Raw genomic sequence first — 57,405 nt, forward strand, 5'->3', positions numbered from 1 at the left:
CATACCATGCCGTTCCCTCTACGCCGGAGGATTCTTCACTGCCGCTCCAAGTTCTAGGCAGCTTCCATGGCCTTCGTCCATGTACGCGGGACTCGGCTTCCTCTTTTCCCTCTTGCGAGGCCTTTTTGACGACGCGGCAGGATTCACTTTCATGTTACGGCCTGGTATGTTGCTCGCCCTGCCTCTGACAGGTACTTTCGTCGATACGCTTCTACGTACAGATTTCGCCATACGTAGGTATCCTAGCTACGCGGGGGCTTGGCCCTTCCCGCGACCGGACTTTCACCGGCTAGAAGATGCGTGCTTAGCTGGGCACGCCATACCGTAAAAACGCCCGTCTCCCCAACACCGGGGGACGGGCCGCTCTCAGCCTTGTTCACGCGCTCTCCTTTGTTCCAGCTTCCGCTGTCGCTCCGCATGCTTCTCCCCGCGCTGCGGCGTGCGCCGCTGCGGAATGTTCGGGGCGATGTTATGAGAAGCCTCCGCCACCAGGCGCACCAACTCCGGGTCCAGCACCTGGATCGTGAGGTCGTAATACGTAAAAGCTTGGGCACTCCCCTCCGTCAGCTGCCGGACGTACGCTTCCGTGTCCCGGCGCAGCTTCCCCAGGTCGATGCCCAGCGTGTGTTCCGGATAGGGGGCCATCCGCTCTAAAGCGGATTTCAGCATCTTCCGACCGCCGGACAAATTGCCGCGCCGTGCGTGGAACAATCCGACAGCGACCTGCAGAAGTCCCTTATACAGCGGATCATGCCCTTGCTCTAGCCACAATTCCTCGAGCACCTCATGGCACTCGAAGTAATCGCGGTCACGGTTGAAATATACGAGATACGCCACAAACAGCGGCTCATAACTCATCCCCGGGCTCCTCCACTTTTTTGTGCAGCTTGATCAGATCCTTTAGTTCGACCTGCAGCTGCTTCAGCCCATCAAAATCCTTCGCTTCCCACAACCGGTTAAACCGATCCTGGCTTTCGATGGCTTCTTTGACCAGATGGTAAAAATAAAGCTGATGAATCGACGCAAGCACGGAGGAAACCACGTTAGAATCGTCCTCAAAGCTCTTCTGCGCCTGCAAAATTTCCTGGCGAATGCTCGACATTTCATTATCCAGTACGAATGCAGCTTCGGCAGCCTTTTTGAGCCGGCCCCGCATTTCTTCAGGCAGACTTTCCCGATATTTGTAGTTCAAAGAATGCTCAATCGTCGCCCAAAAATTCATCGCCAGCGTACGAATCTGAATTTCGGCCAGCACTTGCTTTTGACCCAGCGCGGTTTGCACCGGATATTCCACGATCATATGGAAGCTGCGATAGCCGCTTTCCTTGTAGTTTGTAATGTAGTCCTTTTCGTAAAGAACCTTCAGGTCCTTACGCATACGAATATATTCCGCCACCCGGCGGATATCCTCAACGAACTGACACATAATGCGAATGCCCGCGATATCCTCGATTCCGGTCTCCAGATTGTCCATGGACACATTTAACCGCTTCGCCTTGTCCAAAATGCTGGAGATTTTCTTAACCCGTCCGGTTACGAATTCGATCGGCGCATACTCTTCGCGTTTCTTCAGCTCGGCGCGCATCGTCTTGAATTTAACCTTCAGTTCTTCTACCGCTTGTTCATATGGAAGCAAAAATGTTCCCCAATCTCTACTGTCCATCCTTATGCCTCCTGTCTTCTGTCCCCCGGCTTGAATCGATGCCGGCTTAGCTTATCGGAGATCCGCCCCAACCGCCTCGGAGATATGGCGATAGCCGTCCCGGCGCAGCAACTCCCGCAAGCCGCGATGCAGTTTGCGGTTGATTTCCGGGCCTTCGTAGATCAACGCAGTGTAGATTTCGACTAAGCTGGCGCCAGCCCGGATTTTGGCATAGGCATCTTCCGCTGTGAAAATCCCACCCGATCCGATAATCGGCAATCGGCCTTCCGTTTGCCGATACACGCGCGAGATGATCTCTGTGGATCGCGCGTTCAGCGGTTTTCCGCTTAAGCCTCCAGTTTCCCGAGCGTTCTGGTGCGTGAGGCCGTCCCGCGACAACGTCGTATTGGTGGCGATTATGCCGGAAACGCCGCTATTGCGAATGGTGTCGACCATATATTCCAGCTCATCAAAGCTTACATCCGGCGCGATTTTAACCAGCACTGCTTTGGATTTGCCATGCCGCTTCGCTTCGGCCGTCATCCGATCCGTTACTGCAGTCAGCAGCGAAGCTAACTCATTGCCATGCTGCAATTTACGTAAGTCCGGCGTATTTGGTGAACTGATGTTCACAACGAAGAAATCGGCGTATTCGTATAAATCCGAAATACATTTCTCGTAATCCCGATAGGCTTCTTCGTTGGGTGTGATTTTATTTTTGCCAATGTTGACGGCAATCGGAATCGGGCGGTGCTTCAGCGCCTTTAGACGCTGTGCCATCGCCTCCGTTCCGCGATTATTAAAGCCCATCCGGTTAATCAACGCTTCGTCCGAAGGCAAGCGAAACAACCTTGGACGATCATTGCCGGGCTGTCCCAGCGGCGTGACCGTACCTACTTCCATAAATCCGAATCCGATGGCGGAGAAACCAGGCACCGCGTCGGCATTTTTATCAAGACCGGCAGCTAACCCCACCGGGGAAGGAAAATGAATTCCAAATAAGTCCGTCGCGAGCTCCGGAGCTTCCGGCACGCCGTACATTCCGCGCAAGAGCGGCAGCATTCCAGGAACGGCAGCAGCAGTATGTAATCCGTTGATAACGAGATGATGGGCATTCTCCGGATCCATCCGAAAAAATACCGGTTTTCCCAATGTGCGATACAACACGTTGTACAGTTCACTCCGATCTTACGCTTTGCATTTTTGCTAATATCAGTTTAGCTGTTTCCGCTGGAAAAGAAAAGTTTAACCTATATGCCACGTGAAAGAAACAACAAGGTGATGGAATTTTGCCGTGAAAGCCATTACAATAAGGGGGAAAGCACCTCTAATATCGCTTAAAACTAGGTTAGAGAGGGGAAATGATCATGTCTGCCAAGCGCATGCCGCCTACACTCCAGAAGAAAAAGGACGAAGTCAACAAGAAAGCGCTCATCTGGTCCATATCCATCGTTGCCGCGCTGGTCATCGTGACTACCGTCCTTTTAATTGTAACCTAAGCTAGTTCAGCCAATGGTAAGTGCGGTGGGGATTAGTCTGATCCTGTCTATCGCCCAGGGCGAAACGCTCCGCCGGGACGTTCTTCAGCTTCGGCAAAATCCCCTTCCCAATCCTCACCTTCGTTCCCTTCGGAACCAAATCAAACAGCTCCTCCACATCCTTCTTCCCCATCCGGACGCAACCTAACGACTCATCCTTTCCAATACTATCCGGCTCATTTGTTCCGTGAATCGCATAGTTCGTATCGGATAGCTGCATGCCGCGGCTGCCAAATTCGCCGTTATCCTTCCCGTTCGGGTTGATCACTTTTTCAGAAATAACAAACGTACCCTCTGGTGTCTGCGAGCCGCCCAATCCAACGGGATAACTTCGAATCAAAACGTTCCCGCTGACCACTGCCAAAGTGTGCGTGTCCGTATCGACGATCATTTCATAAGGTTCGGCAAAAAAAGGCTGCTGCCCCGGTGCCATCCCCTTCGCGAGCACTTCTGGCGCATCCGCATTTCCGGTTGCGCCGTCAACGCCTTTGCGTTTTAACTGTACAAGCAACGGCTGAAACGCCTGCTCCATCGTCGAATCGGTTCCGGCAATCCAGTTGTCAGGATACGGCCCCGCCAGCTCTTGCAGGCTCGCAGGCCATGCCCCGTTCGCCTGCTTGTAGTGGATCATCGCCGAGGCAAGCACGCCCAGCGATTCCTGCTGCGGGATCCACTGCCGCGCGCGCTGTTGCAGCGCGGCTGAATCCGGCGGCGCGCATTCGCACGCGCGCGCATCATAGGCTTGGAGCGCCGTCCGCCCCTCGGCCGGACTCTGCTCCAAGCCATACACGACTGGCAGGTCGTCCGACCAGACCAGCCAGTCGCCGGCCTGCTCCATGCCCAGCGCTGCGGCATGGAGCAGAGGGGTTGCGGTTTGCCGCTGCAGCGCGAGCAAACCGCTTACGGCTGCCGCCTGCGTCCCGGCAGGGTCGCCGGCGAAGCCGATGGCGGTGAACGCCGGCTCCGCGAAAGCCGGCGTTCCCGCAGGCGCGCCTCCGCCCGCCTCATCCCCGGCGGGCTTCAGCGGTTCCTCCGATGCCTCCTCGTGGTCGGCATCGTCACCCGCACCTGCATCGACGGCGTGCACGGGCACCGCCGCCTGTCGATCCCCCGGCGCGTGAGCCGCCGAGGGAATCCACATCAGCAGCGCAAGAAGCAGCGCAAGACTGAGCTTGCGCAGGAAGCGGCTTCGTTTTTCCTTGCGATGCGACTCCTGCAACAGCCCTTCTTTATAACCGGCCAGCACTTCCTCAGGCAGCGGAATTTTGCTTGATTCAAACGCCTCGTACACGTTGCCCGCCTGAATATAGCAGTAGCGGGCTTTCCCCGCTTGCCCGCTTGCTTCATATTCTTTGCCTAGCAGATACCAAGCCATTTTATTATGTGGGTGGTTTTCCACATATTTTTTAAGGTAAGCCGAGTTCCCCATCAGTTCCTCCAATTAGAGAGTCGTTGAGAAATCCCTTTCATTCCTTATATCGGCAAAAACAACACCGTTTCTTATCCAGTTTTTCACCAATCTCAAAATTTCGCGACTATGTACCCAGCAAAGCAGGCCTCATGATCAAAAAGCTCCCGGACTCCTGTCACTGGCTGGACAGCTCTTTTGCATGATTATCCCTTTCATTCAGAACCCATTCTGTTGGAAGGCAAATTCCTATTCATTCTGATCCAATGGGATAGCTCATAGGAAGGAGGACGAAGACCTGAGCGAACGGGATAATCCTGCAAAAGCACTAAACATAACTACCTGACCGAGCGGGATATTCCTGCAAAAAGGGGCCGAGATTGATAGAAAATCGCCTGATCCCACCCTGGCCGCCGTAAAAAAAGAACGCCCTCGCCAAAATCGGCGCAGAGCGTTCTTTGAGCAGTTATTCCAAAGGCTTAGCCTTCTTTATTAAATGGCTCATCTGCAACTTTGATGGAATCCGTTGGGCAGCCGTCGCAAGCGTCTTGGAGATCGTCGTACAGATCTTCCGGAATCTCCGTGATCCCGCGGTTGCCGTCATTGCCGTAAATTACTTCGGCCAAACCCTCATCGTCATAATCGTAGATATCCGGTGCTGTTGCGCCGCAAGCGCCGCAAGCGATACATGTGTCCTTCTCAACCCAAGTATATTTCGCCATCTCTTATCTGCCTCCTGAATAAACGGTACGAGTCCGGTGCTTTTTATAACACCATGATCAATATAATATAAATAGTTTACAATTTCAATTCATTTTCCGTATTATTCCAATCCCGATAGGTGATAATTCCTTCAACGAGCAGGGTCGTCCTCTTCGTCCCGGTTCTGGCGAAGGAAGTCAGTTTGCAACGAAGTTCCGCGAATGCGATGATTGCGAATTAATGCCGAGGGATCATCGGTCAACATTCCTGCCGTCAGCACAGCATCTTCTCCGAACTTATCTCTTAGCATGTCCATTGTTCGCGTTAATGACTCTTTTTTGGGCTGCCGCTCATAATCAAACAGATCCAGTTGCAACGCCGATTCCTCCCTGGGAACCAAATTTTGCAAAGTGATTCCTAGGAGTCGAACCGGCTTATCTTCGCTCCAATGGCGGCGGTACAACTCACAGGCTTCCCGGTAAATCACTTCCGCTTGTTCGGTGACGGTATCCAAACTTTGCGAGCGGGTGATCGTCTTCATGTCCGGGGTGCGGATCGTAATCTGGATCGTCTGGGCCATCAGATTTTGCCGCCGCAGCCGACGCGCAACTTGATCGGCGATGTTCAACAGCACGCGTTGCACGTCCTCCATCCGGCTGATATCCCGCGGAAGGGTGGTCGTATGGCCAATTGATTTATTCCGCTCGCGCTCATCGCTCACCGGCGAATCGTCCCTGCCGTTCGCCGCCTGCTTCATCCAAGCACCGGCCACCCCAAACCGCTCGATCAGCTTGCGTTCGTCGGCAGCCGCCAACTGCCCGATCGTATAGATTCGCATCGACTTCAGCTTCTCGGCCGTCTTCCGGCCGATGCCAAACAAGTCGCTGCACGGTTTGTCCCACAGCAGCTTCGGCACGTCCCGGATGCGCAGCACGGTGATGCCGTTAGGTTTTTTCATATCTGAGGCCATCTTGGCTAGCAGCTTGTTCGGCGCAATCCCAATCGAACAGGGAAGGCCTAGTTCTTCACGGATCCGCTGTTGGATTTGATTGGCAATTTCAAGCGGGGTCCCAAATTGTTTGGAGCCGGTAATATCGAGATAACATTCATCGATGGAAACCGCTTGAAGGAGCGGCGTGTATTCGTACGCAATGTCCATAAACGCCCGGGAATATTTGCGGTATAGATGGAAATCCGGCTGGATGACGATTAGCTCGGGACATTTCTTCAACCCTTGGCTCACGGTCATTCCGGTCGACACTCCCATTCTACGCGCGGTATACGAGCAGGTGACGATTACTCCTTTGCGCAGCTCCACGCTCCCCGCTACCGCGGTAGGTCGGTTTCGATATTTGTCCGGCTCCTCCGCCTCATGAACCGAGCAGTAAAAAGCGTTCATATCGACATGTAAAATGACCCTACCCCGCGCCGGGTAAAAATCAGCGGTATCTCTCATTTCCTACCCCTCGTTTATCATACGTTACTCCTAAGTTCAGCATACCTGTCCCCGGAAAGTCGGTCAATATCGCTAAGGGGCAAGAAGTTTATACTTTCTGTTCTCTCAAAAAAGCATGTTACATTTAACATGTTGATGTTATAATTATTAATTAAAAACTAAACATTCGGGGAGAGCTAACCACCCTCATCCATTGCTAAAGGGGGATACTTCGATCATGTCAAAGCCAATATCCATCTTCGACACAACCTTGCGAGACGGTACCCAAGGCGAGGGCATCAGCCTGTCGGCGGACGATAAGCTGAAGATCGCCAAAAAGCTGGATTACCTTGGGGTCCATTATATTGAAGGTGGAATTCCGGGCAGTAACGGGAAGGACATCGAATTTTTTAAGCGGGTTAAGGAGCTGAAGCTGCAAGCCAAGATTACCGCTTTTGGCAGTACACGCCGAAAAGACAGCCTAGCCGAACATGATGCTAACCTTAATCGGATGATCGAAGCCGGTGTTCCAGCTGCGACGCTGGTTGGAAAATCGTGGGATTTCCATGTGCATACCGCGCTGCAAACGACGTTAGAGGAAAACCTCGCCATGATCTTCGATTCGATCGCTTATCTGAAGCGGCAAGGGCTCGAGGTCATTTTTGACGCGGAACATTTTTTTGACGGGTATAAGAACAATCCGGAATACGCCCTCTCTGTCTTACGCAAAGCGGAAGAGGCTGGCGCAGACTGGCTGGTCATGTGTGACACAAACGGCGGAACGATGCCGCACGAGGTGTATGATATCGTCAGCGCATTGTGCCAAGTCATTCCCGGCTCGAAGCTGGGCATCCATACCCACAACGACTGTGAGCTGGCCGTCGCCAACTCGCTTAGTGCCGTCCGTGCCGGCGTAAGCCAAATCCAAGGGACGATGAATGGATACGGGGAGCGCTGCGGGAATGCCAACCTCTGCTCGATTATTCCAAATCTGCAACTAAAGCTCGGCTACGAAGTGCTTGAACCTGACCGGTTAAAGCAACTGACCAATACCGCCCGTTACATCAGTGAGATCGCCAACGTGCATATGCCGGTCAACCAGCCGTATGTCGGGAACGCCGCGTTCGCCCATAAAGGAGGCATTCACGTCTCGGCCATCCTTCGCGATTCACGGACGTATGAACACATCGCTCCCGAACTGGTCGGTAACCGTCAGCGCGTGCTCGTCTCCGAATTGGCCGGACAAAGCAACATCCTGTCCAAAGCGCAGGAGATGGGAATCGAGTTCAATCCGGAGAACGAGAACACCAAACAAGTTATCGCCAAGATTAAAGAACTGGAGCATCAAGGGTATCAATTCGAAGGCGCTGACGCCTCGCTTGAATTGCTGTTGCGTCAGGCGAATGGCGATATGAAGGAACTGTTCGTCTTCGAATCGTTTAAGATGCTCGTTGAGAAGACCGCTGACCGTCCAGTTGTTTCTGAAGCCTTCGTCAAGCTGAAGATTGACGGAGTCAGCGTCTACACCGCGGCCGAAGGCAACGGTCCGGTTAACGCCCTCGACAATGCGCTTCGCAAAGCCTTGATTACCTATTACCCAGGCTTGAAGGATATGCATTTGTCGGACTACAAGGTGCGCGTCCTCGATGACAAAGATGCTACCGCATCGAAGGTACGTGTATTGATCGAATCCCAGGATTATCACAATTCCTGGAATACCGTTGGCGTGTCCAGCAACGTCATCGAAGCGAGCTGGGAAGCGCTAGTGGACTCCATCCGTTACGCGCTGCTGGGACAGACGAAACGGGAGGACTACGAAGAGATTCCTTCCGCCGGATGGGGACTCGTCAACCATTAAACGCCATCTCTTATGCGAAAAGCCCAAATCTCCGTTACTCACGGTGATTCGGGCTTTTTTCTGTGCTATATCAAGCTTTTGATCTTGGCTTCTAACTCTTCCGGCGAAATGACTCCGACGATGACGTCTCGAATCACACCTTGTTCGTCAATCAGCACGTTGGTCGGAAAGGCAATACCATTATACTTCCGGTAAAGCTCCTCTTTTTCATCCAAGAGAACCGGGAAGGTGTAGCCATATTTTTTGACGAAGGCCTTGGCCTCATCCAGGTTATCGTATAATGTAACGTTCACGGCATAGATGTCCAGTGAATCCTTGTATTTCTCAGATAACGCCTTCAGCTCAGGCGCTTCCTCTTTACACGGATCGCACCAGGACGCCCAGAAGTTCAGAAGCAGCACTTTATCCCGCTTGCCCCCAACCTCATACGTCTTGCCATCCAAACCGGTTAACTCGAACGTTGGCGCAGTCGTTCCTGGCTTCGGAGCCCCTTCGGCTGCCATGGCGCCAAGCGAAGGTTCGTTATTGTCTCCCTTAGAGCCGCTGAGGAAGCTGCCAAACCAGCCCTCCTGTCCCCCACGGTCCAGCAGAGCGATAACCAGCAACACTAGCAACCCGGCAAGTATCCATCGATTCCGTTTCATCTTTTGCCCGTCCTTTTATGACCTCATCTGGTTTTGAAGCTTATGTTTACCGTAATTATTGTACCCTTTTTTAACGATTTGTTACAATGGATCGAGAAAAAGGTGAACTCTAACCTATCACGACGGGAGCATGCAAAATGAATCAATCCTGGATATTGCCGCCGCATATTCGTGACGAAATGCTGCAGGATGGGCAAGATCGTTACCCGGAGGAAGCCTGCGGGCTGCTGTTTGGATCGCTGGACGGCCGCATCGGCACCATTGAACGTTATCTTCCTGTGGCGAACCATTCGCAGATTCCGTTGCACGCTTTTGAACTCGACCCCGCCATCTGGGTTCGCAGTTGCTTTGATCCGCGATTGATTGGCGTCTACCACACCCACCCCACTTCACCGCCGCAGCCATCGTCAGAGGATTTACGTCAGCTTCCGAATTTTGCCGATCGCCTTCAATTGTACCTAATTGGTGGTCGGATGAATCCATCAAACGATAAGCCGCCCGGCGAACCGGACGGCTTCATACTACACGCGTATGGGATAAGTGCTTATTCAGGAGGTTATCGTCTGCTGCCCATCAAGTTACGTGAAAACTAGGACAGCAAAGGCTTACGTTCGGCTTAAGAAGGTGTACAGATCTCCCAAAGTAATCACGTTTTGTTCTTTCAACCGTTGGATTAACGCGGTCCACAGCTGAGCTGTCATCTTGGAGTCTTCCAATGCGTGGTGTCGCTTCGTTACTGGAATCTCGTACACGGCCAGCCATTCGTCCAGGCTGCCAGAGATACGCCGGTCCGGTTCCAGCTTCCGGGCGATCATCATCGTGTCCAGCACCCGATGCCCGAGATGAGCTTTGGTGGTCTTCCATAACGCCACATCCAAAAAAGCTTTGTCATGGGCACTGCCGTGGGCAACCAACACCCGGTCATCCACGAATGCCATAAATTCGCGCAACGCCTCCAGCAAGGATGGAGCTGACTGAGCCATCTCCGGCGTAATTCCAGTTAGTTCAATGATTCGCTCAGGAATTTGGCAAGCCGGTTTGGCCAGCGAGTAATACACCTCATCGGTGATTCGCTCCCCCTCCACTTTTATGGCTCCAAAGGACAAGATTTCATCACCATAATGGTAATGAAATCCCGTAGTCTCCAAATCGAAGACGGCCGTTTTCAATTCAGCCAGCGGAACGTGAAGCGTCTCCGGACGGCGCTGTCCTTTGGTTAATGAACGAACGAAAGCGATTTGCTGTGCGCTGGGGGCACCAAGCATCGAGGCGATCCTTGGCGACACTCCGCCGCCCTTAAAAGCATCCCAAAAACCACCATTTCCCTTCATCGGTTCTTTCATAACCATTTCCTTTCCGCATACCGGTGCTGCCTTTGGAGTGTGCGGTACATGACCTTGACCGTACTGAGCGATTCCCGCAGCTCGCGCCGGAGCTCTTTCTGTTTTAGCATTTCTTGGGGCAGGTAATGAGAACCCGTGAGCAAGCCGTCTTCGATGACCGGTGATACAAGCGATCTTAGCTTCACCGCCGTGTTAAACGCGCGGCTGCACGACTCCAGCCACCGTGTCGGAACAGCCTCAAGCTGAAGGAGTTGAGCAATCCGTTCCCAAGTGTTCGAGGCTTCGATCCCGTATTGCAAAGCCAAGTAACGTACGGCGTTCACGATCGGGATGTACAGCCCGTATTTCACGTCAAATTCCCCGGCATGTTCACCGCTTTGCTCTGTGATCACTTGCCCCAACACATTTAGTGCCGCTTTGTGACGGACAGTATTCCGCAAAATGGCCGTCACCACATCGCGTTCACCGCCTTGATCCGCCTCCATAATCCGCTTCATCGTCTTGCGCAAGCCATCGGTTAGCTTCGCATCCCCGCAGATATGGCGCAAATCGGCGGCAATCATCAAGTAACGAACCTGTTCCCAAGCCAAAATATCTCGCCATTCCAGCAGTTGTTTCTCCCACGCGTCAAGGTTGCCCCGCCATAACGGATTGGACACCATCACCTTGCCCGGACATGGGGGATAACCAACCTGCTCGAGAATCTCTGACAGCTTCTCACCAAAGCGCTCAAAGTAGACTTCCAGCTGATCCGCATCACCATCCCCGTAAATCAAACCGTTATCCTGGTCGCTCCATAACGTGGGTTCCGCCCGACCGGCGCTTCCAAACGCAATAAAGGCATAATGCGAAGGAGGAGGGCCGAAGCCCTCCTGGATCATTTCTTCTTCACAGCATCGGCAAGCTTGGGTCATGACGGCATCATGCAGGTCCGAGACTTCACGGTTCCAATCCTGAATCGGCATCGTTGTCAGTTTGCTGTACAAGCGATTCTGCTCATCGATTCTGGCCGCTCTTAGCGAACCGGGAGTTGCGGCGGACCGAATCGCGTCTAAATTTGCGTTGTTCATGGCCGTCTCATGACTCATAAGCCCAACTTCCTTTCTCTTCCGGACGCCTCACGCCAGGATCTCTGTCTTCAATTATTCCGCAGGAATACCAGACGAAGTTGTTTTGTTCAGTAAGCTCATTTGCTCCGGATACCCATAAGTACCATGTTCGCTGATATCCAGACCCATCGTTTCTTCTTCTTCTGTAACGCGAAGCCCCATCGTCCATTTCATAATTCCGAGAACCAGGAACGACAGCACCAGTACGAAAGCGAAAGTCCCGATGACACCCAACACTTGAACCCCTAATTGCCCAAAACCGCCGCCGTAGAACAAGCCTGCTTTACCTACACCTGTAGTTTCAGCCAGCTCCGGCGTTGCGAAGAGACCGGTGGAAACCGCACCCCATACCCCGGCGATCCCGTGTACGGAGAAGGCATAAATCGGATCATCCACACCAGCACGTTCAAACCATCTAGCGGTAAAGAAGGTCAAGATCCCAGCAACCGCACCGATGATAACGGAAGCCCAAGCATCAACGAAAGCACAAGAACCAGTAATCGCTACGAGAGCCGCCAGCACGCCGTTCAGCATGCTTGGAATATCCGACTTGCCCAGAACTGCCCAGGAGATCAGCAATGCAGCAACTGCACCAGCTGCAGCAGCCAGGTTCGTTGTCATCAACACATAACCGAAGAATCCATCACCCAAAGGAGTTAATGCACTACCTGGGTTGAAACCAAACCAGCCAATCCACAGAATGATAACGCCGAGTACCGTCAACACTTGGTTATGACCTGGAATGTTGTTCGGTTTACCGTCTTTATTGTATTTACCAAGACGCGGTTTCAGCAGAATCGTTGCTGCAAGCGCCGCTGTAGCACCCGTTAAGTGAACTACCGTCGAACCAGCGTAGTCTTGCATTCCCAAGTTACCAAGCCAGCCGCCGCCCCATACCCAGTGAGCGACAATTGGATAAATCAATACGATAAAGATTGTTCCGAAGATAATGTAGACACTGAGTTTCGCACGTTCTGCCATCCCGCCGCAGGCGATCGCCAGCGATACTGCTGCAAACGCCATTTGGAACAGGAACATCAGATTTAATGGTACGCCAATTTCAGCAAATACGCTGAACGAACCGATATCCCCTTCTCCTCCAAAAAAGAACCCGGTTGTACCTAGGAAGCTGTTGCCGTCGCCAAAAGCGAAGCCAAAACCAATCAGCCACCAAGCAAGAATAGCAATCCCCAAGGTGAGGACGGTTTTACCTGCAACGTGTCCGGCGTTCTTCATCCGAACTGTACCCGCTTCAAGAAGAGCAAAGCCTGCTTGCATGAAGAATACGAGCATGGCTGCGACGAATACGAAAAGCGAGTTCAGGCCCAGCTCCAGAACCGGAGCGGTAACCTCTCCCTCCGCTGCGAACGCCGAGACCGGAAACGCAAACGATGCAAGAAAAATGAGTACCCCGTAAAGCCACTTCTTCTTCATTTTGAACACTCCCCCAATGTTAAGTTTCCTAACACAAAATGAATTGTTAATGTGATTATAAGAGAAAGATTCAGGGATGACAATACTTTTTTCAAAAAAAATCGCCAAATTGCATGTATTATTACATTGTATGTAAGGTATTATAATAACACACCTTATAGTTACTGACAAAAATAAAGTATGACGTTTGACTGTATGCTTGTTGTTAAGTATTATGGGGATAAATAGAATAAATATAGAATGCTATCCTTTGGAATTGTCGGGAGAGTGATGACATTGGAGTAAAGAAACTGTACCGGATCGGAGAGTTAGCGAAGGCAGCTGATGTCAGCGAGCGTACAATCGATTATTATACGAAGCTCGGGCTGATCTCCCCGGAGAAGCGAACCCAGACAAATTATCGTTTATACAGTAGTGAAACCTTGACCAGGCTGGAACGTATTAATCAATTGAAACAGGAGAAATATACGTTGGAAGAGATCCGCGAGAAGCTGGACCAGTGGCACCGGGTTTCTCCGGAAGAACAAGTGACGGAGAAACTAAGCTCGCTGGAGCTCCATATGCAGCAGCTAGAACGCGAGGTCAAAGAGCTGGAGCCGCTCATTTCCAGCTTACAGCCGAACCAGGCCAAACGCGCTTTCGCCAATTTGCTTCCGCAAAGCTTGGCCTGCATGGAAGCGATTCGGCTTCTGCTGAATCACGGACCCTTTTCCTAACCCTTACTCCTGAACAGCCTCAATTGCTTCTTTGATAACTAAATCATATGGAGGAATGATTCATGTATTCAGACGTGATGCTGATTCCCATTCTGCTCGCATTTGGGTTGTCCTTGTGGGCGCAGTTTCGGGTGAAAGGCACTTTTAACAAATGGGCAAAGGTCCAGAACCTTTATGGCTTAACCGGTCATGATGCCGCAAGACGGATGTTGGATGCGAACGGGCTTTATGATGTCCCTATCGAACCGGTGCGCGGCGCGCTGACAGACCATTACGACCCGATTCACCGCGTTGTCCGCTTGTCGGAGCCGGTGTATTATGAGAGCTCCATCTCTGCGGTAGCCGTTGCCTGCCACGAGGTCGGACACGCAATTCAGCACAAGCAGAAGTACCCGATGTTGGTGCTGCGTCACCGGATGTTCCCGGTGGTGAACTTCGCCTCGGGGGTTGCTCCTTTCTTGCTTCTCGCCGGCTTCCTGTTCGGCGCACTGAACCTGATTGGTCTGGGGATTATTTTCTTCTCCGCGGCCGTATTGTTCCAGATCGTGACGCTGCCGGTGGAGTTCAACGCCAGCAATCGGGCCCGCAAAGTCATGCTTCAACAAGGCTTCATTTCGCCGAATGAAGCACGCGGTGTTGGCAAAGTATTAAATGCTGCAGCATTAACTTATGTAGCTGCCGCGTTGATTTCCATTCTGGAGTTGCTTCGCTACATTCTGATTTTTACAAGCAACCGCGAATAACCTGTAATCTCAAAAAAAGAGGCTGCACGGTACCGAGCCCAATCGGCTCGAGATCGTGCAGCCTTTTTTCGTTCCTACCTCGTAAATAGGTTCTTCTTGATGATTCCATTACTTCTGTTGGTTTGGCGGCGTATCCACCTGAAGTCCAAAGTATTCCAGCAGGAACATTCGGAACGATTGGGCTACCAGCGGCAGCTTCTCGTCGACCCGATGGATCAGCCCGATGGTGCGAGTCACCTTCGGTTCAGAGATCCGCACACGGATCGGCTGAAGCGTAAAGCTCTGAAACAGCGCCATTTCCGGCAGCAGACTGACGCCCATCCCAGCGGCAACCAACCCGCGGATCGTATCGGTCTCTTCACCTTCGAAGGCGATTTTCGGCGTAAACCCAGCCTCCAGGCAGGCATGCCAAACGATTGGCCGCAAGGAATATCCTTTGCTGAACAAAATGAACTTCTCGTCTTTCAGCTGGCTGAGCTTGATGCTCTGCTCCCCAGCCAGAGGATGCCCCGGCGGAAGGATGGCTACCAAATCCTCGGTTAATACCACGTTACCGGTGACTTGATCATGATTTTCCGGAAACGGAGAAATAAAAGCTAAATCCACTTCTCCCGAAACTACATCCCGAATTAATGTAGGATAAGTGCCTTGCCTGAACCGAAACTTCACATTGGGATACAGCTTGCGGAATTCTGCCACTACACTAGGAATCATATGAATACCTAGGCTATTAGGGAAGCCTAAGCGAATTTCCCCTTGCTCCGGATCGAGAAATTCGTGCACCTCGCTCACGGCCCGGTCGAGATCCTTCAGAATCATCTCCACCCGGCTGCAGAATAGCTGGCCCACAGCGGTAAGGTGGAGATTCCTGCCCTTCTGCATAAACAAATTAACGCCAAGCTCCTGCTCGAGCTGGTGAATTTGCCGGCTTACCGCCGATTGGGCGACGTGCAGTTCCTCGGCAGCCTGAGTCACGTGCTCTTTCCTCGCCACTTTTACAAAATACTGCAGTTGTCTCAATTCCACGAATCTGATCGCTCCATTTCGCATGTGCTACGAACATCGAACATCTTCTGATGACATAATACTCTAAATTTAATGTACCATTTACAATCCATTGGTTCAACGCCGTTTTAACAAACGGACAAGAAGTCCATAGATCAAAAAGCCGCCAACCAACCCGCCAACATGAGCGGCTAGGTTAATCTTGGGAACTAATAGTGAATAGATCACCCCAATAATGAGAAGGCTGTACAGCGTTTTTCGCGAGCTTTCATCCATCAGGTGACGCTGCAGCAAGGCAATGTAGAGAAATGCGCCATACACGCCATAGACAGCGCCTGAGGCCCCAACTGAGATATGAGGCACCGAGCTAAACTGATACACCCCCATGCTGATCAAGTTGCCGACCAGTCCGCTGCCCAAATAGACCAAAGCATATCGCCACCAGCCCAGCAGTCGCTCCAGCGGCGGCGCAAATACCAGAATCGCAAACGAGTTCGAAAACAGATGATCAAACCCGTTATGCAGAAACATCGCCGTAAACAACCGCCAGCTTTCCCCGGCGAAAGGCTCGATATCACTCATCGCCCCGAATCTGAGCAGGGTAATCCGGTTCGTCGATCCCCCATTCAGCGCAAGGATGATAAACATGACGATGTTAGCTGCCAGAAGCAGACAGGTGACGGGATAATATCGCAGGTAGCTTCGCCAGTTCTCGTATCGTATGAAAATCAAACGGACCGCCTCCTTACCGTTGTTTTCCTAATGTTGGACATTTTCTTTTCAAAACGATTATAATTAAATTTGATTGAATAAATCCATCTGTCTAGGAGGAAATAAACATGGCCCAAGAACGCGCAAATGTAGCTACATTTAAAGGCAATCCGATCACACTGATCGGCCCGGAACTGAAAGTTGGCGATACAGCTCCAGATTTCCGCTTAAATAAAAACCTGCTGGAAGAAGCTACACTTCAGGACTTCGCCGGCAAAATCAAACTGATCAGCGTAGTTCCTTCACTGGATACCGGCGTTTGCGACGCGCAAACCCGTCGGTTTAACCAAGAAGCTTCCGATCTTGGCGATGACGTCGTTGTGCTGACGGTCAGCGCAGACCTGCCTTTTGCCCAAGCTCGCTGGTGCGGCGCTGCTGGCGTGGACCGCGTCATCACGCTCTCGGATTATAAAGACAACTCCTTTGGCAAAGCCTACGGCGTACTGATCAAAGAGTTCGCGCTCGACATGCGTGCCGTGTTTGTCGTTGATAAAGACAATAAGATCCAATACGTCGAATATTTGAAGGAAATGACCGAGCATCCGGATTACGAAAAACCGGTAGCTGCCGTAAAAGCGCTGCTTTCTTAAGCCGAGGACTTCGGTACAAACGAAAAGCGAGTAGGAGAGGCATCTCCCTGCTCGCTTTTTTGTCGTAACCATACGGGTTTACTGGTTCGAAGATACTTTATAAGCCGCCAGCTTCTTATCCAGCACAGAGAAAAGTTGAAGGATGTTCCGGTAATTTGCGCCGAGGTCCCCCATCGATCCACGTGTCGCCGAATAAATATCAATCGCGCTCCGTACCGGCCCGGTGCCCACGATCGATACAGTAATGTCCATGACACGACCTAGGCTGGTCCGTTTCTCCAACGTGATCTCGCCTACGGACGGCACTTCATGCAGTACTTTATAGCCCGGAATTTTCTTTAACGTTGAGGAAACTTCCTCCCAACATTTCTCTTTGGATAATTGATAATATCTCGTTTTGAGTTCGGGCATCTTCGCACGGTCGCTGGTTCCTTCTTGGCTGCGGAAAATGCCGATTAACGTACGTTTAAATGACAACTGTTCTTCCTCCTTCACGATCCTGCCCTATGTAACTTGGGTATGCGTTTTCTTAATCTCTAGTTTAACATTCTTGGCAGACAAACAAAAGCGAGGTTGAACATTTTGGCACAAACAAAAAAGCACCTTGTCCCCTTTCATTAGCAAAAAGAGTACAAGGTACCATTCTCATGCTTCATTAATAGACCCGCCTATGCCGTCCGATTACATTATCTCGAACCTGCACCCGCAGGTGGGTGACCGCAACGACGCTTATGAAGTCCCCTCATCCGATGGATAGGGCCTTTCAGCGGCGGCGCAATGTAGGTCTCCCGAGATAACTGTCATTGGTTCAAAATAACGGAAATCGAAACGCACATCGCAGGACGTAAACCTATTATACGGCTTCGTTAAGCAAATGTAAACTCATCTGACAAGGATGGGGATGGCAATTTCTGACATTTTTCAATCCTTCTCTTTTTCGTCACTCGACGGAAGTTCAAGTCCCAAGTCCTCATCGTCTTGCTGGGTGCTGCTGGAGGCATTTTCGTTTTGGCGCATCCGTTCTACCTTTTCCTGGATCTTGTTATAAGCGATGTAGAAGTTATAGAACGCCACGAAGGCAGTTAAGCTGCCGAACCCGAAGAAGATCAACCAGCCGAAGCGCAAAGTCAGAAACCCGAGCACACCCGCGCAGATCAGGGTAGACAGGGTCCGGAACGGCCGAAGAATCGTAAACAGGATCGCATTCTTGATCAACTGAAGTGCACCCAGATGGTAGTGGGCCACCAGCGAGAAGAAGTTAAACAACGATAGAGATAAGATCAACAGGAAGAACAGCATCACCATGCCGATCATCTGCAGGTTGTTCATCTGATTCATGTACACTTCATAGTCCACATACATAATCGCGAACAGGATCGTATAGAAAATACCGCCGATCATGCTTTGCTTGTAATTTTCTTTGTACCCTTTGAAGTAGACTTTGATGATACTCAAGTCACTTTCCCCCATCACCCATTTCCGGGTCACGGAAAATAAAGCGGCCGTTGCTGGAAACAGTGTAAACGGTGCCAAAACACCCATGATCCAAATCGTGAGTGTCTCCGGCTGAGGCGTCGGTGATTGCAGTAACAAGAGCAGCTTCATAGCAAGCACGATCATAAACGGCGAGGAGCACAGCAGCCATAGCAGGTTACTGCCGGCAATGCGCATAATCCATTCGGTAATTTTATAAAATCCGCCCATCAAACCTTTGTATTCCAAGTAAAGTTCCCCTCTCAAGCTTTGTATAGTGGAATCGCTCTGCCTATATTAACTATACATGATTCGTCCAGCTCGTTCCAGCGCCTAATTTGTGCGGCTTTGGGTAAGTGTCTAATCTCATCGGGCCGCTGTGCCATAGTATATACCGTAACTTCAAACCATCAACATCTTCAAAGGAGGTTATCACATGTCCGGTGTAGGATATGGCGGTGGATTCTGGACTTCCACGGGTACGATTCTGGTTCTGTTCATTCTGCTCGTAATCGTGAGCCGCACGATCTTCCTGTAATGAACACAAACACAAAGAAGACGGAGAATCCTCCGTCTTCTTTCATTTTAAGATATGGGATAAGCTTCTCGTTCGATTAATTATCGAACGAGGAGTTACCATCGTATTTCGAAGGTCTGCGGTCCCCGGCGCTCGAACCAGTCCGCGGCTTGCGATCAGAGGAACGATAGTCACGGCCGTCGCGGTTATATCCGCCTTTGCCGTAACCTCCGCGGCCGCCTTGCGAATCACGACGGTATCCGCCGCCGCGATTGCCATAACCCGATGGTTTGCGCCCGCTGGAACGAATGTCCGGATTGCGGCGTTTCACACGGATCGGTTCTTCTGGTGTCAGCTCGATGTTGACTTTTTCGTTCTTGTCGCCCGTAATCAGCTTAAACGCAGCCGCCAACAGGTTCACCGAATCGTATTGCTCCAGGAGCTGGATTGCGATGCCCTTGTTCTCGTTCAGTTCACCGTTCTCCACGAGCTCGATCAAGCGTTCTGCAATAATCCGTTGCTTGCCTTCGATCGCTTCAGCAATACTTGGCAGCGGCTTACGAGCAATTTTATGACGGGTAATCCGTTCGATAAAGCGAAGGTGATCCATTTCGCGCGGCGTCACGAAGGACCATGCGACCCCTTCTTTCCCGGCGCGGCCGGTACGGCCGATCCGGTGAACGTAACTTTCCGGATCCTGCGGCAGGTCAAAGTTCACGACATGGGTTACCCCGGAAACGTCCAAACCGCGGGCTGCCACGTCAGTTGCCACGAGAACGTCGATGCTGCCATCACGGAATTTACGCATGACGTTGTCACGTTGATTCTGCGACAGGTCCCCGTGAAGGCCGTCGGCGGAATAGCCTTGCTTCTGCAGCGCTTCGGACAATTCATCCACGCGGCGCTTCGTCCGACCGAATACGATCGCCAGCTCCGGCGACTCCATGTCCAGCAACCGGGTCAAAGCATCGAATTTCTGACGTTCATGCACCTCAATGTAGGCTTGATCGATGAGCGGCGCGCTGACCTGTTTCGGAATAACGGACACATGCTCCGGATCTTTCAGGAACTGCTGAGCCAGCTTCTGGATATTTGCCGGCATGGTTGCGGAGAATAGCATCGTTTGGCGATCTTCTGGAACCAGCTTCAGGATCGATTGAATATCGTCCATAAAGCCCATGTCGAGCATTTCGTCGGCTTCGTCCAGAACGACGGTTTTAACATCGTCAAGTTTGATCGTTTTCCGGTTAATGTGGTCAAGCAAACGGCCCGGCGTACCGATAATAATTTGGGGCTTCTTCTTTAATGCGCGAATTTGGCGTACGATGTCTTGTCCGCCGTAGATGGGAAGAGAGCGGGTGCCTTTAAAGCGGGACAGCTTGCCGATTTCTTCAGCGACCTGAATGGCCAGCTCCCGAGTTGGGGTCATAACCAGCGCAACAATACGGTCTTCTTCCTTCGGAATCTTGTTGATGAGCGGCAGACCGAAAGCCGCGGTTTTCCCTGTCCCCGTCTGTGCTTGTCCGATCAAATCACGACCGGTCAATGCGATCGGGATCGATTTTGCCTGGATCGGGGTTGCTTCTTCAAATCCAAGTTCCGTAATAGCTTGCAATACTTTAGGCTCTAGGCCGAAATCTGCGAATGTGTTCAATGTATCATACTCCTTCTATATAGTGGACATTCCACCAGCTTAACGGTATTCTTAAGTAGCGTTTAGTCCTGCTTTGCCCACGCTCAAAACCTGACCTTGGGGGACCTTCAAACGTTTATAGGCTGTCCAATCCGCCTGTAAATTTTACATAGAACTAGCTTGGTACTAGCTTGAAAAATGGAAAAGAGTACCTACTCAAGAATATCTCAAACATTATAGCACAAAACATAAATGGAATACCAGCAAGCAGGTTGGGATACTTCCTTTATTTTCGTGAGGTGAACGATAGTGTTTAAAGAAATTAGAAATGCGACTGTTATTGTACTCGGGGCGGCTTTGATCGCTGCGGGTTTTAACCTGTTCCTCGTGCCCCTTCATTTGCTTAGCGGCGGCGTGTCTGGGCTAGCGATGCTGACCGCCTACTTCACTCCCCTCGATATTAGCACGATGTATCTGGCTTATAACGTACCGCTCCTGATCGCCGGGTTGTTTCTGCTGGGGAAACGATTTATCGGACTGAGCATCCTGTCGGTTGCCGCTACAACCTGGTTCATTACCTTGATTCCGACACCGGACAAGCTGCTGTCATCGGATACCCTGCTCTCTGCAGTCTTCGGCGGTGTGCTCGTCGGCATCGGTTGCGGGATCTCGTTCCGCGTCGGCGGCTCGTCTGGCGGCTTCGATATCGTAGGTTCGATCGTGACCCGCTTCCGCGATTTCCCCGTCGGCAATGTGATCGTCGGACTAAACGGCATCGTCATCCTTGCGATGGGGTATCTCGAAGGCAACTGGGATCTTGCTCTGGCATCCATGGTCTCGATCTATATTACCGGCAAAGTCGTTGACCTGATTCATATCAGTCATATCAAAGTCACGTTGTTTATTATCACTGACAAAACGGAAGCATTGCTGGAACGACTGCTGACACTGCCGCGCGGGGTTACGTTGATGAAAACTCAGGGCGCTTTTTCCCACAAAGAAAAAGATATGCTGATGACCGTCACGACCCGCTATGAACTGGCTGAACTGCGGGAAATCATCAAGCAAACCGATCCCACCGCTTTCGTGAATATCGTGGAAACGGTTGGGGTGATGGGCGCGTTTCGGCGTCGTTAAGCGTTTTCTTGAAAGAAGCGGCCGTTTTCAAACGGCTGCTTCTTTGTTATAATAATCACAGCGGTTCCTTCACAATTTTAAAGGGTTCAGCTTTACCCCGTATTTCACAGGCTTTTTGCTTTTCCGATTTAGGATTGATTCCGCGGCGAATGATTCTGAAAGGAAAGGGTGATGGGTGTGGAAATGGAAACGGTAAGACTGGAACAAATCGTAAAGAAGTGGTTTCCGGATATGCTGCCTTTTCTGAATCAAAAGGAACTGAACTCTACGATTCTCCTCCGAGATGGCTTAACCATCTTGGAACCGCAGGATGCACTGGAGATTATTCAATTCAGCATCTGCGAACATCAAAACCCGGCGTTGCTTCATTAAAATATGTAACGCTTCCATGCAGGATGAGGTCGTTTCTTCTGCTTATGCAGGGGAAACGACTTTTTGCGCTCTTCTCGTCTATGAAACTCTGAAACTTTTTACCAATTATGACATTCCTGTTCCCTCTAGGGGCCCCTCTTCCGATATAATTAACAGCGAGTGCATACAAGGGAGAGATATCATGTGAACATCATCTGGACATTACTACTTCTGGCCTTGGGAACAGGCAGCGGAGCAGCGCCTCAAGAGCAGGCTGCGGGGAACGAAGCCGTGCAGGCGAACACGATGTGGACATCGGTCGCGCACACTTTTAAGGTTAATCTAGCAGAAGGTCGCCTGGACAATCCTATCAAACCATCGGATTTGAAGGTAGACCCGCAGGTAGATGCTCCGAAAGTGAAGGGGATTTACGTTACAGCTTACAGTGCCGGGGGATCCCGCATGGATCAGCTTGTTGATCTCGTCGATCAGACCGAGCTGAATGCGATGGTCATCGACATTAAGGACGATTTAGGGTATATCACATACAAGACGGATAATTCCGATCTCATCAAATGGGGGAAACCGCAGCCGTTCATCCGCGACATCGATGCGTTAATGGCCCGTTTGCAGAAGCATGATATTTATCCAATCGCCCGGATCGTCGTGTTTAAGGATACGATTTTAGCCAAGAAGCATCCGGAGCTTTCCTTCCGCCATAAGGACGGATCGGTATGGAGCAACGGCAAGGGCGACAGCTTCGTAAATCCTTATAACAAAGAGGTCTGGGATTATAATATTGAGATTGCGAAGGAAGCAGCAAAATTAGGCTTTAAGGAAATTCAATTCGACTACGTGCGTTTCCCGGAAGGCTTCGAGAAGCGAGCAGACAGTCTAATCTATACCAAAAATGAGATGAGCCGCGTTGATGCCGTCTCCTCATTCGTTAAATACGCCAAGGAGCAGCTGGAACCGTTGGGGGTTCGGGTGTCCGTTGATATTTTCGGGTACGCCGCATCTGTGCCTGCGGCCGAAGGCATCGGCCAGGATTTTGTGAAGATCTCCGACAACGTGGACGTCATTTCTCCGATGATTTATCCAAGCCATTATACAACCGGATGGTTTAATGCCAAAGACCCTGACAAAGCTCCTTACCAGACCATTAAGGGTGCGGTGCAGGATACTCAGACCAAGCTCGCGGAACTTGGCGAGAAGCAGCCGATCATTCGTCCGTGGATTCAAGACTTTACGGCCAGCTGGCTGGGAAGCGGTCATTATATCAAATACGGCAAGCATGAAGTGGAAGAACAAATTCGGGCGCTAAAGGAAATGAAGGTGGATGAGTTCCTGCTCTGGAACGCCTCCAACCGTTATACTTCCGGCGTCGATTATGAATAATAAAGCTGCACCGCCGTCGAACCCGGGCCTGTTGCCCGGGTTCGGGTTTGGTTGGGCTTGTACTCAAGTAACTACTATGATCGGAGTTAAGTGGTTTTATGAAACAAACGTATACCCTGAAGCAGAAATATGCTCAATTTTTACGCATTTTAGTTCCGATTCTGATCACCCAGGTCACGATGTCGTTAATGACCTTCTTCGATACGATGATGTCCGGCCATGCAAGTCCGGCAGACCTGGCGGGAACAGCGATCGGATCAAGCCTTTGGATTCCGGTGCAAACCGGTCTCAGCGGGATCCTGATGGGCATCACGCCCATCGTGTCTCAGCTCGTAGGGGCCGGAGAGAAGAATAAAGTAGGCTATCATGTTATTCAGGCAATCTGGTTATCGGTAGCCGTGAGCCTGGTTGTCCTGCTGGCCGGTGCACTGTCGGTCTCCCCTGTGCTGAATTCGATGGGCCTCGAGCCCAAGGTTCACCATGTGGCTTTCTATTTTCTCGTGGCGATTTCCACAGGAATCGTTCCATTGTTTGGTTATATCGTGCTGCGTTCGTTTATCGATGCGCTCGGGCAAACGCGCATATCGATGATGATTACGCTGATCTCGCTTCCGTTAAACGTAGGCGCCGGATACCTGCTGATTTTTGGCCGCGGCGGCTTCCCCCGTCTTGGCGGCATCGGCTCCGGAATCGCTACGGCTTTTACGTATTGGTGCATTTTCCTGATTGCCTTGTGGATCGTGCATCGGAAGGAACCGTTCGCGGCGTACGGCGTGTTCGGCAAGCTGCATCGCGTATCGCTGACCAAATGGTGGGAGCTGATGCGAATCGGCGTCCCGATCGGCTTCGCGATCTTTTTCGAGACGGCGGTCTTTGCCGCGGTGACGCTGCTGATGAGCCGGTTCGATACCGTCACGATCGCGGCTCACCAAGCGGCGAACAACTTCGCCTCAACGTTGTACATGATCCCGCTCAGCATCTGTCTGGCGCTGACGATCCTCGTCGGCTTCGAGACCGGTGCTGCCCGGCTCAAGGACGCCCGGCAATACGCGGCGCTTGGTATCGGCACCGCTGCCGCTATGGCATTGGCCACCGCTGTCCTGCTGATGCTGTTCCGTACAGGTGTCGCCCAGCTCTACTCCAGCGAACCCGAAGTTGTATCGCTAATCAAGCACTTCCTGGTATACGCGATCTTCTTCCAGATGTCCGATGCCATTGCGACGCCCACCCAAGGCGTGCTGCGCGGGTATAAGGACGTCAGTCCCGGCTTCTGGATCTCGTTGCTTGCCTACTGGATCATCGGCCTGCCACTGGGATACTTCCTGGCCAACTACACGTCGCAAGGCCCTTACGGATACTGGATTGGCCTCATTACCGGGCTGGCTGTGGCCGCTGTCTTGCTGCTATATCGCCTAATCATGATCCAACGCCGTATAGCCAGCCGCCTGATTCATCCGGCGGAATCGCCATAAGAGAAGCCCGTGACCTTCCTTCGGTCACGGGCTTCTGTCCTTAGCGCGGTTCGCTGATGGCCACGACGTACCCTGCCCCAGGCACCAGCCGCTTCTTCTCCACAATCGTCAGCTCCGTGATTGTAGGAGCGGGCAGCACTTGCCGCTGCAAATGCTCTTCCGCCGCGGCAAACGCCTCTTCCTCCCCATCGGCGGCAATGACAATCGTAAACGGACCGGCGGAGGTCTCGGCCTCCAAACGATACAGGTACATGTAAGATCCCCCTCTGATCCTTAAGCTCAACTTATTATAGCATGATAGCAGACTTACCCATATCGTGGAGTTCCATCAACGGGCATCAAAAGAAGCCGTCCCATCAAGGGAACGGCCCCCGTCATCTCTAACGGTTACTTAGCATAGGGATTAAATTCGTTGGTATACAGATCCTCCGGTTTCAACTGTCCCTCCTTCAGTTCGCCCTCGTTAACCAACCAATCGATCCAGCGCTGGTATTCATCCGGAGTGATCACCCCTCCTTCCGTAGCAATCCCCGGGCTCCTCCAGTATTTCAGATTCAGGGTTGCGTCTTTGCCGTCTCTCTTCTCAACGATGCTCTCCATTCGCTTGATCACTTCTTCTCGCGGCGTGGTGCGCTCCCACTCGATCGCTTTCGCGACGCCTTCAACGAATTGCCTTACTGTATTCGGGTTGTTCTTAATATACTCCTCAGTAAAAAAGTAATCCCCTGCCGTAAACTCCGTCTGATAAACGTCGATATCCTTGAATAATTCCACGAGACCGCCTTTTTCCAAAGCCCGGTCTCTCGCTACGCCGCTTAAGAGAACAACATCGATCTGACCGCTGCGCAAAATTTGCTCCGCATTTCCCGAAGGCACGGTAACCAGGGTTACTTGGCTGATTTCTTTATCGGTTAATCCGCCGAATCGCAAGTAATCCTTGGTCATAAATTCCAAATGCGCGCCTAACGTGTTAACACCAACCTTTTTGCCGATAAAATCTTTAGCCGTCCGGATCGGGCTTTCCTCCAGCACATAAGCGCCGATGTACGTATCTTTATCGCTGCCGTACGAACCGACCACCGATTTGATCTTGACGTTCTGGGCCACCGATTTAATGATCGCCCCGTTAAACGCCGACCCAAAATCGGTCTGCCTCGTCGCCGTTAATTGAATGCTCTCTGGACCACCTGTTGTGCTGCCGATAGACTCCAGCTTCACATCCCCCAGAAACCCAAGATCCTCAGCCAGCTCCGGAAATGACACCGCACCCGGGGATGAATTGTATTGGAGCACCTTATCTTCGCCCCCGTTTGCCCCGGCTTTGCCTCCAGCGCAACCCGCCAGCAAGGCCCCGGCAACCAGCGCCACTGCCAGCAGTGTTATGGATTGTCTCCTTGATTTATGCATTTGCTCACACCGACCTTTATGTTCGTTTGGAATTAGATCAAAGCGGATGGCGCTTCTTGGCGTGAAGGATAAGCGGGAACCGATAATCCTAAATTGCCTCGTAATGTGGTGCTCTCATATTCCGTACGGAACAAACCCCGCCGCTGCAGCTCCGGAATGACAAGCTCGACGATATCGCGAAATCCTTCCGGGAACGTAGGCGGCATGATGTTGAAGCCGTCCGCCCCTTCATTCAGGAACCATTCCTCCAGTTGGTCGGCGATCTGCCCCGGCGTACCTACGATTTCCCGGTGCCCCCGTGCTCCGGCAATATGCTCATACACCTCGCGGATCGTGGTTAATCCTTCACGTTCGGCCAGCGCCCGGATCAGATTGGAGCGAATCTGCGGATTCGTCTTGTCCTCGGACGCTGCAAATTCCGGCAGCGGGGCATCCACATCATAGCCCGTCAGATCGGTCCCGATGAAGTTAGACAAATACTCCAAGCCAACTTCCGGCAAAATGTAGCTGTTCAGCTCCTTCCGCTTGGCAATCGCTTCTGCCTCCGTCTTCGCCACCGTGATGAACACCCCCGGCATGATTTTTAGATCATCCGGCTTACGTCCATACTTCGCCAGTCGGCCCTTCACATCCCGATAGAACGTTTGGGCTTCCTCCAGCGTCTGCCATGCGGTGAAGATGACCTCTGCGGTTTTGGCTGCCAGCTCTTTGCCTGCCTCCGACGAACCCGCTTGTACGATGACTGGGTGCCCCTGCGGCGTGGAAGGTGCGTCCAGCAGCCCCTGAACTTTAAACCACTCGCCTTCAAAATCCAACGGATGAAGTTTCTCGACGTCCAAGATTCGACCGCCTTCCTTGTCAAGGACAATCGCCTCCCGTTCGATGGAAAGCCAGAGCTTCTTCACGACTTCCACAAACTCATCCGCCCGTTCATATCTGCGGGCATGCTCAAGATGTTTGGGCTTGCCGAACAGCAGCGATTCCCGCTCATTGGCAGAGGTGACGACATTCCATGCCGCGCGCCCCTTCGACAAGTGATCGATCGCCGCGAATTTCCGTGCCACTTGATAAGGCTCATTATAGGTTGTCGTCAGCGTCGCGGTGAGGCCGATATGTTTAGTGACAGACGCAAGCGCGGCGAGAATAATCAGCGGATCCAGCTTAAGGGCCGATGCTGCCTGGTTACCAGAAGGGCGCAGGCCAAGGACGTCGGCGAAGAAGATCATATCAAACTTCCCTTGTTCAGCTAACCGTGCCAAGTCCTGCAAGTACTCGAGGTCGAACGTACGATGAGCCTCAGTTCGCGGATGCCGCCAGCTCGCCACGTGATGCCCCGGCAAATTAAAGAAAGCTCCCAATTTCATTTGCTTGTTTGACATCGTTCACCACTCCTAGTTTTCCAATTTGTTTAGTCATATTTTGACTATAAGAAAAACGTCGATTGACGTTATTCCCAACCTTAATCTCGTCAATTAGCCGTTCGTCTGCGTATTCCATTTCGATAATTTGCGTTCTAAACTTACTAAACCGTAGTTAATGATCAGACCCAGCAAGGAGATGGCAAGAATCCCCGCATACATCTTCGGAATTTCGAAGTTGTACTGCGAATACGTGATCAAATACCCGAGCCCTTCCTTCGCCCCGACCATCTCAGCGGCAATCAATACGAGAATCGCCCCTGTCCCAGCCATGCGGATTCCGGTAAAAATCGTTGGCACGGAGGCCGGCAAAATCACCTTCAAGAACAGCTTGGAAGAGGATAACTTCATCGACTTGGCGGACTTGATGAGCAAGGGGTCGACGTTGCCAACGGCCGCGATCGTATTCAGAAGGATCGGCCAGGCGCAAGCAAAGAGGACAATTGCAATTTTGGAGGTCTCCCCAATACCAAGCAGCAGCATAAACACCGGAAGCAAGGCCAGCGCTGCGGTATTCCGGAACAGTTCAAGGATCGGATTTAGCAGCTCCCGCGCTGTAGGGTACCAGCCAATGATGAGTCCTAACGGAATGGCCACAATCAAGGCCAACAGAAATCCGGTCAGTGATCGGACAATACTTGCCGAAAAGTGTTGGAGCAATTCACCCGAAGTGATCAAGTGAACCAGGGACCTCACTACCTCAGTGAACGGCGGCAAAAATGCCGGATCGACCAGCCCCAATCGGGGAGCGGCTTCCCATAGCAGAAACAAGCCAATCAGAACAATCGATTGCCGTACCAATTTGCGCAGACCTGCAACCAGAGCTACTTTTAAATTCCTTGCCGGCAGGCTTGCTGGGACGGACTTTGCGGTTTCCATTCGTATCCACTCCTTTTTTCGTTTAGATATAAGCTCCTTGATACACCGGCTCGTGAAGCAGATTCCAGACTTCATGACGGATCTTGACGAAATCGGGATGGGAGCGAACATCCGCATCGTCGAGTCTCGACTTGAGCGGGACATCGACGATATGCCTAACCGTACCTGGGCCTGGTGTGAGAACGACAACCCGTTCCCCCAGATAAACAGCCTCATCAATCCCATGGGTGATAAAAATAATCGTCTTTTTCGTTTGCCCCCAAATCCTTAACAGTTCCCCCTGCAAAGATTCCCGCGTCTGGGCATCCAATGCCGCAAACGGTTCATCCATCAGCAGCACATCCGGGTTAAACGCAAGGCTGCGAGCGATCGCGACGCGTTGCTTCATCCCGCCGGACAGCTCATGCGGATATCGGTCGCCGAAGGATGCCAGGCCGACAAGGGAGAGAAAATGATCCGCTTGTTCCTTCCTTTCCTGCTTGGGCACCCCTTTGGCCTCCAGACCAAACTCAATATTGCCCCGGGCCGTCTTCCAAGGAAATAAGGCGTATTGCTGAAACACAATGCCGCGATCTAAACCTGGACCGATAATTTCCTCGCCATCCATCAGAATTCTCCCGCGGGTCGGAGCGGACAAGCCGCTGATCATATCCAGCAGCGTTGATTTACCGCAGCCGCTTGGCCCAACCAGCGTTAGAAATTCTCCTTCCCTGACGGTAAAGTTCAGATCCTTGACCGCCGTAAATTGTTGAGCTGCCCCGCTTTTTTTAGGGTCACGGACGGTGAACGTTTTCGTCACATTCTCGAACTTGATTTTTGCATGTTCTGACATTCCATCTACCTCCCCATTGTTTCATTGGAACAAAAAAGGCCCAGTAGACAAGACGCAAGCGTCTCTGTCTGCTGAGCCTCCGGTGACCCGGTCAGCGATATTTTAAATTCCAACTATTTCGATGTGATTATATTAACATCTTGGATTTCTTTGTCAACCCCTCAATGGATTTGAATTTATAAAAAAAGGAGCCAGGTCATAAACCCGACTCCCTTAGTTAATAAGGCCTAGCTCTAAATATTATTACTGCGACAACCGCGATGCCAGCTCGTACAGCTCCATGTTAAACGGCTTCTTCGTGCTAACGACCTTCTCGATGTCGGTCAATACCATTTCTCCGCCAATCACGCCGCAGGCTTTGTTCGATTCGCCCGCAATGAGGCTGCGAACGGCAAAGTCGCCGAGACGGCTGGCCAAGTTACGGTCAAACGGGGTAGGCGATCCGCCGCGTTGAATGTGACCCAGCACCGTTGCACGTGGTTCAACAGAGGGTTGACGTTGCTTGATCGCTTGTACTACGTCCTCGCCGCTGCCAACGCCTTCGGCTACGATCACGATGCTGTGGCGTTTCCCTTTTTCAAAGTTCTGCTTCATGCGGTCTGCAACTTCGTTCAGGTCAAACGGTACTTCCGGTACAAGGATCGTCTCTGCACCTGCAGCCAAACCAGCATGCAGCGCGATATCGCCGCAATGACGGCCCATCACTTCAACAACAGAAGCCCGTTCGTGAGAGGACATCGTGTCCCGCAGCTTGTTGACCGCATCCACAACGATGCTAACTGCGGTATCAAAACCGATGGTGTAATCCGTAAAGGAGATGTCATTGTCGATCGTCCCCGGCAAGCCCATTGTCTTAATGCCCAGCTTGCTCAGCTTCTCTGCCCCTTGATAGGAGCCGTCGCCGCCGATGACCACAAGGCCGTCGATGCCGTGCTCACGCAAAATATCCGCGCCTTTCTGTTGGCCTTCCGGCGTCTTGAACTCCAGGCAGCGTGCGGATTGAAGAATCGTACCCCCGCGCTGAATGATATCGCCAACACTGCGAATGTCCATTTGGAAAATGTCATTATTCAGCAAACCTTGATAGCCGCGTTGAATCCCGTAAACTTCCAGACCGTAGTACAACCCGCTGCGGACAACGGCGCGTACAGCTGCGTTCATCCCCTGGGAGTCTCCTCCGCTGGTAAGCACTGCGATTTTTTTAACTGCTGACATGATAATTCCTCCTAATTCAGTTGTAAGTAAGTTAACAAATGCACGAAATCTTAAAGATGCTTGCGAATCCACAGGCTGTTAGCGAAAAAGAACAACCGCATCAACGGGCTCCGGCGCATCAACCGTTTGGATACCTCGCGGATTTCGTCCTGCTGGCTGACCTTCGGATCCGATAAATACAAGGCCAGCAGGCCTTCAATGATCATTTTATGAAACGAGGAAGCCGGCAGCTTCCGGATATCCTGCCGCGCTCCCTCGACGATCAACGTGATTCGGCTCAACATCGTTTCCTTGCTATCGTAGTAACTGCAAAAGTTCAAATCCCCGCCAAGCTCATCCTCCGCTTGGTCAATCAAGTAGTCCAGCAGGATATGCAGCCCGCAGACATGCGGAAAATAAGCCGCGTGGATCGTCTTGGCACTTCGTTCATCCAGCCCTTTGTGACTGGACGCCAGGAACAACATAAACACCCCAAGGGTGGAGCCTGTCGCTGCCGCGAATTCATTCCATCGCAAATGCGGCGCACGGTGCTCATGTTCAGCCCACCAGCTGAGCAGCTTCGCCTCGCGTTCCTGCGGGTCGATGTGCTTGTACACCTGCAAATCGGTATAAAGTCCTACAAGATCAACGATGTACGGCATAGCTGCCGAGTAACCCTGCAATTCAGCAATTTGGGTCTGACAAGTCTTCACCAGTCGGTGCAAATAACCGCCATCATTCTGCTCCTCGCGAAGGGCATAGTAATTTCGCAGTTGTGCCTCCGGGTTCACCGCGTCGAGCATGCTCTGGTGCAACAGCCGGAAATCCTCAGGATCCTTGGAGGTGCTTCGGTCACATAAATTGTCCAAATAATCACTGATCGTTTGAAACGCAACGATAAGCGGAATCAAGACGTGACGCATCGGCAAATTGGCAGCCGCATATACGGCACCGCCCTGGCAATGGAACTTCTTCGTCGCGATGCTGGCCAAAGCTTGTCGCCTTAGCTCAGGATCGGGAATCGCATCGGCATCCTTCCGCCAACGCTCCAACTCCTCATGGACATCCGGCAAAATAAATTTATAAACCCGACTCATCAGCCGGATCGGCTCCTTCGGGAATTGGTTTCGGCTTTGCTCAAGTTCAATCAATGGCTTGCCTCCACTGCGTTGTTAATACGGCCTGTCTGAAAACCAATCTATATTATAATATGATCCAACTTTTAGCACAAATAAACAAAATCACATATGTCTTTTGACCGAGGGCTCTTCCTGGACCGTCCGGTACCAAATCAGCAAATCATTAATCTGGCTGGCCAGCTCGGCGATCTCCCCGTTCAGACGACAGCTGCGCTCAAAGTCGGTCTCTTCGCTCATTTCGTTCAGCTTGTGCTCAATAGATTGCTCCAGCATCATCACTTTCGTAGGAATTCTACCGCGGACTTCCTCCCAATAGGCGATCATCGCCAGCCGTTTATCCAGCTCATATTCGTCAAAAGGGCGCTCCAGCATCGGCACATGGATATCCAGCCGCTCATCGTATACAAATCCTTCGATCATGGCGTCTCGCCTCCTTCTTAAGATTAGTATAAAGGATTTTCGTCAACAAAACGGAAATTTTATTGCCGCTGAACCTCTGGATTTCTGGTATACTGCTAGCGTAAAGCAAAAAAATGATGTGACTGCAGAAACGGAGTACATAAACCCCATGAATCGGAAAATGACGGCCCGCACAGATATCGCATGGCTGCGCGCCTTTACCTTTACCATATACGGAACAAGTGTCCTTGTTTCCTCTTACTTCCCGCTATTCTACGCCCAGTTGGGATTTTCGACCAGTCAAATCGGCTTGCTGTACGCGCTGGGTCCGATGATCTCCGTCGTCTCTAATTTGCTGTGGAGTCTAGCCAGCGACCGTTACCAAACGATTAAGAAAGTTCTGCTCATCCTATTGATCGGGCAAATTGCGCTGACCTTTCTTTTATCGGCATCGACCTCATTTTCGATCATCATGGCGGTTATTACGTTGTTTTACTTTTTCTTCTATCCGGTCTTTCCGTTGTCGGATACGATCTCGATTACAACCGCCAAGCAGCATGGCATCCATTTCATCTCCATCCGTCTGTTTGGATCGTTCGGATATGCTTTCTTTGCTTTGCTTATCGGCTACGTACTTGCCCGAATCGGCTCCTCCAATACGATGTGGGTGTCGATTGCCATCGCCGGCCTTGCGCTAGGATTCATCCTGTTCGTCAAGGACCAGCCAACCACTGTGGCGAAGATGGACCTATCAGGCATTTGGGGGATTTTGCGGCAGAAAGAGCTGCTCTGGTTCTTTGGCTGCGTCTTCTGCCTGGCGATTGGCATGCGAATGAACGAAGCGTTTATTTCGATCAGCCTGAAGGAGCTGGGAGCGGGCGAGAATCTCATCGGTTGGGCAATGCTCGCCTCATCGCTGTCGGAAATCCCCATATTTATCTACCTCAGCTTCCATGGGGAAAAATATAAAGAACTGCCGCTCCTGCTGATCGCCAGCCTGATGTTCGCCGTCCGGTTCCTGCTGATGGGGTTGACCGGGTCGCCTTACGGTATCCTGGCGATCCAGGCGATGCACGGCGTGACGTTTGGTATTTTCTATGTCACAGCCATCCGCATGCTCACCCGGCTGATCCCCGACGAATTCCGGGCCACGGGCATGGCCTTGTACACCATCGTCTGGTCAAGCCTCGCCGGACTGCTCAGCGGAACCTTCGGCGGCGTGATGTTTGAACAGCTCGGGCGCCAACCGTTCTATCTGACGGCGATGGGCGCGGCACTGGTCGCCTGCATTGGGTTTGCCAGCCGTTATTTTCAGAAGGGACCGGGAGAGAGCACTCCCTCAAAATTCGAGCATAAAGCCTAAAAAATCAAGGCGAAGTGCCATCACGGCGCTTCGCCTCTTGTTTGTCTCTGTTCAAAGGACAAGTCTTCCTATATAATAGTTATTATCAGATGATAGTACCTGGTGTTAAATTTGATAAAGCAGGTGAAAACGCATGGATTTCGCTTTGTTTCGGGATATCCTTCAAACCCGCCGCAGTATCCGGGAATTTACGCAAGAGCCTGTCAGCATTTCCGATATCGAGGATCTTATCGACTGCGCTCGCTATGCGCCCAGCGACACGAATTCGCAAACCTGGGAATTCATCGTCGTGATGAACGCAGATAAAATCAAGCAGATTGAGGATTTTACCTGGGCCAGCCTGCATGAAATCGCAGCACGTGCCACCGAACAGGGGAAGGATCGGGAAGCCAAGCTGCTTGTAAAATCGTTTGGTCCTTATGCTACCGCTTTTTCCGGCGCTCCAGCGTTAATCGTAGTTCTGTCTACGCCGTACACATCGAAGTTCCGTGAACGAATTTTTGACCCGATCTCCTTCGTCACGCCTGAAATTTGGGAAGAAGAAGGACTGAAGAGCAGTTGTCTGGCCGCACAAAACCTGATGCTGGCCGCACATGCCAAAGGCCTGGCCACTTGTCCGATGACCGGACCAGTACTGCTCGCCGAAGATAAATTGCGCGAATTCCTCAACATTCCTGCCGATCGCGGAGTGAATATGGTCATCGCGCTGGGTCATCCGGCGATCTCACCCAAGCCGGTGCCGCGGAAGGACGTATCCGAGATTTTGCGGATCGTAGAGTAAAGAACATGAAGAGGCTCTTTCCAGCAACCTGTTGGAAAGAGCCTCTTTCTGATCTGGCTTAGGACAACCGGCCGTAAGCCTTCAACGTTTTCAAAATCTCGACAGTAAGCCAACCGCGCCATTCCTGCTCGCCCGCCGGGCTGACCGCCGGGAACGTCAGCGCCCATCCACCATCCTCCTGCTGGGTGCTGATCAACCAATCGAGGTGCTTCATGGTGTCTTCCTCCGAGATGAGCTTCGCCGCGTAACTCTCCGGCGTTGGTGCGTAGTCCAGCACTTTATGGACGTACCCCTCCGCCAGCGGATCCCGCTCAATCCCGTTTGGTCCGGTCAGCCAGGCATCCAACCTGGATAGCGCCTTCACCGCCCGCTCCTGATCCGGTACGTGTTGCAGGAAGGAAATCCACTGGACAGCGTCATGATAATCCCCGGGAAGGCCTTGCTCTATACATTCCCAGAGAAAGGCGATATTTTTTTGGAACCAATCTTCATGAAAAAAGTCAGTGCGTTCCTGTTGCCCCAGCAACATGCCGATGATGCTTCCCGTCGGGTTGATCGAGGGAACCCCGTCCTGCTCGGTCGTCCACCACGGTGCATGCGGATATCGGTTCACTTCCGTAGTTGCCCGCGGCAAGCCGCCGCCCGACAGTGTCATAATGCGCAAGTAACGAAGCACACCGTCCATCAACTCCGCCCCAAATCCGCTCACCTCGCGAATCACCAACAACGCCGTTTCCGTGGCCACCGGCTGACTATGCGGACCGCGCATATCCGGCTCCAGCGCATGGCCAAAGCCGCCATCTGCGTTCTGGTACGGGCGAAGTGCACGAAGCACCTCCTCCGCGCTACCTCCTTCAAAGTGGTAAGCAAACCGCTTGCGATCGAGCAGCCGGGCATGCGAATAAATAAACGAACCTGCGCGTTCCAGCACATTCCGTTCTTTCATCTACATCCTCGTCTCCTTCATCACTTCGGATTCGAATACCCAATCGGGATTAAAAACAACCTCCCACAAATGCCCGTCGGGATCTTGAAAATATCCGGAATATCCTCCCCAGAACGTGTCGTGAGGTGGAACCACGATCTTCGCTCCTGCGGCTTTCGCTTGCTCCAACACCTCATCCACTTCTGCTTGGCTCGCCACATTGTGGCCCAGCGTAACTTCCGTTGGACTTGGAGCATGAAGCGTTAGACCAGTGTCATGGGCGATATCCGCCCGCTTCCACAACGCCAGCTTCAGTCCCGCCTGCAAATCGAAAAAGGCAACCGCTCCGTGCTCGAACTCTTGGCCTACGATCCCCTCCGTCGCCCAGCCAAGACCATCCCGATAAAAATGCACCGCTCTATCCAAATCCTCCACACCTATCGTTAATACTGACAATCTCGGTTTCATGCATTCATCCTCCTTTTTTTGTCGTAATCAACACGTCTACACGTTCAAGCCGGCGAGATCGGCTTAAATCCGGTACCGCTCAGCCAGCTCCGCTGCGCGCTGATGCAGCTCCTCGCGCATCGCCTGGGGCTCAAGGACTTCCGCATCCCGGCCAAAACCAAAGAAATAGGAAACCGCCCAATCCCATTCCGAACCCGGCAGGGTACATTCGAGCCGCCACTCGGCCTCCCCCACCTGCTGCACCTCCTGACCAAAATGCGGATCCTGCTCCGCCAGCAGCGAACCGCGATACGTCAGCTTCACGCGCAGCCGGAAATCCTCTCTCCCGGTTGACGACCGGGGGGTCGCCCCTTTGGCGGCCTCTCCCCTGCCGCCACCTGCGCCCGGTGGGGGAGGGATCTCAGCCGCCTCAACGAAGCGATCGACGCGGAACGTTCGCTTCTCCCCGTGCTCCAGCGACTCGGCTTCGCAGTACCAGAAGCCGTGCGCGGCGTACACGCGCAGCGGCTTCAACGTCAGCTGCCGGCGATAATTCAGCGAGCGGTACTCCGCTCGGATCCACTTTCCGCCGGCGGCATACGCCATCAAGGCGCTGAGGAACGGCGCCTGGATGCCGCGCTCCGGCACCTCCATCTCCACGTGCCGGAGCAATGGAGCAATTTGCCCCAGCATCTGCTCGGGCAAAGCGGAGCGGATCTTGTCGGCGACGGTCCGTTTCGCCTCGCGAAAAGGGCTGTCGGCGTATTTGCCGATGCCGTCCAAAGCCAGCAGGACGGTCAGCGCCTCCCCGGCGTCCAGCTGCAGCGGCGGCAGCCGAAAGCCGTCCATCAGGCGATAACCGCCGCCCGGCCCTGGAAGCGCAACCAAAGGAATGCCGATTTCCGCCAAGGCCTGCATATCGCGAAGCACCGTCCGCTTAGACACCTCCAGCTTGTCCGCTAAGGATTGCGCGGTCTCCGGGCGCTGCTGCAAGGCCATCACAATTGCCATCATCCGGTCCATTCGGTTCATCGCGCTTGGGTTCCCCTCCCGTTAACATCACTATAGCAAACGAATGGTGACAACTGATTGTCACCAATTCAACCCGTTTATTTTCATTCTAGCTATGTATACAAAAAAACACAGCCCTATAAAGAGCTGTGTCTTTCATTATCGCGCTTAGTACCAAACTTTATAAGTGATCCGTTAAACGGAATTGATCTTATAATTTGATTACGTTAGCAGCTTGAGGACCACGGTTGCCGTCAGTGATTTCGAACTCAACGGCTTGGCCTTCTTCTAGAGTTTTGAAACCTTCACCTTGAATAGCGGAGAAGTGTACGAATACGTCTTCGCCACCTTCAACTTGGATGAAGCCATAGCCTTTTTCTGCGTTAAACCATTTAACTGTACCTTTCAAATGAACAACCTCCTAAAAATAATCGCCATCATTGACGAATACCCATATTATACTCTATGCCCACCGACAATGCAACGTGTCTGTTTGCCCACAACTTTTCGCACGAAAAACGCCGCCAGAATCGTATGGTTTCATTTGCTTTCCTCGGGGGCGTGAGTTATCATTTTACATAAAATATTCCCACTATACTGCGGGTTTCATACCTGCGGAGCAAAGCCAAAGATTGGAGAACGTCAGAGATGATCAAAAAACACGAAATATACAAAAAAGACAAATGGAATATGATGACGGTAGAAGTTCAGGGCAGATACATCGTTCTCCGTGAAATTTCCGACCAATGGGGCGAGGAATCGCATACCTTCCTCAGTCGCCCAGCCATGATGGATTGGGTGAAACGCCGGTTCCCGAAAGAGGAATATGCCGGCAACGAGGCGGAATGGAATGAAATTATGAACGCGTTTAAACAGGTGTAGCCCGCCATTCAATCTCGTACGAAACGGAGCATGGATTATGATGGACACTTCCAATCTCTTGATCTTCATTATTTGCGCTTTTGCGCTGGGCATCGTGGTCATCCTGAACAAGGATCGGCTGGAGCCGCGTCTTAGGCGTGGTCTTGCCCTAGCCTCCGTCGTGCTGATTGCACTGGCGTTTGGGCTGATGATTTACAGCTTCCTTGTTTGATCCCCTATATTTCCTGCAGCAGGCGGTCATACTAAGAAAATGCCCAAAGCGAACCGACCCTAGGGCTTGGATCACGTTGGGCTCCCGACATTCTTAAGGGAGGTTTTCTTGGTATGCGATCGAAGCGCATTTCGCGTGCGATTCCCCTGTTGCTCACCGGCTCCCTGCTCGCTGCCGCATTCCCGGGCAGTGCTGCGATGGGCCAGCCGACCTTATTTTACCCAGACCAAAGGAGGATTCCGATGAGCACTGTAATGAAACGTTCTGAAGTGCCCAAAGAGCACACATGGCAGCTCCAGGATTTGTTCCCGGATCAAGCTGCTTGGGACAAATCGTATAACGACCTTAAGGCGTTGAAAGACAAAGCCTCCGAATTCGAAGGCAAACTGACGGATGCACAACATATCAAAGCCGTGTTTGAACTGGAAGATGAGCTTTCACTGCAAATTGAGCGGCTCTACGTATACGCCCATCTTCATCATGATGAGGACACCACCAACCCTACATATCAGGCCCTAGTGCAAAAAGCGAAAAAGTTAAGCGTCGAAGTCAGCGAGGCCTTGTCATTTATTACGCCGGAAATTTTAGCCCTGCCGGAGCAGGAGCTCGACAAGCTGATTGACGATCCTGCGCTGGGGGATTACAAGTTCACCTTGCAGGAAATCAAACGCGAAAAGGCGCATGTTCTCAGCAAAACGGAAGAAGCGTTGCTTGCCCAAGTGGGCAATTTGTCGCAGGCGCCGCAGCAAATTTTTGGCATGATCAACAATGCCGATATGAAATTCCCGAAAATCAAAGACGAAAACGGAAACGAAGTGGATTTAACCCACGGCAGCTACATTCAGTTCCTGGAGAATCCTAACCGCGAAGTTCGCGAGCGGGCATTTAAAGCAGTTTACGAAACTTATCGGAAGCAGAAAAATACCATCGCCGCTACGCTGAGCGCGAACGTGAACAAGAACATGTTCTACTCGCGGGTTCGCAAATATCCTTCCGTGCTGGAAATGTCTCTCTATGGGGACAACATTCCGAAGGAAGTGTATACGAACCTGATCGACGCCGTGCATGAAAGCTTGCCGCTCCTGCAACGTTACATGAAGCTGCGCAAGAAGCTGCTGGGCGTTGACGAACTGCATATGTATGACTTGTTCGCTCCGCTCGTTGAGGAATACAAGTGGGAAATCCCTTATGAAGAAGCGAAGAAAATGGTCGCGGAAGGACTCCAGCCGCTGGGCGAGGAGTACCTGAAGGTGCTTCGCGAAGGCTTCGAAAACCGCTGGATCGATGTGTACGAGAACGAAGGCAAACGCACCGGCGCTTACAGCTGGGGCGCTTACGGAACCCATCCTTACGTGCTGCTCAACCATAAGGACAATCTGAACAGCATGTTCACTTTGGCGCATGAGATGGGGCACGCGTTGCATTCGTATTTTTCGGATGAAGCCCTGAAATACCGTGATGCCCAATACACCATTTTCCTGGCTGAGGTCGCTTCGACGACCAACGAAGCGTTGCTGATGGATTATCTGCTTAAGAAATCCACGGATCCGAAACAGAAGCTGTACCTGCTGACTTACTACGCTGACCAGTTCCGGACCACGTTGTTCCGGCAAACGATGTTCGCCGAATTCGAGAAGCTCATCCACGAGCGCGCAGAAGCCGGCGAATCGCTTACACCGCAGGAACTGTCGGAAATTTATTACGACTTGAACGTGAAATACCATGGCAAAGACATGGTTGTGGATCAGGATATCGAAATGGAATGGGCACGGATCCCTCATTTCTATACGAGCTTCTACGTTTATAAATACGCTACCGGCTTCTCTGCAGCGACCAGCTTCTCCAAGCAAATTCTTGAAGAAGGCAAACCGGCGGTTGACCGTTATCTCGGCTTCCTGAAGAGCGGCGGCAGCGACTATTCGATTAACATTCTGAAAAAAGCCGGGGTCGACATGTCTTCGCCGCAGCCGATCCGCGAAGCGATGAGCGTGTTCGAGAACGTGATCGAGCAAATGGAACAGTTGACGAGTTAACCTGTCCTGGCCCCTATCGACTACAAAATCCCTTGCCCCAAGCGGACAAGGGATTTTATACTGTCCTAGAAGGAGGTGTACCCTCATGAAAATCCAATGGTCCCTAATTCTGGCTTTGGTCTTTGCCTTGATTACCGCCGTCTTTGCAGTGATCAACGTCGATCCGGTGCAGGTCAATTTGCTGTTTGGCTCCGTCAGCCTTCCGTTAATTTTGCTGATCCTCGGCAGTACGTTGCTTGGCGGTATCATCGTCGGGGCGTTTGGCATTTACCGCGGTTATCGACTGCAACGCGAAGTTAAGGGCCTGCATGCGAAGCTTGTACATATCCAGGAAGCTACCGGCTATGTTTTCCCGGAACCGGAGAAGCCAGAGCGCGGTAAAAAGAAGAAAGCTGCCAGCCATGAAGCTGAAACGGAAGCTGAATCGGCGGAGGAGGACTCCCCCATCCAGTCTTAATGCGGACTAAAGCATCCCACCTATCTTAAGGAGGTTTCCCATGAATATTCAACCGAATGAAACCTATATTTTAAATTTTCTCAAAACTTTGCTGGACACCCCAAGCCCAAGCGGCTTTACCCACAATATCATGACGCTTATCGGACGAGAGGCCGAAGCACTGGGCGTGCCTTGCAGCTTTAATGAAAAAGGCGGCGCGATCCTGACCATTCCTGGACGCGACTCGTCGCGGCGCATCGCCCTCAGCGGCCATGTGGACACGTTAGGTGCCATGGTGCGCGCCATCCGTTCGAACGGTACGCTGGCGATTACCTCGGTTGGCGGGTTCATGATGAACAGTATCGAGAACGAATACTGCCAAATCCACACCCGCAGCGGACGGGTATATACCGGCACGATCCTGTCGACCCATCCTTCCGTTCACGTCTACAGTGACGCCCGCGATTTCAAACGCGAGGAGAAGAACATGGAGGTCCGGATCGATGAGGTGGTGGAAAATAAAGAGGACGTGCTGAAGCTGGGGATTGGAGTTGGCGACTTCATTTCGTTTGATGCCCGCGCTGTAATCACGCCTAGCGGATTCATTAAATCCCGTCATCTGGACGACAAAGCCAGTGTAGCGGCCTTGTTCGGGCTGATCGAATCGATCCGCCGCGAAGGCTGGACGCCGCGCCATGATCTGGTGTTCCTCATCTCCAACTATGAGGAAGTGGGACACGGTGCCTCCTGGATTCCGGACGGCGTGAACGAAATGATCGCCGTTGACATGGGCGCCATGGGCGATGATCTGAGCTGCAAAGAGACCGATGTCTCCATTTGCGCCAAGGACTCCAGCGGCCCTTATGACTATGAGATGACCACTCGGCTGATTGAACTGGCCAAAGGCCTTGGCATCCCGCATGCCGTTGATATTTATCCGTATTACGGCTCGGATGCCTCGGCTTCCTTGCGGGGCGGCCACAATATCCGCGCCGCGCTGATCGGACCGGGCGTGCATGCCTCGCACGCTATGGAGCGGACGCATAAACTGGCGGTCATCAATACGACTCGCCTGCTTGCAGCTTATGTTGCCGATTAAGGAGCAACGCTGGGGAATCGCCATGGCTTCGGTCATGGCGATTTTTCTCATCATCCTGCTGATGATGAGCTGGGGCAGCCGCTACCTGATCCCCCGCCATTATGAATATCATGAGCTTACCGCAGCAAACGGTGTCAAACTGCATGCCTTAGTCGCCGATCCGGAGCGAATTGAACTGCGGGCGGCGGATCAGCCGTTGGGACGTTACCGCGTGTATGGGATGAACGGCGGTTTCTTCTATAACGATGCTGTGTTGTCGCTGGCAGTAAACAACGATCAGCCGGTGCAAGGCACGGCAGGCTCCTACGGCTCCGGCTGGTTTAACGCCAAATACGCCCGCGGCACGCTCGTCTGGGACGGCGCTGCGGGCAGCTTCTCGGTGCAGGTGGTCTCCGCCGCAAGCGAGCTGGCCGTTACGGACCGCACCCGCTATTTTGCCCAAGGCGGCGTCAGCATGAAGCTGCCGGATGACGCTGGATGGCGGGCCGCAGCGGTAGAAGCCGAGCACCTGCCGAATCCCGATGAGAACCGGCTCCGCTCCGGTCTCGCGTATGATGCCAGCGGCCGGCTGTGGCTGATCGTCACCCCCACCCGCTGCACCGCCGAAGCGTTCCGCACCGCCGTCAAGTCGACCCTGGCCGATGGCGGGCTCGTCGACGGCATCTTCCTCGACGGCGACGGCTCCGCGCAGCTAAACGCCGCCGAAACTAAGCTAAACGGCGATTCTCGCGAATTGCGGCAGATAATTGTGATTCGGTAAGAGAAAAACGCCTGTTCGTTAAATTAACGAACAGGCGTTAATACTAATATTCTGCTATGTAAGTCTTTTATGCACCGCCATTTTGAACAAAAGTAGTGAAAGTAGGTTGATCAACATGAATCGCATTAGGAGCATTAAAAGTCAAAGATAAAAGCACCGCTAAAATAACAACGATTTTAGATTTCATAAACCCCGTTTCACCTCACTCACGATATTCTTAAATTTCTGACAAATCTCTACTGAAGCCATGTGTCTATGAAGTTCAAATAAAACCATAAAATCTAGAAGGGCTACCTTATGATTTATTATATTCGAATTCTCTAGACCTTGCATCAAATAATTAAACCCCAATGAGTAATCTTTTTTACGTAAATAGTAGTGAGTAAGATCATACAAAAATTGTATATAACTATTAGGTAGAACTTGGTCCTTATATAAATCATTTGTTTGCTTACGATTGATATATGCTTCAAGTTCCGACTTAAATTGAGCTAAAATATGATCTACATCAATATTATATCGGTTCGCAGCATACATCACATTTGAAATCGAATGTATAAATTCATCAGGGTTTTCTACCATGAACTCAACGTATTCAGGCAGATACTCGATTTCACCGTTCTTGAGCCGATTGACGCAGATATTGGCCTTTGACCATTTTTGAAATAAACTTAACCAATGCTTAGTATCTTCATCCGTTTCACGCACCCAGCTCAAGTCAGCATACTGATAAGTATATTCCAACGCCTTAGCATAATCTTCTCTACCATCATACACTTCTGCACACAATAGTTTCGCGTAAACAATATAAACAAACATCGGTCTGTTAAGCCGACGTTGCATTTCGTAAAATTCCTTTTCTGAGCGCCTGTTACTGAAATAGAGCAAACGTGCTTTGCGTTCCATCTCGAGAGCTAGAACCTCAAGCCGGTCCCACTCCCGAAGCGAACGGTACAGGTTAGCCAAATCCTTAAGCGCATCCAATTGTGTAACTTCATCCAAACGATCTACAAAAGGTTCAAATTGGTAAGCAATTTTGAGGTTGTGAGCTTGATCTGATCCAATCCGAATTTTAAACAGCCGATACTGGCATAAAGCTAACCGCTCGGAATGCTGCCTCGTTTCACTCATAGCCACATTCTCATACAAAATCTCTGCGGCACCATATAATCCCTTCTCAAAGAACTCTTCGGCCATCTCGAATAAGGACGTAGAATACGTCAAATTATCCAGTAACATACATATCGTTCTGCGAATGCAATCCAGCTTGTTTAATTCAGCGCATTTTCGAAGAAACGGCGCCACTCTCCGCCAATCTGGATTTCTCTCTTGCAGATAATCGTTAATATAATGCTCATAAAAATGCCCCATGGGTAAGCCCATGATCTCCGTAATTCGATCCAAATGATCGATGGTTAAGGTGCGGTTACCATTGAGAATATAACTTAACGTCCCCGCATTAATATTTAACTTGGCCGAGAATTGACTTAAGCTTAGCTCATTTTCTTTCATAAAGGAGTGAACTTCCGCCAGAATCGTTGCTGTACTCATTGGCTTTCTCACCACACATTCTTTAGATAAAATGAGGTTGGAATTATATGTATGAAATAAATATATCTTGTTTTCATACTATGGTCAATTTTGGTATTTTACAAGGAAGTAAAAAAATCCTTGCTCTCCCTATTAAGAGACTGCAAGGATTTTACTATGAAGTCATCCTAGTTGGCGTAAAATTCTCCTTCTATTTCCCAACCTATATGTGAATGTAAGGGCTATTGTTGTGGTTTAACTCTTTTCGGTTTCAGGCAAACAAAAAACCTTTAAGCTCCATCACCCGCCCGCTCGAACTGGAGTGTACTTAAAGGTTTTCTATTCTATATGAAAAATCGATTAGATTTCGCCCGCTTTGGGGATTTCGCCGAAATCTATATGAAATTTCATATACATTTCGGCTTCCGAACCGCAAATCCCTCAATTCTATATGAAAAATCGAGTAGATTACGGGGATCACCGCATAATAGAGGAAATGTATGCGAAAAATCGAGTACAATTGGGGTGGCTATCATTCCTGCACCTGTTGCAAGTACAACATCCAAGGCTGGACTGAAATTGCAGCGCAGCGCCCAAGTGCATGAAAACTCACAACCACCCTCACCCGTTCCGTTGGGCTTCGATCTTCTCTGCCAGCTCATTCAGATACGTCCAACGCTCCATCAGGCGGTCCAGCTCCGCCTCCGCTTCCTGCTGTTGTTGCATCAGCTCTTGCAGGCGAACCGCATCGCTCGCCGCCGCTTCCATTTCCTCGGAAATAGCGGCAAGACGTTGCTCGGCGGCCTCGATGGTCGCGTCGATCGTTTCGAACTCCCGTTGCTCGTTATAGCTGAACTTCAGCTTCTCCCCGCGCCCCGCATTGCGGTTGCCCGTGTTGGCATCGGTTGCTGAACCTCCGGAAGCCACAGCATCCGAAGTGCCGGCTTTCCGCGAGCCTGAACCCGCTGAACTGCCTTCGCTCCCTTTTCCAGCACCATGCGCATCGCTGCCCTGTGTCCGTTCCTCGTAATCGCTGTAGTCACCCACATGAACAGCAATGACTCCGCCACCCTCAAATGCCATAATCTTATCCACGGTACGGTCAAGGAAATACCGGTCATGGGAGACCACAAACACGGCGCCGGGGAACTCGTCCAAATACGCCTCCAGCACGGTTAACGTCTGAATATCGAGGTCGTTGGTCGGTTCGTCTAACAGCAAAACGTTAGGCGATCCCATCAGCACGCGCAGCAGATACAGCCGCCGCTTCTCACCGCCTGACAGCTTGCCGATTGGCGTCCATTGCATGTCCGGCGGGAACAAGAAGCGCTCTAGCATTTGCGAGGCAGTAATCCGCGAGCCGTCCGCCGTCGTCACTACCTCTGCCGCTTCCTTGATATATTCGATCACCCGTTGCTGGCTGTCCATTTCCTGATGCTCCTGAGTAAAATAACCCAGCTTCACCGTCTGGCCCAGCACAATTTGACCGGTATCCGGCTCAATTCGCCCGGCGATCATGTTCAGCAGCGTCGACTTCCCGCAGCCGTTGGGACCCACAATCCCAACACGGTCTCCCGGGACCGCCGTATAGGTCAGATCGCCGATGAGCAACCGGCCTTCGATCGATTTGCGCAGCCCTTCGATCTCCAAAATTTTGCGTCCCAACCGCGTTGAAGCCACTGAGATTTCGAGGTTATCGCTTTTGTATTCCGTCTTGGCCGCTTGCAGCTTCTCAAACCGTTCAATCCGCGCTTTCTGCTTCGTCGAGCGTGCCTTGGCTCCGCGGCGGATCCAGGCGAGCTCACCCCGCAGCAAATTTTGCCGTTTCTGTTCGGAGGCCGCTTCTCGCTCCTCACGCTCGCTCTTGAGCTCCAGGAAACGGCTGTAATTCGCCTCGTAGCGGAACAACCGGCCGTGATCCAGCTCCAGCATTATGTTGCAGACGCGGTCCAAAAAATAGCGATCATGCGTAATCAAGAGCAACGCCCCACGCCGTTTCTGAAGATACGACTCCAGCCAAGCAACAGATTCATTGTCGATGTGGTTGGTGGGCTCGTCCATAATCAAGAGCTCCGATGGAAGGATTAACGCCGAAGCAAGCGCAACGCGCTTTCGCTGCCCTCCGGACAAGCTGCCCATATTCTGAGTAAAATCGGTGATGCCCAGCTTGGACAAGACGCTTTTGGCCTCACTGACCAGAGTCCAGGTCTGCAATCGGTCCATCTCCTGGGACAGCCGCGTCAGTTCCGCTTGCCGCCCTGCATCCCCCGGCTCCCGTTCCAGCGCTTCCTCGGCCTCCATATAAGCGGACACCACCTGAAGCTCAGGCCCGCCGCCTTGGAACACGCCGCGCAACACAGAAATGTCCGGGTCATATTCGGGATTTTGCGCCAGAAATGTCACGCGGACATCCCGGTTAATGGCGACTTTGCCGGAGTCGGCTTGTTCCAGACCGGCGATCACCTTCAGAAACGTAGATTTACCCGTTCCGTTGACGCCGATGATGCCGATTTTATCGTTTTCGTCCATCCCAAAGGAAGCGTCCTGAAACAGCACTTTCTCCCCATAGGTTTTGGTCAGATGCTCCACCGTTAATATATTCATACTCGAATCCCTACTTTATCCTATCATCCCGATTCCCCAAGCCAGTAAGCCTGCCACCAGGGAACTGAGTAAATTCACCATATCATTATCCATCCAGCGAAAACCTCGCAGCACTACGGTCTCCTGACCGCAATGCGTCGCTACCTCTACCTCTTTGCCGCAAACGACGCAGCGATGCATATATTGAACCGTCGCGCCCAGCCAGGAGTCGGCGAAGGCCCCGGCCAATCCGGAGATCCCGCCGATCAGCCCCCATTTCACCAGGGTTAGCAATGCCGAGCCTATTCCGACATAAGTGTCATCCCCGGTCCACATCCGCAGCAGCCAAGCCGCCCCGCCGATGCATACCGCACCGGCCAGCGCCGCCGTACTGCCGAGCAGCGTCACTCCGCCTGATGTTCCTGGAGGAACCCGGCGTCCGTTCAGAATCGAACGCGGCTCGCTTTTGCTAAGGCCGCCCCATTCCGTTGCCCACGTGTCCGCCGTTACCGCAGCCATGGTGCCAACGAAGAAGTAAGCCCATGCCGGATCCGGCCAAAGCAGGTTGCCGAGGCAAGCCAGCATCCCCAGCCCGCCGTTCGCCAGCACCTGCCCTGCGTCCCGGCGACCGCTCTTGGCATACGATTTCTCCAGCTCCGCCTTGCGATCCCCGCGAAAATGCGAGAAGATCGACGAGCTGATGAAAAATAGCAGCAAGATCCCAAACCAGAACAAATTGCCGGCCCCGTAGTATACCGTTCCCATAATAAATGCCGCCAGCATGCCGGAGAGCGATAACGATCGCTTCTTATAGGCGGCTGCAGACACGATTAGGGCGCAGAGCGCCCCAATAAACCAATCCATCATCATTTTGCCGAAGGACCGACCGCCACTGTGCAACTGCCCAGCACTTTGTCGCCGTAGGACAGCTCCAGCTTGTCCCCTTGATATACCGGGCCGACCCCTTCAGGCGTTCCGGTGAAAATCAAATCTCCTTCTCCCAGCCCGTAGTGTTCCGCGATATAATCCACAATTTGCTGCAGCGGGAAAATCATCCGACTGATATTGCCGCGCTGTACAATCTCCCCATTCTTCCGCAGCACAAAATCTTCATTCGCCGTCTCCACCGCTCCGGGAAAAGCGATATATGGCGTGATTGGCGCCGATTGCAGGAAGCCTTTGGCCGGCATCCAAGGATTCCCCTTATCTTTAACGATGTTCTGTACGTCACGCAGCGTGAAGTCGATCCCAAACGCGATCACATCCACCAACTCGTCAACCGTCATCCCCGGCTTATAATCGCGGGCGATCCGCAACACCAATTCCGCTTCATAATGCACCGAACCCCGGTCTGCCGGAAGCTCCAGCCCCCTGCCGTCCATGGCGGTTACCGCATGGGACGGTTTTAGGAAAATCATCGGCTCAGTTGGCACCTCATTGCCAAGCTCCTCAGCATGCGCCCGGTAGTTCCGGCCTACGCAATACACATTAGCGATCAATTTGTTCATCGTCATCTTCTCCTCCAGGGGATTATGGTTTCCCAATCGATTTTTTCACTTTCCCGTTACGATCGCTTGGCGCCAAACATCCGGCCGGTTCGTGCAGAGCAGGATGTCAGGATGCATCGCCGCCACCTTCCGCAGCGACTTCACATCATCCATCGTCCAAGCCATCACTTCAATGCCGTGTTTGAACGCTTTGGCAGCCAGCTCTGCGGTTAATGCCCGATAATAAATCGATAAGAACGAACAGTGCAACAGCTTCAGCCGCAACAGCAAATCTTTGGGCTGCCGATCGATGATCAGCCCTGTGCGGATTCCTCGTCCGATCTCCTTGATCTTCGCCAAGATCCGCGGTTCAAACGAAGTCAGCACCACCTCGTGCTCCATATGCCGCCGTTTGACCGCAGCGACCACCTTTTCCTCCAGCCCGGGGTACATATTCCCTTCGGTCTTGATTTCCAAGTTGACCCGCAGCCGTCCGGCGACGGCGTCGAGAAATTCATCGAGGCTTGGCAGCCGCTCCCCGCGGTAAGCCGTGGATTTCCAACTCCCCGCATCCAACGTTTGCAGCTCCGCCCAAGTCTTGTCCTTGACCGGTCCCTTTCCATTTGTCGTGCGGTTCAGCGTAAAATCATGAATCAACAAAGGCACGCCGTCCTTTGAACATTGTACATCAACTTCGATCCAGTGGACATCCTCCTGCTCCATGGCAAGCTGGACCGCAGCCATCGTGTTCTCCGGAGCAATTCCTGAGAAGCCGCGATGAGCAACACATGGGTTACGCATGCTCTCGCCTCCTTCTGATTGGAAACGATCCTTCCACTTAAGTCTGGTCATCCCCCAACAGCGAAGTACCGGATTCTTGAATCCACCCGGTCTTCGAAGTGCACACTTCTCCATCCTCGGAGATTCTTACCCCAGGTGAGAAGCCTTCGATTTCTTTTAACAGCTTGCTTCCGTCCTCGGCGCTCATCGGCACAGGCTGCCCGAGTTCCGTACGGAACGGGATCAGCTTCAGATCGCAATCTCCGTCACGTGTGCAGGAAGCGGCGAACACCGCAGTTTCCCACGTCTTCGGATCCTTGGATTTCGTAAAAATAAAGTTGCCCGTACTGTAGGCAATCCATTTCCCTTTGTATTGCTCCAGCCCTTGCATTACATGCGCATGACCGCCGATGACCAGATCCGCGCCAGCGTCAATGAAGGCGTGCGCCAGCTCTTGCTGGTGCTCCTCCAGCTTGGTCGTCCGCTCCTTGCCCCAATGGGCCATCACGAATACGAGATCTGCGTTTTTGCGCGCCTCTTGAATGGCGTTCAACGCAGCTTCCGGCGCATAGACCGAGGCTACGCCCGGTTTGTTCGCTCCGGCCACCCATCCCGGCTCCGGGACGACCCGGCTGAAGCCAAACAGGGCAATCTTAATCCCTCTGCGTTCCACATAAACCGGGGCGTACGCTTCCTTACTGTTCTTGCCAGCCCCGACATACATCACGTTTTGCTGCCGCAACGCTTTCATCGTATCCAGGAGGCCGGGGACCCCTTGGTCCAAAACATGGTTGTTCGCCAAATTCACAGCGTCCACGCCGGCTTGAGCCATCGGTCCAATCGCCTTTGGCGGCGATTTAAACACATAGGTTTTGTCCTCCGCCGGCTCCCCGCCGGTCGTAACCGGCGTCTCCAAATTCAGAACGCTTAAATCGTCGTTTTGGAATAATCCTCGCACATACTCATACGGAAGCTCGTAGCCCGCTTTCTCTAACCGCTCCTCCACTTTGCCGGAGAACATGGTGTCCCCTGCAAAATGAACCAACAGCCGATCCCCTTTGCCGTCTGCCTCGCTTAAATCTCCACCATTGGACGGCAAATCCGCTGCTTCCTCTTGATCCTCGTCGCCGGTAACGGCGGCGTTATTTTCACCGGATGCGTTCTCACCTGGGTTCGTGGATTTCTGCCCCTTCTCGTCTTCCGTTCCTGCAGACCCAGCATCGTTGTCCTCCGGCTGCACACTAGGAGCATCTTCGCTTGTCGTATCGCCAACAACTGACCCGTTGTCGCCCCAAGCTCCTGGCAACTGCTGCTCCGTTCCCGAGTCCAATCTCGCTTGACCAGTGCGTTCCTCCAAATAAAAGTAAGCTCCCAGCACGAAAATTAAAGTGATGAGAGTCAAGTTCAACGTCAGCCAAATTCGGTTTTGACGCCGCTTTTTTTCCTGCTGTTTTTTCTTGTATTTTTCCGACCTTGGTGGGTACATTACGGACTCCTTTTGCATAGATCTATCGTTACGATGGAAGGCGCTGTCCCCCTTCCTTCGCGCTGTTAAGCCGACCGTTTGATTTTATTATATCAGGTCTCCGGAAATAAATAGAACCCCTCACCTATTTTACGGGCAAGGGGTCAGGAAGTCCTATGTCAGGGCGGTTAATCGGCCATGCCTTACGCTTGAGCGACCTTCAGCTGGCCGGCCATTTGCTCTGCCAGCTCCTTCGCTTGCTTGATGCAGTCGGGCAGACCAACGCCGTAAAACGCCGCTCCTGTCGCATATACGCCGGGCAGCTTCTGCTCCAATTGACTGCGCAGCTCTGCAACCTGCTGCAGATGGCCCACCGGATACTGCGGCATCGATTTGGGCAGCCGGGTAATTTCTGTGAACAACGGGCGGGCCGTAATGTTCATCAGCTGTTTCAAATCGCCGAGCACCAGCTCCAGCAGCTCCTCATCAGGCAAGAACGTCTTCTCCTCATCGCCGGAGCGGCCGACGTAACAGCGCAGCAGCATTTTGTCGTCCGGGCTCGTGTGCAGCCATTTGATGCCGGTCCATGTGCAGGCGGTAATGTTCATGCCTTCTTTGCGCGGCACGAGGAAGCCTGAACCGTCAAATTGGCCGGTGACATCCTCGCGGTCAAAGGCCATAACCACGTTGGCCACGGACACATAGTTCACCGCATCCAGCGCGGTCACATCCACATGCGGCCGCAGCAGCTCGGCAGCGGCAAACGCCGGCACCGTAACGATCACTTCATCCGCTGGGATCATCTCGCCCGAGGCGAGGACAACTTCATACGCTTCCGTTCCGTTGCGGCGAAGTTCCACCGCCTCAGTGCGCATGCGGCAATCCACATCCGACAGCGACTCAACCAAGCCGTTAACCAGCGTCTTCAATCCTTTGCGGAACGTGAGAAAGGCGCTGCGTTTAGTGCCGGTATGCGTCTCGGTAGGCTTCTTCCCGGACATCATGCCTTTGATCAGGCTGCCGTAAGCTCGTTCCACCTCTCCAAACTGCGGGAAGGTCGATTGCAGGCTGAGGTGGTAAGTATCGCCGGCATAAATGCCCGCGAGCAGCGGCTCGGTGATGTTTTGCAGCACTTCGGCACCCAGCCGGCGCTCGATAAATGCGCCAAGCGACTCATCCTCTTCGCTGAGCCGAGGCGGCATCACGAGGTCCAGCATCGCCCGGGCTTTGCCGCTCCAAGAGACAAGACCGCTGCGCAAGAACGGTCCCAGCTCGGTCGGGATGCCCAGCACCAGCCCGGAAGGCATCGGATGCAGCTTCCCTTCGCTGACGATGTAGGTCTTCTTGGCCTCCGGGTTCATCGAGACGAGTTCGCCTTCCAGCCCCAGCTCCTTCGCCAGATCAATCATCGCCGTCTTGCGAGCCAGGAAGGAATCCGGACCTTTCTCGATCACAAAATCGTCCTTCTCCAGTGTTTCAATTTTGCCGCCGAGAGTGTTTCCCTTTTCCAGCAGCGTAATTTGCGGGGTGACGCCCCGTTCCTTGTAAAATTTCCGAACGTAAAAGGCCGCAGACAAACCGGTCAGCCCTCCGCCAATAATGACCACTTGACGTGAAGAATCACGCATGCCTTCTCATCTCTTTTCCCAAGATTTGATAATGACGTCGCTGAGCGCTTCCATATACAAAGGCTCGGTGTTCAGCGATTCGATCCGCTCCAGCCGCATATCCAGCTCTTTGGCGACTGTTTTAGCTTCGATGTCCAAATCGTACAGAACTTCCAAATGGTCCGACACGAAGCCAACCGGTGCTACCAAGACGTCCTCTACCTGCTGCTCGCTTAAATCCTTCAACGTATCCAAAATATCCGGCCCGAGCCAAGGATCAGCGGTACGTCCGGCACTTTGCCACGTAAACTGCCAGTTCTTCACACCGGCTTTTTCGGCAACAGCTTGAGATGTCTCCAGCAGTTGATCCCGGTACGGATCACCCATTTGCAAGATTTTCTCCGGCAGGCTGTGAGCGCTGAACAGCACTTTCACTTCATCACGCAAAGCGCCAGCCTCCTCGAACTGATCCAGCTTAGCGGATACACGTTGGGCAAAAGCCTCGATCAGCTTCGGATGCAAATGATAGCTCTCCACGAAGCTTGCTGACATTCCCAGTTCCTCCGCTTTCGCTTGCGCCCGCTTAATATACCCGCCGATGCTCATTACGGAATAATGCGGAGCAAGCACGATGCCAATCGCCTCACGGATGCCGTCTTTTGCCATCTGCTCTACCCCATCTTCGATAAAGGGTTGGGCATGCTTTAATCCTTGGTAGCAGACAAATTCAACATCCAGGTTCGCGGACATCCGGTTCAAGGTCTCCTGCAGAGCGGCAACCTGTTTATCCGTATTGGCACGCAGCGGGAACACCCCGCCTACGATCGCCTCATACCGGCTGACCAGCTCCTGAAGTTGTTCTGCGGTTGGAGGATGTCCACGCCGAATATGCGTATAATACGCCTCAACCTGATCCAAACTCTGCGGCGTGCCGTAAGACATCACCAAAACTCCGATTTTTGATTTCACGATATCAGTTCACCTCAAGTACAAAAGTTGTGTGCCATATTCAATGCGACTTAGTCTTACGCACGCCGTACAGGTTGATGCATGATGGCTTCCGCTGAATATTCGTGTACGAATTCCGTCAGCTCGCGCAGTTTATCCAGCGAAACCTCCGGAAACAGACCATGACCCAGGTTGAACACAAAGCCAGGGGCGTTCAGGCCATCATCGATAATTTCCTTTGCTTGTGCCTTAATGACATTCATTGGCGCGGTTAGCACATACGGGTCCAAATTGCCTTGCATCGCAAACTTCCCGCCCGTCCGGCGCCGGCCTTCTGTAATCGATACCCGCCAATCGAGGCCAACGGCATCGGCAGCGATATCCGTTAATGTCGGCAGCAGCTCTCCCGAGCTGACACCAGGAAAATAAATTTTAGGTACATCCAAATCCTGAAGTTCGGCAAAAATACGGGTAATCGTTGGTAGTACATACCGCTGAAAATCTTTCGGAGCGAGCGCGCCTACCCAACTGTCAAACAGTTGGAACGCCTTGCCTCCGCTTTCTACATGCTCCCGAAGGTAGGTGATCACCATATCACCCAGCTTGTCCATCAGTTTGAACCAAGCCTCTGGATCGCCGTACATCATCGCTTTCGTGCGGATATAGCTCTTGGACGGCCGCCCTTCGATCAAGTAGCTGGCAATCGTAAACGGAGCACCGGCAAATGTGATCAGCGGCACATCCAGCTCCTTGTCCAAAATCGCAATCGTTTCCAAGACATGCGATAAATCCTTGTGAACGTCGATCGGTCGAAGCCGCTCAATATCCGCAAGCGTACGGATCGGTTCTTCGATGACCGGGCCGATATTTTTGACGATATCGAATTTAACGCCCAGTGAAGCAACCGGATTCATAATATCGGAATACAAAATAGCCGCGTCCACGCCAAGCTTACGAACGGGCATCATGGTCACTTCCGCCGCCAGCTCCGGCTGCCGGCAAATTTCCAATAAGCTGTATTTCTCTTTGATTTTCCGGTAATCCGGATCATACCTGCCCGCCTGGCGCATGTACCAAACCGGAAGGCGATCCACCTCCCGCTTCCGCAGGGCCCGGATCAAGCGATCATTATAAGCCAAACCGCACGCCTCCAATACTCGTAGAAACCAAATTTTGATAACTGAACATTCAATCTACACTATAAACATTCTAATCTACATTATGCCCTACTTAAAAGTAAGTAACAACTATCACAACGTGGCGAACCTATGACAATCGGATGAAGATGCTATGAAGAATGCCCTGATCCCGGTTTTCAATGGTGTATACTGGTATAACTCTAAGTTTTTCACGCATCCTAGAACCTCAGCGAAAGGAAGTGAAAGCACAATTGAAAACTTGGAAGATAAATCTCATTGTGCTGTGGTTCGGGCAGTTTCTGGTCAACGCCGGGATGACGATGATTACACCGTTCCTCTCGCTGTATCTGGCGCGGGATTTGCACGTGCATGGAGAGCGGGCGATTGGGCTGTGGGCTGGAATGATTTTTGCTGCTAACTTCGCGACTTCGTTTATTTTTCAACCGATCTGGGGGAAGCTCGCCGACAAATACGGACGTAAGATTATGCTGCTCCGCTCCGGCTTCGGCATGGCCATCGTCATTACGTTGATGGGCTTCGCCACCCAGCCGTGGCACCTGCTTGGCCTGCGGTTGCTAAACGGAACGATCTCCGGCTTTAACCCCGCTTCCGTCGCACTGATCTCAGGTACAGCGCCGAAAGAGCGAATGGGTTTCGCGATGGGCACGATCCAGTCAGGCAACGTGGCTGGCACGATCCTCGGCCCCTTAATTGGCGGGTTGATGGCGGAGTGGATCGGATTTCGGCCGATATTTTACATTACAGGGGTGCTGCTGTTTATCGCATCCATGCTGGCGCTCCTCTTCGTACGCGAGAAGTTCGATCGGGAGGAGGCGCTGCACACGCCTCAACCATCTGTATTGCAAGGCTTCCTGGAGCTGAACAAAACGCCGCAGCTCACCGCGTTATTCGCCGTAACCTTCTTGCTGCAGTTTGCGATGCTGAGCCCGATGTCGTTGCTGCCTCTCTATGTGGAGAAGCTGCATGGACAAACCGCAGACGTGGCGTTCTGGGCCGGATTTGTCAGCGCCGTGACGGGCATTTCCAATATGATCACTTCGCCGATACTCGGCAGAATCAGCGACAAGCTGGGCGCTCACCGCATTCTGACCTTTTGCCTGATTGGAGCGGCGGCTACGCTGATTCCGCAGGCGTTCGTACAGACGGTGTGGCAATTGATCGCCATTCGGTTCCTGATGGGCGTGTTCATGGGGGGATTGCTGCCTAGCGTCAACGCGCTGATCCGCTTTTACACCCCGGACGGCATGGAGAGCCGGGCATTTGGGTTTAACAGTAGTACCCTCGCCTTGGGCAATATGATGGGCTCGCTGATTGGCGGCTTTCTCGCCGGGTATATCGGCATTGAGGGATTGTTTGTGATTTCCGGTATCCTGCTGCTGATCAATATGTTCTGGGTGCGCGTGAAGCTGTATTCGCATCCAAAGCCGCGAATGCCAGCGCCGAGGTAAGCTGTAAGGGACTGACTTATGTAAACAGAGTCGCCCAGTGTTCTCTCAGTTCGGAGAACCGAAGATAATTAACGGGAAAACCTGCTGTTATTTCGAGGCCAATCCTCCGTTTTAGCATCATTAACAGGAAAAAGTAACGTTATTTCGGACAAATTTGCGCGATAGTGCGCTTTTCCCAAAAATTAACGGCAGGTTTTACTGTTATTCTTCGCAGATGGGGAATACTTTCGAAATTAACGTTAGGATTTACAGTTAAATATCCCAAGTAAAAAAGCCGGTACAATCTCCCGGCTCTCTTTCTAAAATATAAAGTTACTTCTGCACCGTCGCATTATACTGCTTGATCTTCTCGGTAATTTGCTTGGCGGCGTCTTCCAATGCTTGCTTCGGCGGTTTTTGTCCGTTCAGCACTTCCTCGATCGCACCTTCCACGAATTGACGCGCTTCCGGGAAGACGCCCATCAGCGCACCGGAGGTCGCCGTAGATTCCGTCGACGCATGCAGCTGATCAACAGCGGTTTGGAACTGCGGATATTTCGCCATATTATCCTTCAACACTTGCTCGTCGTAAGCCGCTTTCGTGATCGGGAAGTAGCCGGTGTTTACGCTCCATTTCGCCTGCGCAGCCGGAGAGGTTACGTATTTGATAAACTCCCATGCCGCTTTTTGCTCTTCTTCCGATTTGTTGTTCATGATATACAAGCTTGCGCCCCCAACGATCACGCCGCCTTCTTTGGCGCTGGCGGGTCTTGGCAGGAAGGCAGTGCCTACTTCGAATTTGTCGCCAACCGCTCCTACGATGTTACGCAGTGCCGCCGTTGAATTTAAGGTCATCGCCACTTGGCCTGCAGCAAAGGCAGCGTCCGTGTCATCGGTTTTGCGGCCCAAATTAGCGACAACTCCGTTGTCCACCATTCTTTTCCACCACTCCAGAATGTTCACCCCCGCCTCCGATGCGAGCAGCGACTCGGTGGCATCCGCTTCACGTCCGTTGCCATTATTCACGTAATCGGCATTTTGGCTGGCAAACCACTGCTCGATAAGCCAAGCATAAACAGCGATCGCAGCGCCCGGTTGCCCCTTCTTGCTCAACGCGGTAGCTGCCGCTTCAAACTCCTCAAACGTTTTCGGTGGATTTTCCGGATCCAGACCTGCGGCTTTGAAGGCATCTTTGTTGTAGTAAAGTATCGGGTTCGACGTATTAAACGGCATAGCATTTAACTGGCCGCCGATCGTGTAATAACGAATAATGTTAGGTTCTAACTGCGAGAGATCATAGCCGTCTTCATCAATAAACTTCTGCACCGGTGTGATCGCCTTGGAGTCGATCATAAATTTGCTGCCGATCTCGTACACCTGGATCAAGTCTGGGCCGCTGTTCGAGCCCATCGAAGCTTTCAGCTTATTTAAGCTCTCATCGTAACTTCCTTGGAACACAGCTTCCACTTCAATATCGGATTGGCTCGCATTAAAATCCGAGACGAGCTCGTTAATAGCCTTCTCATTCGCCCCTGACATCGAGTGCCACCAGGTCAGGTGAATCGGCTTCTTCCCCGAGCTGGCGCTTGCCGAATTGTCGCTGCGGGTATTGGTTCCCCCGGTTGCCGCACTGCTTCCTGCGTCATTCCCATTCCCGCCGCACCCGGCAATAACGACCATCAACGCTGCCATCACCAGCAGCATGCTTTTGAAGCGAAACCTTTTCATCGTTCGTACCTCTCCCTACGTAAAATGATTTTTGAAAATTTCTTAGCCTTTCAGCGCCCCGGCCGCCATCCCGCGAACGAGTTGCTTAAGTCCAAACGCCAGTAACAGCAGGGACGGTAGAATGACTAACGTAATCCCTGCGAATACGAGATTCCAAGAGGTTGTCTCCTGAAATTCCAGCATGGAGATGCCGATCTGCACCGTGCGCATCGATTTGCTGTTAGTGATCAGAAGCGGCCATAAGTAACTGTTGTACATATTCAAAAAAGAGTACACCGCCAGCGTTCCAAGCGCCGGTCTTGAAAGCGGAAGGACATGGAACAGAAAGTAACGGACATGCCCGCAGCCATCGATTTTCGCCGCCTCGAACAGCTCCTTCGGCAGCTGCAGGAAAAACTGGCGAAGCAGAAACGTCCCAAAGGCAGTGGCCAAAAACGGCACCATTAACCCCTGGTAACTGTCCAACCAATTCAGGCTGCGTACCGTTAAATAATTGGGGATCATCGTTACTTCCCAAGGAACCATCATCGTGGCGACAAATAAGCTGAACATCAA

Annotated in this window: 58 protein-coding genes and 1 other RNA gene (1 of these 59 only partly in view); 20 read left to right on the top strand and 39 right to left on the bottom strand. The window is 52.2% G+C overall.

Annotated features, from left to right (window positions below; all coding sequences use genetic code 11):
- Nucleotides 1–366: 366 nt before the first annotated feature.
- From M891_RS0109980 to M891_RS0109990, 3 genes are read right to left on the bottom strand one after another with little or no spacing between them, the layout of a single operon-like run.
- Nucleotides 367–858 carry a DUF309 domain-containing protein gene (locus M891_RS0109980; protein ID WP_028538729.1) on the bottom strand — a complete coding sequence of 164 codons (492 nt, stop codon included), beginning with the start codon at nt 856–858 and terminating at the stop codon, nt 367–369.
- Nucleotides 848–1,663, bottom strand: a complete 816-nt coding sequence (locus M891_RS0109985; protein WP_009222805.1) for a GTP pyrophosphokinase — start codon at nt 1,661–1,663, stop codon at nt 848–850. The genes M891_RS0109980 and M891_RS0109985 overlap by 11 nt, the downstream gene beginning before the upstream one ends.
- A gap of 51 nt (nt 1,664–1,714) precedes the next feature.
- Nucleotides 1,715–2,809, bottom strand: coding sequence for a quinone-dependent dihydroorotate dehydrogenase (locus M891_RS0109990; RefSeq protein ID WP_016312726.1), 1,095 nt, complete (start codon nt 2,807–2,809; stop codon nt 1,715–1,717).
- 200 nt (nt 2,810–3,009) lie between these two features.
- Here M891_RS0109990 and M891_RS26010 point away from each other — a divergent pair, with 200 nt between their 5' ends.
- The gene (locus M891_RS26010) at nt 3,010–3,141 is read left to right on the top strand and encodes a hypothetical protein (RefSeq protein ID WP_016312727.1); all 132 of its coding nucleotides are present in this window, start codon (nt 3,010–3,012) and stop codon (nt 3,139–3,141) included.
- Between the two features lies 1 nt (nt 3,142).
- Here M891_RS26010 and M891_RS0110000 read toward each other — a convergent pair whose 3' ends face one another.
- The 3 genes from M891_RS0110000 to M891_RS0110010 form a co-directional block, all read right to left on the bottom strand.
- On the bottom strand, nt 3,143–4,609 hold the full coding sequence (locus tag M891_RS0110000) for a L,D-transpeptidase (protein WP_028538730.1): 1,467 nt from the start codon (nt 4,607–4,609) through the stop codon (nt 3,143–3,145).
- Nucleotides 4,610–5,067: 458 nt separating this feature from the next.
- On the bottom strand, nt 5,068–5,310 hold the full coding sequence (locus tag M891_RS0110005) for a ferredoxin (protein WP_009222802.1): 243 nt from the start codon (nt 5,308–5,310) through the stop codon (nt 5,068–5,070).
- Between the two features lie 131 nt (nt 5,311–5,441).
- Complete coding sequence (locus M891_RS0110010) at nt 5,442–6,746, bottom strand: DNA polymerase IV (RefSeq protein WP_016312729.1); 1,305 nt, start codon at nt 6,744–6,746, stop codon at nt 5,442–5,444.
- 217 nt (nt 6,747–6,963) lie between these two features.
- On the opposite strand from M891_RS0110010, the gene cimA reads away from it, so the two are divergent.
- A complete protein-coding gene (gene cimA / locus M891_RS0110015) occupies nt 6,964–8,583 on the top strand; it encodes a citramalate synthase (RefSeq protein WP_009222800.1) in 1,620 nt (539 codons plus the stop codon).
- Between the two features lie 65 nt (nt 8,584–8,648).
- Here the strand turns inward: cimA and M891_RS0110020 are convergent, their stop codons facing one another.
- Nucleotides 8,649–9,227, bottom strand: a complete 579-nt coding sequence (locus M891_RS0110020) for a TlpA family protein disulfide reductase (RefSeq protein WP_028538731.1) — start codon at nt 9,225–9,227, stop codon at nt 8,649–8,651.
- A 137-nt stretch (nt 9,228–9,364) separates the two neighbouring features.
- Here M891_RS0110020 and M891_RS24630 point away from each other — a divergent pair, with 137 nt between their 5' ends.
- Nucleotides 9,365–9,820 carry a M67 family metallopeptidase gene (locus M891_RS24630; protein ID WP_051416903.1) on the top strand — a complete coding sequence of 152 codons (456 nt, stop codon included), beginning with the start codon at nt 9,365–9,367 and terminating at the stop codon, nt 9,818–9,820.
- A gap of 12 nt (nt 9,821–9,832) precedes the next feature.
- On the opposite strand, the gene M891_RS0110030 is transcribed toward M891_RS24630, so the two are convergent.
- The 3 genes from M891_RS0110030 to M891_RS0110040 are packed head-to-tail and all read right to left on the bottom strand — an operon-like array spanning nt 9,833 to nt 13,113.
- The gene (locus tag M891_RS0110030; RefSeq protein WP_028538732.1) at nt 9,833–10,570 is read right to left on the bottom strand and encodes an exonuclease domain-containing protein; all 738 of its coding nucleotides are present in this window, start codon (nt 10,568–10,570) and stop codon (nt 9,833–9,835) included.
- Nucleotides 10,567–11,658: a DUF294 nucleotidyltransferase-like domain-containing protein gene (locus tag M891_RS0110035; protein WP_051416904.1), complete on the bottom strand. Its 1,092-nt coding sequence runs from the start codon at nt 11,656–11,658 to the stop codon at nt 10,567–10,569. Before M891_RS0110035 ends, M891_RS0110030 begins: the two co-directional genes overlap by 4 nt.
- Before the next feature lie 54 nt (nt 11,659–11,712).
- Nucleotides 11,713–13,113, bottom strand: coding sequence for an ammonium transporter (locus M891_RS0110040; protein WP_028538734.1), 1,401 nt, complete (start codon nt 13,111–13,113; stop codon nt 11,713–11,715).
- Nucleotides 13,114–13,403: 290 nt separating this feature from the next.
- Between M891_RS0110040 and M891_RS0110045 the strand changes: the two genes are divergently transcribed.
- Together M891_RS0110045 and M891_RS0110050 are read left to right on the top strand one after the other, a co-directional pair.
- Nucleotides 13,404–13,829, top strand: a complete 426-nt coding sequence (locus M891_RS0110045; RefSeq protein ID WP_174844472.1) for a MerR family transcriptional regulator — start codon at nt 13,404–13,406, stop codon at nt 13,827–13,829.
- A gap of 62 nt (nt 13,830–13,891) precedes the next feature.
- Nucleotides 13,892–14,572, top strand: a complete 681-nt coding sequence (locus M891_RS0110050; protein ID WP_016312736.1) for a zinc metallopeptidase — start codon at nt 13,892–13,894, stop codon at nt 14,570–14,572.
- A gap of 108 nt (nt 14,573–14,680) precedes the next feature.
- Here M891_RS0110050 and M891_RS0110055 read toward each other — a convergent pair whose 3' ends face one another.
- Together M891_RS0110055 and M891_RS0110060 are read right to left on the bottom strand one after the other, a co-directional pair.
- The gene (locus M891_RS0110055) at nt 14,681–15,598 is read right to left on the bottom strand and encodes a LysR family transcriptional regulator (RefSeq protein ID WP_016312737.1); all 918 of its coding nucleotides are present in this window, start codon (nt 15,596–15,598) and stop codon (nt 14,681–14,683) included.
- A gap of 96 nt (nt 15,599–15,694) precedes the next feature.
- Nucleotides 15,695–16,309 (bottom strand): rhomboid family intramembrane serine protease, encoded by a 615-nt coding sequence (locus M891_RS0110060; RefSeq protein WP_028538736.1) that lies wholly within the window; start codon nt 16,307–16,309, stop codon nt 15,695–15,697.
- Nucleotides 16,310–16,416: 107 nt separating this feature from the next.
- Here M891_RS0110060 and tpx point away from each other — a divergent pair, with 107 nt between their 5' ends.
- Nucleotides 16,417–16,938, top strand: a complete 522-nt coding sequence (gene tpx / locus M891_RS0110065) for a thiol peroxidase (protein ID WP_028538737.1) — start codon at nt 16,417–16,419, stop codon at nt 16,936–16,938.
- Nucleotides 16,939–17,016: 78 nt separating this feature from the next.
- On the opposite strand, the gene M891_RS0110070 is transcribed toward tpx, so the two are convergent.
- The 3 genes from M891_RS0110070 to M891_RS0110075 all read right to left on the bottom strand — a co-directional run bounded on the left by M891_RS0110070 (nt 17,017) and on the right by M891_RS0110075 (nt 18,660).
- On the bottom strand, nt 17,017–17,415 hold the full coding sequence (locus M891_RS0110070; protein ID WP_016312740.1) for a DUF1499 domain-containing protein: 399 nt from the start codon (nt 17,413–17,415) through the stop codon (nt 17,017–17,019).
- A gap of 180 nt (nt 17,416–17,595) precedes the next feature.
- Nucleotides 17,596–17,785: non-coding RNA, 6S RNA (ssrS, locus tag M891_RS24930), on the bottom strand.
- A 74-nt stretch (nt 17,786–17,859) separates the two neighbouring features.
- Entirely contained in the window at nt 17,860–18,660 is an 801-nt protein-coding gene (locus M891_RS0110075) for a YesL family protein (RefSeq protein WP_016312741.1), read from the bottom strand.
- A gap of 187 nt (nt 18,661–18,847) precedes the next feature.
- Here M891_RS0110075 and M891_RS24935 point away from each other — a divergent pair, with 187 nt between their 5' ends.
- Nucleotides 18,848–18,949: a hypothetical protein gene (locus M891_RS24935; RefSeq protein ID WP_016312742.1), complete on the top strand. Its 102-nt coding sequence runs from the start codon at nt 18,848–18,850 to the stop codon at nt 18,947–18,949.
- 76 nt (nt 18,950–19,025) lie between these two features.
- On the opposite strand, the gene M891_RS0110085 is transcribed toward M891_RS24935, so the two are convergent.
- On the bottom strand, nt 19,026–20,582 hold the full coding sequence (locus tag M891_RS0110085; protein ID WP_016312743.1) for a DEAD/DEAH box helicase: 1,557 nt from the start codon (nt 20,580–20,582) through the stop codon (nt 19,026–19,028).
- Nucleotides 20,583–20,870: 288 nt separating this feature from the next.
- Between M891_RS0110085 and M891_RS0110090 the strand changes: the two genes are divergently transcribed.
- From M891_RS0110090 to M891_RS0110105, 4 genes are all read left to right on the top strand, one after another.
- Nucleotides 20,871–21,698, top strand: coding sequence for a YitT family protein (locus M891_RS0110090; protein ID WP_028538738.1), 828 nt, complete (start codon nt 20,871–20,873; stop codon nt 21,696–21,698).
- 171 nt (nt 21,699–21,869) lie between these two features.
- The gene (locus M891_RS0110095; RefSeq protein WP_176222413.1) at nt 21,870–22,070 is read left to right on the top strand and encodes a hypothetical protein; all 201 of its coding nucleotides are present in this window, start codon (nt 21,870–21,872) and stop codon (nt 22,068–22,070) included.
- 183 nt (nt 22,071–22,253) lie between these two features.
- On the top strand, nt 22,254–23,447 hold the full coding sequence (locus M891_RS0110100; protein WP_028538740.1) for a putative glycoside hydrolase: 1,194 nt from the start codon (nt 22,254–22,256) through the stop codon (nt 23,445–23,447).
- Nucleotides 23,448–23,545: 98 nt separating this feature from the next.
- Complete coding sequence (locus M891_RS0110105) at nt 23,546–24,919, top strand: MATE family efflux transporter (RefSeq protein ID WP_028538741.1); 1,374 nt, start codon at nt 23,546–23,548, stop codon at nt 24,917–24,919.
- A 40-nt stretch (nt 24,920–24,959) separates the two neighbouring features.
- On the opposite strand, the gene M891_RS0110110 is transcribed toward M891_RS0110105, so the two are convergent.
- The 8 genes from M891_RS0110110 to M891_RS0110145 form a co-directional block, all read right to left on the bottom strand.
- On the bottom strand, nt 24,960–25,172 hold the full coding sequence (locus M891_RS0110110) for a DUF3906 family protein (protein ID WP_028538742.1): 213 nt from the start codon (nt 25,170–25,172) through the stop codon (nt 24,960–24,962).
- A 134-nt stretch (nt 25,173–25,306) separates the two neighbouring features.
- Nucleotides 25,307–26,326, bottom strand: a complete 1,020-nt coding sequence (locus tag M891_RS0110115; RefSeq protein WP_028538743.1) for an ABC transporter substrate-binding protein — start codon at nt 26,324–26,326, stop codon at nt 25,307–25,309.
- A gap of 32 nt (nt 26,327–26,358) precedes the next feature.
- Nucleotides 26,359–27,705 carry an LLM class flavin-dependent oxidoreductase gene (locus tag M891_RS0110120; protein ID WP_016312749.1) on the bottom strand — a complete coding sequence of 449 codons (1,347 nt, stop codon included), beginning with the start codon at nt 27,703–27,705 and terminating at the stop codon, nt 26,359–26,361.
- 93 nt (nt 27,706–27,798) lie between these two features.
- Nucleotides 27,799–28,623, bottom strand: a complete 825-nt coding sequence (locus M891_RS0110125; RefSeq protein WP_051416905.1) for an ABC transporter permease — start codon at nt 28,621–28,623, stop codon at nt 27,799–27,801.
- A 22-nt stretch (nt 28,624–28,645) separates the two neighbouring features.
- Nucleotides 28,646–29,455, bottom strand: a complete 810-nt coding sequence (locus M891_RS0110130) for an ABC transporter ATP-binding protein (protein ID WP_028538745.1) — start codon at nt 29,453–29,455, stop codon at nt 28,646–28,648.
- A gap of 243 nt (nt 29,456–29,698) precedes the next feature.
- Nucleotides 29,699–30,670 carry a 6-phosphofructokinase gene (pfkA, locus tag M891_RS0110135; RefSeq protein ID WP_028538746.1) on the bottom strand — a complete coding sequence of 324 codons (972 nt, stop codon included), beginning with the start codon at nt 30,668–30,670 and terminating at the stop codon, nt 29,699–29,701.
- A 50-nt stretch (nt 30,671–30,720) separates the two neighbouring features.
- On the bottom strand, nt 30,721–31,800 hold the full coding sequence (locus M891_RS0110140) for a tetraprenyl-beta-curcumene synthase family protein (protein WP_028538747.1): 1,080 nt from the start codon (nt 31,798–31,800) through the stop codon (nt 30,721–30,723).
- 90 nt (nt 31,801–31,890) lie between these two features.
- Nucleotides 31,891–32,208, bottom strand: a complete 318-nt coding sequence (locus tag M891_RS0110145; RefSeq protein ID WP_016312754.1) for a hypothetical protein — start codon at nt 32,206–32,208, stop codon at nt 31,891–31,893.
- A gap of 148 nt (nt 32,209–32,356) precedes the next feature.
- On the opposite strand from M891_RS0110145, the gene M891_RS23690 reads away from it, so the two are divergent.
- Both M891_RS23690 and M891_RS0110155 read left to right on the top strand, forming a co-directional pair.
- Entirely contained in the window at nt 32,357–33,550 is a 1,194-nt protein-coding gene (locus tag M891_RS23690; RefSeq protein ID WP_051416906.1) for an MFS transporter, read from the top strand.
- Between the two features lie 133 nt (nt 33,551–33,683).
- Nucleotides 33,684–34,331, top strand: coding sequence for a nitroreductase family protein (locus M891_RS0110155; RefSeq protein WP_028538748.1), 648 nt, complete (start codon nt 33,684–33,686; stop codon nt 34,329–34,331).
- 58 nt (nt 34,332–34,389) lie between these two features.
- Here the strand turns inward: M891_RS0110155 and M891_RS0110160 are convergent, their stop codons facing one another.
- The 4 genes from M891_RS0110160 to M891_RS0110175 form a co-directional block, all read right to left on the bottom strand.
- Nucleotides 34,390–35,277, bottom strand: a complete 888-nt coding sequence (locus M891_RS0110160; RefSeq protein ID WP_028538749.1) for a prenyltransferase/squalene oxidase repeat-containing protein — start codon at nt 35,275–35,277, stop codon at nt 34,390–34,392.
- Complete coding sequence (locus M891_RS0110165; protein ID WP_028538750.1) at nt 35,278–35,724, bottom strand: VOC family protein; 447 nt, start codon at nt 35,722–35,724, stop codon at nt 35,278–35,280. It lies immediately after the preceding gene.
- 63 nt (nt 35,725–35,787) lie between these two features.
- On the bottom strand, nt 35,788–36,735 hold the full coding sequence (locus M891_RS0110170; protein ID WP_028538751.1) for a helix-turn-helix transcriptional regulator: 948 nt from the start codon (nt 36,733–36,735) through the stop codon (nt 35,788–35,790).
- A 190-nt stretch (nt 36,736–36,925) separates the two neighbouring features.
- Nucleotides 36,926–37,123 carry a cold shock domain-containing protein gene (locus M891_RS0110175; protein ID WP_009222768.1) on the bottom strand — a complete coding sequence of 66 codons (198 nt, stop codon included), beginning with the start codon at nt 37,121–37,123 and terminating at the stop codon, nt 36,926–36,928.
- Between the two features lie 239 nt (nt 37,124–37,362).
- Here M891_RS0110175 and M891_RS0110180 point away from each other — a divergent pair, with 239 nt between their 5' ends.
- From M891_RS0110180 to M891_RS0110205, 6 genes are all read left to right on the top strand, one after another.
- The gene (locus tag M891_RS0110180) at nt 37,363–37,596 is read left to right on the top strand and encodes a hypothetical protein (RefSeq protein WP_009222767.1); all 234 of its coding nucleotides are present in this window, start codon (nt 37,363–37,365) and stop codon (nt 37,594–37,596) included.
- A gap of 37 nt (nt 37,597–37,633) precedes the next feature.
- Nucleotides 37,634–37,807, top strand: a complete 174-nt coding sequence (locus M891_RS25320; protein WP_016312761.1) for a hypothetical protein — start codon at nt 37,634–37,636, stop codon at nt 37,805–37,807.
- Between the two features lie 242 nt (nt 37,808–38,049).
- The gene (pepF, locus tag M891_RS0110190; protein ID WP_028538752.1) at nt 38,050–39,840 is read left to right on the top strand and encodes an oligoendopeptidase F; all 1,791 of its coding nucleotides are present in this window, start codon (nt 38,050–38,052) and stop codon (nt 39,838–39,840) included.
- Between the two features lie 85 nt (nt 39,841–39,925).
- Complete coding sequence (locus M891_RS0110195) at nt 39,926–40,297, top strand: LapA family protein (protein WP_028538753.1); 372 nt, start codon at nt 39,926–39,928, stop codon at nt 40,295–40,297.
- A 40-nt stretch (nt 40,298–40,337) separates the two neighbouring features.
- Nucleotides 40,338–41,375: a M42 family metallopeptidase gene (locus M891_RS0110200; protein WP_016312764.1), complete on the top strand. Its 1,038-nt coding sequence runs from the start codon at nt 40,338–40,340 to the stop codon at nt 41,373–41,375.
- Nucleotides 41,362–42,135, top strand: coding sequence for a hypothetical protein (locus M891_RS0110205; protein WP_028538754.1), 774 nt, complete (start codon nt 41,362–41,364; stop codon nt 42,133–42,135). The genes M891_RS0110200 and M891_RS0110205 overlap by 14 nt, the downstream gene beginning before the upstream one ends.
- A gap of 183 nt (nt 42,136–42,318) precedes the next feature.
- Here M891_RS0110205 and M891_RS0110210 read toward each other — a convergent pair whose 3' ends face one another.
- The 9 genes from M891_RS0110210 to hemE form a co-directional block, all read right to left on the bottom strand.
- Nucleotides 42,319–43,686, bottom strand: coding sequence for a helix-turn-helix domain-containing protein (locus M891_RS0110210; protein WP_028538755.1), 1,368 nt, complete (start codon nt 43,684–43,686; stop codon nt 42,319–42,321).
- A 600-nt stretch (nt 43,687–44,286) separates the two neighbouring features.
- Nucleotides 44,287–46,269, bottom strand: a complete 1,983-nt coding sequence (locus M891_RS0110220) for an ABC-F family ATP-binding cassette domain-containing protein (protein WP_028538756.1) — start codon at nt 46,267–46,269, stop codon at nt 44,287–44,289.
- Nucleotides 46,270–46,284: 15 nt separating this feature from the next.
- The gene (locus M891_RS0110225) at nt 46,285–47,112 is read right to left on the bottom strand and encodes a DUF92 domain-containing protein (protein WP_028538757.1); all 828 of its coding nucleotides are present in this window, start codon (nt 47,110–47,112) and stop codon (nt 46,285–46,287) included.
- Nucleotides 47,113–47,114: 2 nt separating this feature from the next.
- Nucleotides 47,115–47,756, bottom strand: coding sequence for a fumarylacetoacetate hydrolase family protein (locus tag M891_RS0110230; protein WP_028538758.1), 642 nt, complete (start codon nt 47,754–47,756; stop codon nt 47,115–47,117).
- A gap of 45 nt (nt 47,757–47,801) precedes the next feature.
- Entirely contained in the window at nt 47,802–48,536 is a 735-nt protein-coding gene (locus M891_RS0110235) for a glycerophosphodiester phosphodiesterase (RefSeq protein WP_028538759.1), read from the bottom strand.
- 37 nt (nt 48,537–48,573) lie between these two features.
- The gene (locus M891_RS0110240) at nt 48,574–50,001 is read right to left on the bottom strand and encodes a CapA family protein (RefSeq protein ID WP_028538760.1); all 1,428 of its coding nucleotides are present in this window, start codon (nt 49,999–50,001) and stop codon (nt 48,574–48,576) included.
- 182 nt (nt 50,002–50,183) lie between these two features.
- Nucleotides 50,184–51,608, bottom strand: coding sequence for a protoporphyrinogen oxidase (gene hemG / locus M891_RS0110245; protein WP_028538761.1), 1,425 nt, complete (start codon nt 51,606–51,608; stop codon nt 50,184–50,186).
- A gap of 6 nt (nt 51,609–51,614) precedes the next feature.
- Nucleotides 51,615–52,556, bottom strand: a complete 942-nt coding sequence (hemH, locus tag M891_RS0110250) for a ferrochelatase (protein WP_028538762.1) — start codon at nt 52,554–52,556, stop codon at nt 51,615–51,617.
- Nucleotides 52,557–52,612: 56 nt separating this feature from the next.
- Nucleotides 52,613–53,674, bottom strand: a complete 1,062-nt coding sequence (hemE, locus tag M891_RS0110255; protein WP_028538763.1) for a uroporphyrinogen decarboxylase — start codon at nt 53,672–53,674, stop codon at nt 52,613–52,615.
- A 251-nt stretch (nt 53,675–53,925) separates the two neighbouring features.
- Here hemE and M891_RS0110260 point away from each other — a divergent pair, with 251 nt between their 5' ends.
- Complete coding sequence (locus M891_RS0110260; RefSeq protein ID WP_028538764.1) at nt 53,926–55,143, top strand: MFS transporter; 1,218 nt, start codon at nt 53,926–53,928, stop codon at nt 55,141–55,143.
- A gap of 312 nt (nt 55,144–55,455) precedes the next feature.
- Here M891_RS0110260 and M891_RS0110265 read toward each other — a convergent pair whose 3' ends face one another.
- On the bottom strand, nt 55,456–56,850 hold the full coding sequence (locus tag M891_RS0110265; RefSeq protein WP_028538765.1) for an ABC transporter substrate-binding protein: 1,395 nt from the start codon (nt 56,848–56,850) through the stop codon (nt 55,456–55,458).
- Between the two features lie 42 nt (nt 56,851–56,892).
- A protein-coding gene (locus tag M891_RS0110270; RefSeq protein ID WP_028538766.1) for a carbohydrate ABC transporter permease crosses the window boundary here: on the bottom strand, nt 56,893–57,405 show its 3' portion. It continues 312 nt past the right edge of the window; the window shows 513 of its 825 coding nt (coding positions 313–825); its start codon lies off the right edge, out of view; it ends in the stop codon at nt 56,893–56,895.

The sequence above is a fragment of the Paenibacillus sp. J14 genome, assembly GCF_000518465.1.
Taxonomy (GTDB): domain Bacteria; phylum Bacillota; class Bacilli; order Paenibacillales; family Paenibacillaceae; genus Fontibacillus; species Fontibacillus barengoltzii.

What these genes read in the sequence shown, in the direction of transcription:
- M891_RS0110130 (WP_028538745.1), bottom strand. Translation starts at nt 29,455, where the DNA reads ATGTCAGAACATGCAAAAATCAAGTTCGAGAATGTGACGAAAACGTTC.
- M891_RS0110265 (WP_028538765.1), bottom strand. Translation starts at nt 56,850, where the DNA reads ATGAAAAGGTTTCGCTTCAAAAGCATGCTGCTGGTGATGGCAGCGTTG.
- pepF (WP_028538752.1), top strand. Translation starts at nt 38,050, where the DNA reads ATGAGCACTGTAATGAAACGTTCTGAAGTGCCCAAAGAGCACACATGG.
- M891_RS0110125 (WP_051416905.1), bottom strand. Translation starts at nt 28,623, where the DNA reads ATGGAAACCGCAAAGTCCGTCCCAGCAAGCCTGCCGGCAAGGAATTTA.
- M891_RS0110160 (WP_028538749.1), bottom strand. Translation starts at nt 35,277, where the DNA reads ATGAAAGAACGGAATGTGCTGGAACGCGCAGGTTCGTTTATTTATTCG.
- M891_RS0110220 (WP_028538756.1), bottom strand. Translation starts at nt 46,269, where the DNA reads ATGAATATATTAACGGTGGAGCATCTGACCAAAACCTATGGGGAGAAA.
- M891_RS0110035 (WP_051416904.1), bottom strand. Translation starts at nt 11,658, where the DNA reads ATGAGTCATGAGACGGCCATGAACAACGCAAATTTAGACGCGATTCGG.
- M891_RS0110200 (WP_016312764.1), top strand. Translation starts at nt 40,338, where the DNA reads ATGAATATTCAACCGAATGAAACCTATATTTTAAATTTTCTCAAAACT.
- M891_RS0110165 (WP_028538750.1), bottom strand. Translation starts at nt 35,724, where the DNA reads ATGAAACCGAGATTGTCAGTATTAACGATAGGTGTGGAGGATTTGGAT.
- M891_RS0110040 (WP_028538734.1), bottom strand. Translation starts at nt 13,113, where the DNA reads ATGAAGAAGAAGTGGCTTTACGGGGTACTCATTTTTCTTGCATCGTTT.
- M891_RS0110105 (WP_028538741.1), top strand. Translation starts at nt 23,546, where the DNA reads ATGAAACAAACGTATACCCTGAAGCAGAAATATGCTCAATTTTTACGC.
- M891_RS0110235 (WP_028538759.1), bottom strand. Translation starts at nt 48,536, where the DNA reads ATGCGTAACCCATGTGTTGCTCATCGCGGCTTCTCAGGAATTGCTCCG.
- M891_RS0110050 (WP_016312736.1), top strand. Translation starts at nt 13,892, where the DNA reads ATGTATTCAGACGTGATGCTGATTCCCATTCTGCTCGCATTTGGGTTG.
- M891_RS24630 (WP_051416903.1), top strand. Translation starts at nt 9,365, where the DNA reads ATGAATCAATCCTGGATATTGCCGCCGCATATTCGTGACGAAATGCTG.
- M891_RS0110180 (WP_009222767.1), top strand. Translation starts at nt 37,363, where the DNA reads ATGATCAAAAAACACGAAATATACAAAAAAGACAAATGGAATATGATG.
- M891_RS0109985 (WP_009222805.1), bottom strand. Translation starts at nt 1,663, where the DNA reads ATGGACAGTAGAGATTGGGGAACATTTTTGCTTCCATATGAACAAGCG.
- hemG (WP_028538761.1), bottom strand. Translation starts at nt 51,608, where the DNA reads ATGCGTGATTCTTCACGTCAAGTGGTCATTATTGGCGGAGGGCTGACC.
- M891_RS0110195 (WP_028538753.1), top strand. Translation starts at nt 39,926, where the DNA reads ATGAAAATCCAATGGTCCCTAATTCTGGCTTTGGTCTTTGCCTTGATT.
- M891_RS0110240 (WP_028538760.1), bottom strand. Translation starts at nt 50,001, where the DNA reads ATGTACCCACCAAGGTCGGAAAAATACAAGAAAAAACAGCAGGAAAAA.
- cimA (WP_009222800.1), top strand. Translation starts at nt 6,964, where the DNA reads ATGTCAAAGCCAATATCCATCTTCGACACAACCTTGCGAGACGGTACC.
- M891_RS0110225 (WP_028538757.1), bottom strand. Translation starts at nt 47,112, where the DNA reads ATGGATTGGTTTATTGGGGCGCTCTGCGCCCTAATCGTGTCTGCAGCC.
- pfkA (WP_028538746.1), bottom strand. Translation starts at nt 30,670, where the DNA reads ATGTCAGCAGTTAAAAAAATCGCAGTGCTTACCAGCGGAGGAGACTCC.
- M891_RS0110155 (WP_028538748.1), top strand. Translation starts at nt 33,684, where the DNA reads ATGGATTTCGCTTTGTTTCGGGATATCCTTCAAACCCGCCGCAGTATC.
- M891_RS0110010 (WP_016312729.1), bottom strand. Translation starts at nt 6,746, where the DNA reads ATGAGAGATACCGCTGATTTTTACCCGGCGCGGGGTAGGGTCATTTTA.
- M891_RS0110005 (WP_009222802.1), bottom strand. Translation starts at nt 5,310, where the DNA reads ATGGCGAAATATACTTGGGTTGAGAAGGACACATGTATCGCTTGCGGC.
- M891_RS0110120 (WP_016312749.1), bottom strand. Translation starts at nt 27,705, where the DNA reads ATGTCAAACAAGCAAATGAAATTGGGAGCTTTCTTTAATTTGCCGGGG.
- M891_RS26010 (WP_016312727.1), top strand. Translation starts at nt 3,010, where the DNA reads ATGTCTGCCAAGCGCATGCCGCCTACACTCCAGAAGAAAAAGGACGAA.
- M891_RS0110095 (WP_176222413.1), top strand. Translation starts at nt 21,870, where the DNA reads ATGGGTGTGGAAATGGAAACGGTAAGACTGGAACAAATCGTAAAGAAG.
- M891_RS25320 (WP_016312761.1), top strand. Translation starts at nt 37,634, where the DNA reads ATGATGGACACTTCCAATCTCTTGATCTTCATTATTTGCGCTTTTGCG.
- M891_RS0110145 (WP_016312754.1), bottom strand. Translation starts at nt 32,208, where the DNA reads ATGATCGAAGGATTTGTATACGATGAGCGGCTGGATATCCATGTGCCG.
- M891_RS0110115 (WP_028538743.1), bottom strand. Translation starts at nt 26,326, where the DNA reads ATGCATAAATCAAGGAGACAATCCATAACACTGCTGGCAGTGGCGCTG.
- M891_RS0110110 (WP_028538742.1), bottom strand. Translation starts at nt 25,172, where the DNA reads ATGTACCTGTATCGTTTGGAGGCCGAGACCTCCGCCGGTCCGTTTACG.
- M891_RS0110205 (WP_028538754.1), top strand. Translation starts at nt 41,362, where the DNA reads ATGTTGCCGATTAAGGAGCAACGCTGGGGAATCGCCATGGCTTCGGTC.
- M891_RS23690 (WP_051416906.1), top strand. Translation starts at nt 32,357, where the DNA reads ATGAATCGGAAAATGACGGCCCGCACAGATATCGCATGGCTGCGCGCC.
- M891_RS0110170 (WP_028538751.1), bottom strand. Translation starts at nt 36,735, where the DNA reads ATGAACCGAATGGACCGGATGATGGCAATTGTGATGGCCTTGCAGCAG.
- M891_RS24935 (WP_016312742.1), top strand. Translation starts at nt 18,848, where the DNA reads ATGTCCGGTGTAGGATATGGCGGTGGATTCTGGACTTCCACGGGTACG.
- M891_RS0110230 (WP_028538758.1), bottom strand. Translation starts at nt 47,756, where the DNA reads ATGAACAAATTGATCGCTAATGTGTATTGCGTAGGCCGGAACTACCGG.
- M891_RS0110030 (WP_028538732.1), bottom strand. Translation starts at nt 10,570, where the DNA reads ATGAAAGAACCGATGAAGGGAAATGGTGGTTTTTGGGATGCTTTTAAG.
- tpx (WP_028538737.1), top strand. Translation starts at nt 16,417, where the DNA reads ATGGCCCAAGAACGCGCAAATGTAGCTACATTTAAAGGCAATCCGATC.
- M891_RS0110000 (WP_028538730.1), bottom strand. Translation starts at nt 4,609, where the DNA reads ATGGGGAACTCGGCTTACCTTAAAAAATATGTGGAAAACCACCCACAT.
- M891_RS0109980 (WP_028538729.1), bottom strand. Translation starts at nt 858, where the DNA reads ATGAGTTATGAGCCGCTGTTTGTGGCGTATCTCGTATATTTCAACCGT.
- M891_RS0110020 (WP_028538731.1), bottom strand. Translation starts at nt 9,227, where the DNA reads ATGAAACGGAATCGATGGATACTTGCCGGGTTGCTAGTGTTGCTGGTT.
- M891_RS0110210 (WP_028538755.1), bottom strand. Translation starts at nt 43,686, where the DNA reads ATGAGTACAGCAACGATTCTGGCGGAAGTTCACTCCTTTATGAAAGAA.